General features: G+C 71.3%; 57 protein-coding genes (2 of these 57 only partly in view). 36 read left to right on the top strand and 21 right to left on the bottom strand.

The window, feature by feature from the left end:
• From FLL47_RS29210 to FLL47_RS29200, 3 genes are all read left to right on the top strand, one after another.
• Window positions 1-550, top strand: partial view of a 1-phosphofructokinase family hexose kinase gene (locus FLL47_RS29210; RefSeq protein WP_144124508.1) — the 3' portion only. 374 nt of this gene lie to the left of the window's left edge; 550 of the gene's 924 nt are visible here — the last part of the coding sequence; its start codon lies off the left edge, out of view; its stop codon occupies window positions 548-550.
• A gap of 256 nt (window positions 551-806) precedes the next feature.
• Window positions 807-1544: a metallophosphoesterase gene (locus FLL47_RS29205; protein ID WP_144124505.1), complete on the top strand. Its 738-nt coding sequence runs from the start codon at window positions 807-809 to the stop codon at window positions 1542-1544.
• Between the two features lie 31 nt (window positions 1545-1575).
• A complete protein-coding gene (locus tag FLL47_RS29200; protein ID WP_144124502.1) occupies window positions 1576-2037 on the top strand; it encodes an SRPBCC family protein in 462 nt (153 codons plus the stop codon).
• Between the two features lie 39 nt (window positions 2038-2076).
• Here FLL47_RS29200 and FLL47_RS29195 read toward each other — a convergent pair whose 3' ends face one another.
• From FLL47_RS29195 to FLL47_RS29175, 5 genes are all read right to left on the bottom strand, one after another.
• The gene (locus tag FLL47_RS29195) at window positions 2077-2619 is read right to left on the bottom strand and encodes a hypothetical protein (RefSeq protein ID WP_144124499.1); all 543 of its coding nucleotides are present in this window, start codon (window positions 2617-2619) and stop codon (window positions 2077-2079) included.
• Window positions 2620-2740: 121 nt separating this feature from the next.
• The gene (locus tag FLL47_RS29190; protein ID WP_144124496.1) at window positions 2741-3151 is read right to left on the bottom strand and encodes a hypothetical protein; all 411 of its coding nucleotides are present in this window, start codon (window positions 3149-3151) and stop codon (window positions 2741-2743) included.
• Between the two features lie 109 nt (window positions 3152-3260).
• The gene (locus FLL47_RS29185) at window positions 3261-3692 is read right to left on the bottom strand and encodes a hypothetical protein (RefSeq protein WP_144124493.1); all 432 of its coding nucleotides are present in this window, start codon (window positions 3690-3692) and stop codon (window positions 3261-3263) included.
• A gap of 84 nt (window positions 3693-3776) precedes the next feature.
• Window positions 3777-4442 (bottom strand): 2'-5' RNA ligase family protein, encoded by a 666-nt coding sequence (locus FLL47_RS29180; RefSeq protein ID WP_186315971.1) that lies wholly within the window; start codon window positions 4440-4442, stop codon window positions 3777-3779.
• The gene (locus tag FLL47_RS29175; protein WP_144124487.1) at window positions 4418-4786 is read right to left on the bottom strand and encodes a VOC family protein; all 369 of its coding nucleotides are present in this window, start codon (window positions 4784-4786) and stop codon (window positions 4418-4420) included. The genes FLL47_RS29180 and FLL47_RS29175 overlap by 25 nt, the downstream gene beginning before the upstream one ends.
• Window positions 4787-4860: 74 nt before the next feature.
• Here FLL47_RS29175 and FLL47_RS29170 point away from each other — a divergent pair, with 74 nt between their 5' ends.
• Entirely contained in the window at window positions 4861-6393 is a 1533-nt protein-coding gene (locus tag FLL47_RS29170; protein WP_246158800.1) for an aldehyde dehydrogenase family protein, read from the top strand.
• A 39-nt stretch (window positions 6394-6432) separates the two neighbouring features.
• Window positions 6433-7293 (top strand): phosphotransferase family protein, encoded by an 861-nt coding sequence (locus FLL47_RS29165; RefSeq protein ID WP_144124483.1) that lies wholly within the window; start codon window positions 6433-6435, stop codon window positions 7291-7293.
• A gap of 75 nt (window positions 7294-7368) precedes the next feature.
• On the opposite strand, the gene FLL47_RS29160 is transcribed toward FLL47_RS29165, so the two are convergent.
• A complete protein-coding gene (locus FLL47_RS29160; protein WP_144124480.1) occupies window positions 7369-9933 on the bottom strand; it encodes a LamG-like jellyroll fold domain-containing protein in 2565 nt (854 codons plus the stop codon).
• Window positions 9934-10058: 125 nt separating this feature from the next.
• A complete protein-coding gene (locus FLL47_RS29155) occupies window positions 10059-11024 on the bottom strand; it encodes a S41 family peptidase (protein WP_144124478.1) in 966 nt (321 codons plus the stop codon).
• A 57-nt stretch (window positions 11025-11081) separates the two neighbouring features.
• On the opposite strand from FLL47_RS29155, the gene FLL47_RS29150 reads away from it, so the two are divergent.
• The 4 genes from FLL47_RS29150 (at window position 11082) to FLL47_RS29135 (ending at window position 15164) form a co-directional block, all read left to right on the top strand.
• Window positions 11082-11636, top strand: a complete 555-nt coding sequence (locus FLL47_RS29150; RefSeq protein WP_222106254.1) for an ArsR/SmtB family transcription factor — start codon at window positions 11082-11084, stop codon at window positions 11634-11636.
• 80 nt (window positions 11637-11716) lie between these two features.
• Window positions 11717-13876, top strand: a complete 2160-nt coding sequence (locus FLL47_RS29145) for a SulP family inorganic anion transporter (RefSeq protein WP_144124475.1) — start codon at window positions 11717-11719, stop codon at window positions 13874-13876.
• Between the two features lie 104 nt (window positions 13877-13980).
• A complete protein-coding gene (locus tag FLL47_RS29140) occupies window positions 13981-14556 on the top strand; it encodes a hypothetical protein (RefSeq protein WP_144124472.1) in 576 nt (191 codons plus the stop codon).
• Window positions 14557-14756: 200 nt separating this feature from the next.
• Window positions 14757-15164, top strand: coding sequence for a RidA family protein (locus FLL47_RS29135; RefSeq protein ID WP_144124469.1), 408 nt, complete (start codon window positions 14757-14759; stop codon window positions 15162-15164).
• Window positions 15165-15467: 303 nt separating this feature from the next.
• Here FLL47_RS29135 and FLL47_RS29130 read toward each other — a convergent pair whose 3' ends face one another.
• The 3 genes from FLL47_RS29130 to FLL47_RS29120 form a co-directional block, all read right to left on the bottom strand.
• Window positions 15468-15929 carry a hypothetical protein gene (locus tag FLL47_RS29130; protein ID WP_144124466.1) on the bottom strand — a complete coding sequence of 154 codons (462 nt, stop codon included), beginning with the start codon at window positions 15927-15929 and terminating at the stop codon, window positions 15468-15470.
• Window positions 15930-16084: 155 nt separating this feature from the next.
• Window positions 16085-16504, bottom strand: a complete 420-nt coding sequence (locus tag FLL47_RS29125; RefSeq protein ID WP_144124463.1) for a hypothetical protein — start codon at window positions 16502-16504, stop codon at window positions 16085-16087.
• Between the two features lie 229 nt (window positions 16505-16733).
• Window positions 16734-17276, bottom strand: coding sequence for a dihydrofolate reductase family protein (locus FLL47_RS29120; protein WP_144124460.1), 543 nt, complete (start codon window positions 17274-17276; stop codon window positions 16734-16736).
• 261 nt (window positions 17277-17537) lie between these two features.
• Here FLL47_RS29120 and FLL47_RS29115 point away from each other — a divergent pair, with 261 nt between their 5' ends.
• Entirely contained in the window at window positions 17538-17966 is a 429-nt protein-coding gene (locus FLL47_RS29115) for an STAS domain-containing protein (protein WP_222106253.1), read from the top strand.
• Here the strand turns inward: FLL47_RS29115 and FLL47_RS29110 are convergent.
• The gene (locus tag FLL47_RS29110) at window positions 17853-18827 is read right to left on the bottom strand and encodes a sigma-70 family RNA polymerase sigma factor (protein ID WP_144124758.1); all 975 of its coding nucleotides are present in this window, start codon (window positions 18825-18827) and stop codon (window positions 17853-17855) included. The genes FLL47_RS29115 and FLL47_RS29110 overlap by 114 nt on opposite strands.
• A 345-nt stretch (window positions 18828-19172) precedes the next feature.
• On the opposite strand from FLL47_RS29110, the gene FLL47_RS29105 reads away from it, so the two are divergent.
• The 17 genes from FLL47_RS29105 to FLL47_RS29030 all read left to right on the top strand — a co-directional run bounded on the left by FLL47_RS29105 (window position 19173) and on the right by FLL47_RS29030 (window position 34767).
• The gene (locus tag FLL47_RS29105) at window positions 19173-21491 is read left to right on the top strand and encodes a CBM96 family carbohydrate-binding protein (protein WP_186315970.1); all 2319 of its coding nucleotides are present in this window, start codon (window positions 19173-19175) and stop codon (window positions 21489-21491) included.
• 109 nt (window positions 21492-21600) lie between these two features.
• Entirely contained in the window at window positions 21601-22317 is a 717-nt protein-coding gene (locus tag FLL47_RS29100; RefSeq protein ID WP_144124455.1) for a GNAT family N-acetyltransferase, read from the top strand.
• Window positions 22318-22404: 87 nt separating this feature from the next.
• A complete protein-coding gene (locus FLL47_RS29095) occupies window positions 22405-22938 on the top strand; it encodes a GNAT family N-acetyltransferase (protein WP_144124452.1) in 534 nt (177 codons plus the stop codon).
• Window positions 22939-22948: 10 nt separating this feature from the next.
• Window positions 22949-23398 (top strand): GNAT family N-acetyltransferase, encoded by a 450-nt coding sequence (locus FLL47_RS29090; protein WP_144124419.1) that lies wholly within the window; start codon window positions 22949-22951, stop codon window positions 23396-23398.
• Window positions 23399-23422: 24 nt separating this feature from the next.
• Window positions 23423-24238 (top strand): AAC(3) family N-acetyltransferase, encoded by an 816-nt coding sequence (locus tag FLL47_RS29085; protein ID WP_144124416.1) that lies wholly within the window; start codon window positions 23423-23425, stop codon window positions 24236-24238.
• A 143-nt stretch (window positions 24239-24381) separates the two neighbouring features.
• Window positions 24382-26220: an ABC transporter ATP-binding protein gene (locus FLL47_RS29080; RefSeq protein WP_144124755.1), complete on the top strand. Its 1839-nt coding sequence runs from the start codon at window positions 24382-24384 to the stop codon at window positions 26218-26220.
• 20 nt (window positions 26221-26240) lie between these two features.
• Entirely contained in the window at window positions 26241-27230 is a 990-nt protein-coding gene (locus FLL47_RS29075) for a serine/threonine-protein kinase (RefSeq protein ID WP_144124413.1), read from the top strand.
• Between the two features lie 49 nt (window positions 27231-27279).
• A complete protein-coding gene (locus FLL47_RS29070; RefSeq protein WP_144124409.1) occupies window positions 27280-27663 on the top strand; it encodes a VOC family protein in 384 nt (127 codons plus the stop codon).
• A 96-nt stretch (window positions 27664-27759) separates the two neighbouring features.
• Window positions 27760-29412 (top strand): hypothetical protein, encoded by a 1653-nt coding sequence (locus tag FLL47_RS29065; protein ID WP_144124406.1) that lies wholly within the window; start codon window positions 27760-27762, stop codon window positions 29410-29412.
• A gap of 284 nt (window positions 29413-29696) precedes the next feature.
• A complete protein-coding gene (locus FLL47_RS29060) occupies window positions 29697-30095 on the top strand; it encodes a group I truncated hemoglobin (protein WP_144124404.1) in 399 nt (132 codons plus the stop codon).
• 2 nt (window positions 30096-30097) lie between these two features.
• On the top strand, window positions 30098-31258 hold the full coding sequence (locus FLL47_RS29055) for a globin domain-containing protein (RefSeq protein WP_144124401.1): 1161 nt from the start codon (window positions 30098-30100) through the stop codon (window positions 31256-31258).
• Between the two features lie 13 nt (window positions 31259-31271).
• Window positions 31272-31895, top strand: a complete 624-nt coding sequence (locus FLL47_RS29050) for a DivIVA domain-containing protein (protein WP_144124398.1) — start codon at window positions 31272-31274, stop codon at window positions 31893-31895.
• Window positions 31896-31975: 80 nt separating this feature from the next.
• Window positions 31976-32374 carry a helix-turn-helix domain-containing protein gene (locus tag FLL47_RS29045; protein WP_144124394.1) on the top strand — a complete coding sequence of 133 codons (399 nt, stop codon included), beginning with the start codon at window positions 31976-31978 and terminating at the stop codon, window positions 32372-32374.
• A gap of 85 nt (window positions 32375-32459) precedes the next feature.
• The gene (locus tag FLL47_RS43165; RefSeq protein ID WP_186315969.1) at window positions 32460-32804 is read left to right on the top strand and encodes a hypothetical protein; all 345 of its coding nucleotides are present in this window, start codon (window positions 32460-32462) and stop codon (window positions 32802-32804) included.
• Complete coding sequence (locus tag FLL47_RS29040; protein WP_186315968.1) at window positions 32801-33751, top strand: serine hydrolase domain-containing protein; 951 nt, start codon at window positions 32801-32803, stop codon at window positions 33749-33751. The genes FLL47_RS43165 and FLL47_RS29040 overlap by 4 nt, the downstream gene beginning before the upstream one ends.
• Before the next feature lie 43 nt (window positions 33752-33794).
• Window positions 33795-34175 carry an ArsR/SmtB family transcription factor gene (locus FLL47_RS29035; protein ID WP_144124387.1) on the top strand — a complete coding sequence of 127 codons (381 nt, stop codon included), beginning with the start codon at window positions 33795-33797 and terminating at the stop codon, window positions 34173-34175.
• Complete coding sequence (locus FLL47_RS29030) at window positions 34150-34767, top strand: SRPBCC domain-containing protein (RefSeq protein WP_144124383.1); 618 nt, start codon at window positions 34150-34152, stop codon at window positions 34765-34767. Before FLL47_RS29035 ends, FLL47_RS29030 begins: the two co-directional genes overlap by 26 nt.
• A gap of 218 nt (window positions 34768-34985) precedes the next feature.
• On the opposite strand, the gene FLL47_RS29025 is transcribed toward FLL47_RS29030, so the two are convergent.
• Together FLL47_RS29025 and FLL47_RS29020 are read right to left on the bottom strand one after the other, a co-directional pair.
• A complete protein-coding gene (locus FLL47_RS29025) occupies window positions 34986-36101 on the bottom strand; it encodes a serine hydrolase domain-containing protein (protein WP_222106252.1) in 1116 nt (371 codons plus the stop codon).
• Window positions 36102-36359: 258 nt separating this feature from the next.
• Complete coding sequence (locus FLL47_RS29020) at window positions 36360-36827, bottom strand: GNAT family N-acetyltransferase (RefSeq protein ID WP_186315967.1); 468 nt, start codon at window positions 36825-36827, stop codon at window positions 36360-36362.
• Window positions 36828-36981: 154 nt separating this feature from the next.
• Between FLL47_RS29020 and FLL47_RS29015 the strand changes: the two genes are divergently transcribed.
• Window positions 36982-37824: an alpha/beta fold hydrolase gene (locus tag FLL47_RS29015; protein WP_144124380.1), complete on the top strand. Its 843-nt coding sequence runs from the start codon at window positions 36982-36984 to the stop codon at window positions 37822-37824.
• 59 nt (window positions 37825-37883) lie between these two features.
• Here the strand turns inward: FLL47_RS29015 and FLL47_RS29010 are convergent, their stop codons facing one another.
• The 3 genes from FLL47_RS29010 to FLL47_RS29000 form a co-directional block, all read right to left on the bottom strand.
• A complete protein-coding gene (locus FLL47_RS29010; RefSeq protein WP_246158799.1) occupies window positions 37884-39347 on the bottom strand; it encodes a multicopper oxidase family protein in 1464 nt (487 codons plus the stop codon).
• 121 nt (window positions 39348-39468) lie between these two features.
• The gene (locus FLL47_RS29005) at window positions 39469-40137 is read right to left on the bottom strand and encodes a response regulator transcription factor (protein WP_222106265.1); all 669 of its coding nucleotides are present in this window, start codon (window positions 40135-40137) and stop codon (window positions 39469-39471) included.
• Between the two features lies 1 nt (window position 40138).
• Window positions 40139-41338 carry a sensor histidine kinase gene (locus tag FLL47_RS29000; RefSeq protein WP_144124372.1) on the bottom strand — a complete coding sequence of 400 codons (1200 nt, stop codon included), beginning with the start codon at window positions 41336-41338 and terminating at the stop codon, window positions 40139-40141.
• 217 nt (window positions 41339-41555) lie between these two features.
• On the opposite strand from FLL47_RS29000, the gene FLL47_RS43160 reads away from it, so the two are divergent.
• A complete protein-coding gene (locus FLL47_RS43160; protein WP_186315966.1) occupies window positions 41556-41696 on the top strand; it encodes a hypothetical protein in 141 nt (46 codons plus the stop codon).
• Here FLL47_RS43160 and FLL47_RS28995 read toward each other — a convergent pair.
• Window positions 41676-42530: a helix-turn-helix domain-containing protein gene (locus tag FLL47_RS28995; protein ID WP_144124368.1), complete on the bottom strand. Its 855-nt coding sequence runs from the start codon at window positions 42528-42530 to the stop codon at window positions 41676-41678. The two genes, FLL47_RS43160 and FLL47_RS28995, sit on opposite strands and share 21 nt — an antisense overlap.
• A gap of 135 nt (window positions 42531-42665) precedes the next feature.
• On the opposite strand from FLL47_RS28995, the gene FLL47_RS28990 reads away from it, so the two are divergent.
• Window positions 42666-43757, top strand: a complete 1092-nt coding sequence (locus FLL47_RS28990) for an NAD(P)/FAD-dependent oxidoreductase (protein ID WP_144124365.1) — start codon at window positions 42666-42668, stop codon at window positions 43755-43757.
• A 22-nt stretch (window positions 43758-43779) separates the two neighbouring features.
• Here FLL47_RS28990 and FLL47_RS28985 read toward each other — a convergent pair whose 3' ends face one another.
• The 4 genes from FLL47_RS28985 to FLL47_RS28970 form a co-directional block, all read right to left on the bottom strand.
• Complete coding sequence (locus FLL47_RS28985; protein ID WP_144124362.1) at window positions 43780-44496, bottom strand: response regulator; 717 nt, start codon at window positions 44494-44496, stop codon at window positions 43780-43782.
• The gene (locus FLL47_RS28980; protein ID WP_222106251.1) at window positions 44496-45716 is read right to left on the bottom strand and encodes a sensor histidine kinase; all 1221 of its coding nucleotides are present in this window, start codon (window positions 45714-45716) and stop codon (window positions 44496-44498) included. Before FLL47_RS28980 ends, FLL47_RS28985 begins: the two co-directional genes overlap by 1 nt.
• A 4-nt stretch (window positions 45717-45720) precedes the next feature.
• Complete coding sequence (locus FLL47_RS28975; protein WP_222106250.1) at window positions 45721-47919, bottom strand: MMPL family transporter; 2199 nt, start codon at window positions 47917-47919, stop codon at window positions 45721-45723.
• Between the two features lie 229 nt (window positions 47920-48148).
• A complete protein-coding gene (locus tag FLL47_RS28970) occupies window positions 48149-49465 on the bottom strand; it encodes a Gfo/Idh/MocA family protein (protein ID WP_144124359.1) in 1317 nt (438 codons plus the stop codon).
• An 83-nt stretch (window positions 49466-49548) separates the two neighbouring features.
• Between FLL47_RS28970 and FLL47_RS28965 the strand changes: the two genes are divergently transcribed.
• The 6 genes from FLL47_RS28965 to FLL47_RS28940 form a co-directional block, all read left to right on the top strand.
• A complete protein-coding gene (locus tag FLL47_RS28965; RefSeq protein WP_144124356.1) occupies window positions 49549-50715 on the top strand; it encodes an ROK family protein in 1167 nt (388 codons plus the stop codon).
• A 181-nt stretch (window positions 50716-50896) separates the two neighbouring features.
• A complete protein-coding gene (locus FLL47_RS28960) occupies window positions 50897-52159 on the top strand; it encodes an ABC transporter substrate-binding protein (protein ID WP_144124353.1) in 1263 nt (420 codons plus the stop codon).
• Between the two features lie 9 nt (window positions 52160-52168).
• Window positions 52169-53146: a carbohydrate ABC transporter permease gene (locus FLL47_RS28955; RefSeq protein WP_144124350.1), complete on the top strand. Its 978-nt coding sequence runs from the start codon at window positions 52169-52171 to the stop codon at window positions 53144-53146.
• Window positions 53139-53957, top strand: a complete 819-nt coding sequence (locus FLL47_RS28950; protein ID WP_144124347.1) for a carbohydrate ABC transporter permease — start codon at window positions 53139-53141, stop codon at window positions 53955-53957. Before FLL47_RS28955 ends, FLL47_RS28950 begins: the two co-directional genes overlap by 8 nt.
• Window positions 53958-53985: 28 nt before the next feature.
• A complete protein-coding gene (locus FLL47_RS28945) occupies window positions 53986-55836 on the top strand; it encodes a spherulation-specific family 4 protein (protein WP_144124344.1) in 1851 nt (616 codons plus the stop codon).
• Between the two features lie 25 nt (window positions 55837-55861).
• Window positions 55862-56818 carry the start of a fibronectin type III domain-containing protein gene (locus FLL47_RS28940; RefSeq protein ID WP_144124341.1) on the top strand. It continues 2637 nt past the right edge of the window, so the window shows 957 of its 3594 coding nt (coding positions 1-957); the start codon lies at window positions 55862-55864; its stop codon lies beyond the right edge, outside the window.

The raw sequence follows: 56818 nt of genomic DNA, 5'->3' as shown, positions 1-56818 counted from the left end.
CGGCGGCGTGAAGGTCGTCGTACTGTCCGGCTCGCTGCCGCCCGGCGTGCCCGCGACGGCGTACGCGGAATTGCTGGCCCTGGCCCACGCCGCCGGCGCCGCGACGATCCTCGACGCCGACGGCGACGCGCTGCGCCAGGGCCTGCGGGTGCAGCCCGACCTGGTCAAGCCCAACGCCGCCGAACTGCACGCACTCACCGGCATCCGCGTCGACGGCCCGGACGCGGCCCGCGCCGCCGTCGCCGCGCTGCGCGAGCTGGGCGCAGGAGACGTGGTCGCGTCGCTGGGCGGCGGTGGCCTGGTCGCGGTCAGCGCCGAGGGCGTATGGCGCGCCCGGCTGGCCGAGCCGCTCACCGGCAACCCCACGGGCGCGGGCGATGCCTGCGTGGCCGCCCTGGCCCGTGGCCTGCTCGCCGGGCAGCCCTGGCCCGAGCGCCTGCGCGACGCGGTGGCACTGTCCGCGGCCGCGGTGCTGTCCCCGGTCGCCGGCACCGTCGACCCCGCCGTCTACGAGCGCCTGCGCACCGAGGTCATCGTCGACGCCTGCTGACCGGGACCGACGGGCACGAGCAAACTCGCTCGCGGTCCTCGGGCGGCGGCCCGCACGTGCAGTTTCGGGGAAACTGCAGCTTTCATCACTTCCTTAGCGCCAGTTTCCCCGAAACTGGTGGCGACGCGACGTTTTGGTCGGCAGGTCGAAGACCCGACGCCGGGCGGCCGGCGGGAAAGTGCCGCGCGGGGCGGATTGGCCCTGGTGGATCTCGCGCGGCGGGGTGAGGCTGGTGGCATCGCAGAGGGGACATCTCTTGATCGTTATCGCGCATGTCAGCGACACCCATTTCGACGGCGGGCCGCGCGCCGCCGAGCGCAGCGGACGAGTGCTGGCCTACCTCGCCGCCTTGCCGCACCCGGTCGACGTCGTGCTGGTCACCGGCGACATCGCCGACCACGGTCTGCCGCACGAGTACGAGCAGGCGGCCAAGGTGCTGGCGGCCGTGCCCGGAGCACTGACCCTGCCCGGCAACCACGACGTGCGCGCGGCCTACCGGACAGGACTGCTCGGCGAGCCCGCCGCCGACGGACCGATCAACCGGACGGCCGTCGTCGGCGGCGTGACCCTGGCGCTGTGCGACTCCAGCATCCCGGGCCGCGACGACGGCAGGCTCGACGACGAGACACTGGACTGGCTGCGCAGCGTGCTGACCGGAACGGACGGTCCGGTGCTGGTCTGCATGCACCACCCGCCGGTCGAGCTGCGTTCCCCCTTCATCGACTCGTTGCGGCTGCACGAGGCACAGCCGCTGGCCGAGCTGGTCGAGGAGTTCCCGAACGTGGTCGCGGTGCTGTGCGGTCACGCGCACACTCCGGCCGCGACGACCTTCGCGGGCAGGCCGCTGCTGGTCGCGCCCGGCGTCGCTTCGCGGCTGCGGCTGCCGTGGGAGGGCGAGGACCCGCCGCTGGACTACGACGCTGCGCCGGGGCTGGCCTTCCATGTGCTCGACGACGACCTGCGGCTGACGACCCACTACCGGTTCCTGTCCTGAGCGACCGCCTGCCGCCCACTACGCTGTCGCGATGGCCGTCGCACACCTCGCCCACTCCTGGCGCGTCGACTCCCCACCGGAGAGCGTCTTCGCGCACCTGACCGAGCCGCAGCACTACATCGGGCTGTCGCCGCTGGTCGTCGAGGTGCGCGACGTGCGGCGCGGCACTGACGAGCACGGCGAGCAGGTGACCGACTATGTCGCCGTCGAACGGTTCCGGTTCCTGAAGGTGCTGCGCTGGGACAACCTGATCCGGGTACGCATGCGCGTGGTCGAGCCCGGCAGGGCGCTGCGCCAGAGTGTGGTCAGCCCCGGCGGAGTACGGCTGGAGTGGACGGTGCGCCTCACCCCGGAGGAGGACGGCGCCACCGTCGACGACCGGCTGGAGATGACCATGGCCGCGCCGATGCGCGGTTTCGTCACCCGCCAGGCCCGCGGCGTGCAGCTGCACCGCGCCGCCGAGCTGACACGCCGCATGGCCCGCCACGGCTGAGGCGGTTCACGCGCAGGCTCGCGCGGGTGTTCCGGCGTCCTACCGGGCTGGTCCCCGGCGCCGTCGCAGTGCCACAGCCACCAGCCCGGCGGCGACGACCAGCAGCATCGCACCGGACGCGAGCCACCAGCGGCTGGTACGGGCAGGAGCGGATTGGGCCACCGCGGGCGTCGGGACCACTGCGGACGTCGGGACCACTGCGGACGATGCGGATGGGGACGGTGCGGCCGGCAACGGGCGGACACCGACGCAGAGCCCGGTGTTGCCGCTGCTCGCGTTCACCCGGTACCGGGTGCCGACCCGGAACTCGTAGCCGCAGCTGACCTCGCTGCGGTTCACGCGCAGTTCGAGCGTGTCGCCGCTCCTGGCGTCGCCCTTTTCCACGGAGTCGACGGTGAGCCGGATCGCGTGGTCGGTCACCTGAGTGACGGTGCCGTTGACGGTGCGTTCGGCCCGCTCGTCCTGCTCGCTCTCGGTGTAGGCGCAGGAGCATGCCCAGGCGGGCTCCTGCGGAGCGACGACCACGACGAGGCTGAGGCCGACAATGGCCAGGACGAAGAGGAATGCGGCGCGTGGCTTCATGACCTCACCGACGGGCCTGCCCCTGCGGAGGTTCCGTCCGCCCGCTCGCCGTCCGCTCGTGACGGACCGGAACGCCGACGCGGCAGGTGATCTCGCGGCCCTGTGCTCGCCACAGCCGCCGTCAGAACGGCCCGCTGATCCGCAGCCGCTCGATCAGCGGGTCGCAGGTGCACCCGCTGGGCAGCGTCTCGGCGATCGGCAGCAATACGATCAGCACGTTCGCCACGATCAGGAGCCCGGCGAGCCAGCCCAGCAGCAGGCCCAGCGACCGCGCGGGGCGTCGGCGTCGGTCCCGCCATGCCAGGATCGGCACGGCCGCGACGGCAACCGCGGCGCACAGGACGAGGGCGGCCAGTCCGGTGGCCATCTGGTCGGCGTAGTCCGCCTGGCCCACGAACAGGCCCAGGTGGACGAACGCCCAGACCCCGAGCAGGAAACCGAAGGCGCCCGCGGCGAACCCGGAGCACACCTGGCCGAACCGGTTCTCCGGCCGGGTCACCGCCGTCGGCGTCGACTCGTCCACGCTCGTCACGCACACCGCCCCGCATCCGACGCTCCGTGCCGGGAGCATAGACGGAGCCGGGCGCGGGCGGGGTCCCGTCGTGGTCGCGGGTTACCCGGTGCGTGGTGAAGGTGCCGGGCTACCTGGTGAGTGCGGCCTGTTCGAGCATGGCGGAGACGTGCGGGTCGTCGGACGGCGTGGACAGGTCGCCGGCGAACGCCGCCAGCGCGTGCTCGCCGAGGCTGAGCTGCTGGCGCAGCCCGCGCCAGGCGTGCAGATTGGGATGCGGCAGCTCGGTGCAGGCCACGGCCGGTGTCAGCAGTGCGATCACGCGGTCGAGCTGGGCCGGGGTGAGCGAGTAGGACGCCGAGCCGCGGGTGTGCCCGCAGATGCTGGCCAGCACGACCGCGGGCAGGAAGCCGTCGCCGACCGCGACGCGCGCGAACACGGGCCGTCCGGAGACGAGCCGGGCGACGCCGAACGCGGCCGGAGGCTGCCAGCCGGGGATGGCCGCCTCGAAGCGTTGCTGTGCCGCGTCCAGGTCCGCGATGGTGCGCCACTGCTCGAGCATGTCGCGATGATGGCACGTGCCGGGGTCCGCTGTCGCGGCGGATCCCACGTCAGGGGTGGCGACACGGCGCGTGACGTGCGTACATCAGGTTCCAGGACGTGGCGTGGCGAGCGGGATCCGGGCGACCGGCGTCCACCGGTACCCGGCCGCCCGGGTGTCCTGCGCGACGTCGAGCAGGTGCACCTCGCGTACCGTCAGCGCGGCGTGGCCGGGCCGGACCTGGCGCAGGGCGGCCTGCACCCGGCCGGAGTCGCCGGACCCGGTGGCGTAGGCGAGCGTGAGATGGCCCGGCATGGCCTGGTAGGCGACGGCTTCGCTGCCGAGCACGCCGGATATCGCGGTGCGGGTGCGGGCATGCACCGTGTGCAGGGGCTCGCCGGGCAGGTCGCCGTCCAGGTCGGCGAGCACGACGGTGACGCTGGCCAGCGCGGAGCCCGCGGTGAGGGTGAACGCGGGTACGTCGGACAGTGCCTCGGTGAGGCGGGCGGTGAGTCTGTCGCGTTCGCCGGGGCCGATCTCAGCGGCGGGCATGCCCATCACGGGCTGGACGGTGACGTGCAGCCACGGGTCGGGCACGGGGTTGAGGAAGCCGAACGGGGCCATCGCCGACCGCCAGCCGCGCACGAGCCGGGCCAGGCCCTGGTCGTGGTGCAGGTCGGGGAGCAGGTACACGTGCAGGCGGGTCCAGCCCGCGGGCCAGACCCGTTCGCCGGTGAGGAAGGGCTTCATCGGCCGCGCGGCGGCTGCCACAGCTCGAAGCGGTTGTCCTCGCCGTCGTACGCCCAGCCGAACCGTCCGAACTCGCCGTCCTCGACCTCGGCGGCGACTCTGACCCCGGCGGCCCGCAGCTGGGCGAGCATCGCGTCCAGATCGTCCACCCGGAAGTTCATCATGTACGGCTGGTCGGGGTCGTCCATGTAGTCGGTGTCCTTGTCGAGGACCGTCCAGGTCGTCGTGCCGCCCGCGTGCCAGCGGAAAGTGTGCCCACCCCATTCTCTGACGTCGATGCCGAGGTGGGTGGCGTACCAGGCCCGCAGGGCTTCGGCATCGCGGGCGCGGAGGAAGACACCGCCGATACCTGTTACTCGCTGCATCCGGACATTCTGACATGAAATTCCCCGTGGAGCCGGACCTTGGCGCACGCTCCCCGCGGAGGCATGATGCTGGCATGCTTCGTTCGATGATCGACGGTGCGCCGGTCACGGCCGCCGCCCGGGTGCTGGACAGCCGCAACCCCGCCGACCTGGCAGACGTCGTGGCGCAGGTGGTGCTCGCCGACCCGGCCACGATCACCACGGCGGCCCGGTCGGCCCACGCCGCGCAGCGGGCCTGGGCCGACGTGCCCGCGCCGGTCCGCGGGCAGGTCGTCGCGAACATCGGCGCGCTGGTCGAGGCCAATGCCGAGACGCTGGCGCGGCTGGTGACCCGTGAGATCGGCAAGCCGCTGGCCGAGTCGCGGGGCGAGGTACAGGAGATCGTCGACACCTGCCGGTTCTTCCTCGGCGAGGGCCGCCGCCTGTACGGGCAGACCGTGCCGTCGGAGATGCCGGACAAGCAGCTGTTCACGTTCCGCGAACCGGTCGGCACCGCGATGATCATCACGGCGGGCAACTTCCCGGTTGCCGTGCCGTCCTGGTATCTGGTGCCCGCGCTGCTGTGCGGCAACACCGTGGTGTGGAAGCCCGCCGTGTACGCCGCGGCCGCCGCCGACGCCCTCTACCAGCTGTTCGTGCGGGCCGGGCTGCCCGCCGGGGTGCTGAACCTGGTGCACGCCGACGGCCCGGAGACCTTCACGGGCCTGTCCCAGGCCCTGGACGAAGGCCTGGTGCAGAAGGTCGGCTTCACCGGCTCGACCGAGGTCGGCCGGGCGATCGGGGAGTTGTGCGGCCGCCACCTGCAGAGCCCATGCCTGGAGCTGGGCGGCAAGAACCCGATGGTGGTCACCGAGGACGCCGATCTGGACCTGGCGGTCGAGGGCGCACTGTTCGCCGGGTTCGGCACCGCGGGGCAGCGCTGCACGTCGCTGGGCACCGCCATCGTGCACGAATCGGTGCACGGCGAGTTCCTGCGCCGCTTCGCCGCGGCGACGGCGGCCGCCGCGGTCGGCGACCCGACCCGCGACGTCCTGTACGGACCGATGCTCGACGAGCGCTTCGCCACCGCGTACGAGAAGTATCTGGGCTGGATCGACGGCGGGCACCGGGTGCACGGCGCGACCGGCCGGATCACCGCGGACAACCCCCGCGCGGGTTTCGTCGGCGACCCGGCGACCGGCCTGTTCTTCCACCCGGTGATCGTCGACGGGGTGCGCCCCGGTGACGCGATCTTCGACAACGAGACGTTCGGCCCGCTCGTCGGCGTGACCACCTACGGCGCCCTCGACGAGGCGATCGAGCTGGCCAACGCCCCCGGCTACGGGCTGTCCAGCGCGATCTACACCACGGACCCGAAGAAGGCGTTCGCGTTCCGGCGCGGCATCGGCGCGGGCATGGTCAGCGTCAACAACTCGACGTCGGGTGCGGAGGCGCACCTGCCGTTCGGCGGCAACGGCCGCTCCGGCAACGGCAGCCGCCAGTCCGGCATGTGGGTGCTCGACCAGTTCACCCGGTGGCAGGCCCTGAACTGGGACTACTCCGGCCGGCTGCAGAAGGCGCAGCTGGAGGTCGCGGTCGTCCCGGCCGACCTGGACTTCCGGCTGTAACCCACCCGGCGGCCGTGGCAGCCGTCATGCTGCGATCGTATGACCATGCATGCGTATCCGTCGCCGACGCCTGGGACCCTGGGCTGGTTGCGCCGCGCCCTCGGTGCGCCGATCGCTGCGGTGACCCCGCTGGTAGGTGGCATCGCCCATGCCGTCAGCGCCGTCGACACCGCCGACGGTCGGCGGTACGCGCTGCGCCGCTGGTGCCGTCCCGGCTGGCAGGTCGAGGATCCGTGGTTCACCCCGGCGAACGAGGTCGCCGCGCTGACCGCGCTGTCCGGCACCGGCCTGCCCGTGCCCGAGGTCGTCGCGGTGGACCCGACGGGTGCGCACACCGACTTCCCTGCGCTGCTGATGACCTGGCTGCCGGGCACCATGTTGCCCAGCGCCACGCACCGCGCGGCCGCCGAGCCGCCGCCGTCGACGGACATGCTGCGCCAACTGATCGCCGCGGCACACGCCGTGCACGCCGTCGACGGCACGGGCGTCGCCCCGTTCGAGCCGTACGTCGTGCTCGCCGACGCGCGCCCGCCCCAGGCCAGCTCCCGGCCCGAGCTGTGGGAACGCGCGATCGCCACCGGCGCGGCCATCGGGTCGCCCGCGCGGTCCACTCTGATTCACCGCGATTACCACCCGGGTAACACGTTGTGGTGCGGCGGCCGGCTCACCGGCGTCGTCGACTGGACCAACGCGTCGCGCGGCAGGCCCGGCTACGACTTCGGCTACCTGCGCGTCAACCTGCTCATCGCACACGGCCAGGGGGCGGCCGACGCCCTGCTACCGCTGCTCGACGACCACGACCCCGCCGCCGACCTGCTGGCCTTCCTCGACATGGAGTGGGAGGGCCCGCACGCCGCCCCGCTGCCGGTCATGGAGTCCTACCTCGAACGCCTGCTGTGAACCGGTGCGACCGGCCGTGAAACGGACCGGGGCATGCGGGTGGTTCCCGCATGCCCCGGTCCCGGCTGAGCGTGGTCAGCTGGAGCAGACGTTCGGCTGGGCGGACAGCTTGGTCTGTGTCCAGCCCAGAGGGTCCGTGACGGTGCCGTATGCGGTCTCGGTGAAGCCGGCGTTGGTCGGGTCGCTGTCGTGCCGCATCGTGACGGCGCCCGTCGTCGTGTCCCGGGTGAAGAAGAGGCCGCCACCCGGCGACACCACGTGGCTGACGTTCGTCCAGGTCCCCGGCGAGTAGCTGGAGTACCTGGGATCAGTGAGCTTGATGTCGAAATAGGTGCGGACCAGGCTGTCGGTGCTCCTCGTCCCGAGCAGGGCGTTCGGCTTGACGGAGGTGAGCGTGTTCAGGACGAACCCGGTGCCGACGCTGCTCCATTCGGTGATGTCGGCGATGGTCAGCGGCGGGCTGTTCAGGTCGACCTTGTATCGGCGCAGCGTGCTGCCGCCGGAGGTGCCGGTGATTCCGAACAGGTAGGTGCCGTCGAAGGTGAGCTGGTACAGGGTCCAGCCCGAGCCGATCGTCGCCGCGCCGAAGGTCAGCGCGGTGGTGTTGTTGGTGACGTTCACCGCGTACAGGTCACCGGCGGTGCTCGGAATGAGCAGGGTGTTCTTGTTGAGGGTGGCCATCGATACGGGGGTGAAGCCCAGCGGCGCCGTCGACGTGAGGCGACGTACGACCGTGCGTGTGTAGGGCTCGATCAGCGTGTAGGTGAGCCGGTTGTCGGCGTTGACACCGTAGACGGCGACCGGCGCGACGCAGTGGATTGTCGGGCCGGCGGGCATGTCGGTCGCGGTGTTCCAGACCTGCACGTTGGCGACCCGGCCGTTGAGGTAGCTGTCGGGCGTGATCGGGCGCGTCCTGGCCGAGCCGATGCGGAAGCTGCCCGTGTGGTCGGCGGCGGTGGGACGGTCGACGCTGGCGGCGGGAGTGTCGTTGATCTTCAGCAGGATCATGTTCCGGGACGACGACTTCTGGTACTGCACCGTGAGGTGTGTCCACTCGCCGAGCTTGGCGGTCTCCGGCGCGGCGACGGCCACGTCCCGCATCGCGTTGAGCCCGTCGAAGCTGCGGAGCATGCCGAACCGCCAGGATCGGTCGGCGGCGTTCGAATACAGTTCGAACGCCGCCGTGCCCAACGCGGAGCCGGTGGCGTCCTGGGAGAGGACGGGACCGCCGAAGGCGTTGAGCTTCACCCACACGCTGATGGTGAAGTCGGCGTCGGTCTTCACGGCCCCGCCCGACCCGGTGTACAGCGAGCCGGAAACGCCGTCGAATGCGACCGCCGGGCTGAACGTGTCACCGGTGACCCACGTCATCCCGCCGATGCCCGTCAGCGGCCGTGCGGTGCCGGTGGGGACGCTGTCGGCGGCGATGATGACATTGCTGCCCGGGGCCGCGTCGGCGGGCATGTCGGCCAGGGTCCACGTGTGCGCGGCCGTGGTCGTCGTGATGATGTCGGCCCAGGTGGCGAGGTCGTCGGTGCGTGCCGCGGTGACGGAGCTGTCGGCGCCCGTGGTCTGCGGGCACCCCGCCTGACCTGCCTGGCTGAGCACTGCGGCGATCTTGCCACCGGACAGGACCGGTGCGCCGGCCATGCCGCTGCACACCAGTGGACCGGTGGCGGCGGTCAGCGTGGTCGCGCCGGCCGCGGTGAACGTGATCAGTGCCGTCTGCTGCTGGTCGGCGACCGGTGCGGCAGGCGTACGGCCGAAGCCGACGGCGGACAGCTCGGTCCCGGTCGGCGTGGCGGCCGTGGCCAGCGCCAGCGGCGTGACGTCCTGGACGGCGGTGGCCAGCCGGGCCAGGACCAGGGCACGGTCCGTGCGTGGGCTGAGCCAGTCCAGCTTGACCGGGGTGTGTCCGGGCAACGCGACGTGGTACGCGCCGACCGGCGGCCCTTCACCGAGCTGCGGCAGGTTCGGGTCGGCGGCGAAGCAGCCCGCCGCGCCGAGCACCCAGCGCGGGGCGACCAGGGTGACCGTGCACATCCGGTCCGGGCCGGCGACCTTGCCGACCGCCGCCTGCGCGCCGGTGACCGGGGCCGGGCCGTCGCCTGCCCGCAGTTGCAGCAGCATCGTGGGCGAGGCTCCCGGGTCGCTGCCCAGGCCCACCGGGGTGCTGCCGTCGGGGTCGACCTCGACGGTGAGTTGGTCGCCGTCGTCGCTGACCAGTTTGGCGGTGACCTCGTGCCCGGTGCCGGTCTGCTGGCCGTCGCCGCGGATCTCGTACACGCCCGGGACTTCGAGGTTGAGCAACCCGGACGATGCGGTGACCTTGAAGCACACCCGCCCGATGCCGTCGGGGCCGATCGCCTCATCGGTGGTGTAGACCTTCAGCAAGCCGATGTCACCCTGCGGCGGCGTCGCGCAGTCCGCCAGCAGGATGTGCCCGTCGCCCGAGATCAGCCTGACGTTCTGGTCGGCCAGGATCGCCGCCGCGTCCGGGTAGGGGAAGACGCCGCTGTCGACCAGGGACGGCAGGGTGATCGGATCGGCTGCGGCGGGGCCGGTCGCACCGACCACCGCCAGAGATGCTGTTAGTGCTGTGGCGACGCCGAACGCCGCCATGCGCCGTTTCGAAGGCATGTCAATTGACTCCCCGTATTGATTGGATCATCAAGGTGAGATCCACTCGCGGAAACTAGCGCCCGGGGTGGTGCGGGTCAAGGCCCCAAATGAGACAGTCGTGATTGCTGTGATGTGATCGTTTGTCACTTGTCTCGCGCGGAACCGGAGTCGGCGAGTGCGGCCCTGGCCTCGGCGGCGCTCGGTCCGCCGCCGTCGGCGACCAGTTCGAGCGCCGCCGTGTACGCCGTCGGCAGTGCCCGGTCCGCGTCGACCTCGATGTCGGGTGTGACGCCGGTGCCCTCCCAGTTCGTGCCGGAGACGGGGTTGACCGCGCGGGCGACCGAGATCGTCGCCTCCAGGTGCGGATGCAGGCGGAAGCCCTCGCGTGGGTGCGCGCCGCCGCGGGTCCGCTCGCCGACGACGGTGCCGCGCCCGGTCTGCTGCACGTCATAGGCCAGCGCCTCGCCCCCGGAGAACGTGGCTCCGCCGGTCAGCACGTACAGCGGCCGGGTGCGGCCGTACCGGCGTCCGGGCACGTGCGCGTGCGTCCACGACTGCCGGACCTGACCGGTGGTGCGCTCGTACATGCCGGTGAGCTGCACCGGCTCGTGGTCCCACAGGTAGCTCATGAACAGGCCCACCGCGGACGGCTCGCCGCCCAGGCAGCCGCGCAGGTCCACGATCAGCGCCTGCACCGGGGCGAGCAGGGTGAACGCGGCGGCGTAGACGTCGCCGACGAGCACCGCGGGGAACAGCACCGGCGCGACCTCCAGCAGCCCGACGTCGCCCGGCAGGCGGCGCGCCGACACCACTCCGCCGCAGGTGCGCTCGGCCCACTGCGCCATCGCCGCGTACTCGGCGGCGTCGTCGTGGGGGTCCTGCTCCGCTTGCGGCTCGGCGTGGTGCAGCAGGCGCAGGTGCTTGTCGCCGTTGACGGACTGCAGGTCGGCGGTGACCGCCGCGGCCAGTGCAGCCGGATCGGCAGGGTAGCCGTCGCGGCCCGCCGCCAGGCGGCGGGAGATCTCGGCGGCCTCGTCGGGGAACACGTAGCGCTGCTCGACCAGGGTCCGCAGCCGGTCGACGAGATCAGTCACCTCAGGCTTCAACATGCGGTCCAGGTAAGCACGCCGCTTGACAAAGCGTCAAGAGTTCTTAACGCTTAACTCATGACACCGCGGGACGAGAAGCAGGCGGACCGGACGGCGCAGCCTGCGGACGAGCCGGTCATGCGAGTGACCTCGCCGGAGCACTACAAGGCGCTGGCCCACCCGATGCGGCACCGGCTGCTGTTCGCCCTGGAACGCCCGGCCACCGTCAGTCGGCTGGCGGCGGTGCTGCGTACCAACAAGGGCAATGTGGCGCACCACCTGAAGGTGCTCGTGGAGGCCGGGTTGGTGCGGCCCGCCGGCACCCGCACCGTGCGCGGCGGCACCGAGCAGTACTACGCCCGCCCGGCCCGAGCCCTGCACTACACCGGCCCCGGCGCGGCGGAGAACACAGCGGTCGCGTTCCAGGCGCTCGGCGCGGAGATCGCCGCAGCCGCGCCCGACCCGCTCCTGGTGCTGCGTCACCTGCGGCTGACCGCCGAGCAGGTGCGCGAGCTCACCGTGACCCTGACCGCACTGGCCGAGGACACTCCTGACGCAGGCGACGACGGCATGCGCTACGGCCTGCTGCTCGGCCTCTACCGGCCACACGAACCGGACGGTTCATCGGATTGATCGACGATCTCTTCATCAGCGTTTTCTCAGCTTGGCGCAGTTGAGGTGGGCAGAACGCGTAAGGAGAGGTGGTCGTCTACATGAGCGCACAATGGCGTGAGCGGTTGCGGACGGACGTGCCCGCGTCCCTGGTGGTGGTGTTGGTGGCACTGCCGCTGTCGCTGGGCATCGCGGTCGCGTCGGGTGCCCCGGTGATGGCGGGTTTGATCAGCGCGGTGATCGGCGGCGTCGTCGCCGGCGCGCTCGGTGGGTCGGTGGTGCAGGTCAGCGGCCCGGCGGCCGGGCTGACGCTGATCGTGGCACAGACGGTGGCCACCTTCGGCTGGCGCGGGGCGTGCGCGGTCACCGTCGCGGCGGGCGTGCTGCAGCTGCTGATGGGCGCGTCCCGGGTGGCGCGGGCGGCACTGGCCGTCTCGCCCGCGATCGTGCACGGCATGCTCGCCGGGGTCGGTGTCGTGATCGTCCTGTCCCAGGTGCACGTGCTGCTCGGTGACGCCCCGCAGGCCTCGGCGCTGGCGAACCTGCGCGCGCTGCCCGCGGAACTGCTGCACAACCACACTCCCGCGGTCTTCGTCGGCGTGCTCACCCTGGCCGTGCTGTGGGGCTGGCGGGCCGTGCCGACACTGGCCGGGATCGTGCCCGCACCGCTCGCCGCGATCATCGTCGGCACCGCCGTCGCGGTCGTGACCGGGTGGGACCTGCAGCGGGTGGACATCCCCGACGACATCCTGGCCTTCGACGCGGGCCCGATCTGGCCCGACGCGTCCCCGTCGGTGTTCCTGGCCGCGGTCGGCGCGGTCGCGCTGGTCGCCAGTGTCGAGTCGCTGCTGTGCGCGGTCGCCGTGGACCGTATGCACGACGGCCCGCGGGTCAACCTGGATCGCGAGCTGGCCGGGCAGGGTGCCGCCAACATCGTCGCCGGGGCGCTCGGCGGGCTGCCGGTGGCCGGCGTGATCGTGCGCTCGACGACCAACGTGAAGGCCGGCGGCCGGTCACGGCTGTCCGCGGTGCTGCACGGCGTATGGATCCTGGTGCTGGTCCTCGTCGCCGCGCCGGTCATCGAACTGATCCCGCTGCCCGCGCTGGCCGCGCTGCTGGTCTACACCGGCGTGCAGATGGTCAACCTGACCCACGCCCAGCAGGTGCACCAGCACCGGGAGATGCCGGTCTACCTGCTGACGATGCTGGCCGTGGTGGTGCTGGGCCTGTTCGAGGGCGTGCTCGTCGGCATGGGGTGCGCACTGCTGCTGTCGATCTGGCGGCTCACCCACGCCACCGTGCGGGCCTACCAGGACGAGCACGGCTGGCACGTCGCCATCGAGGGCTCGCTGACCTTCCTGGCGGTGCCGCAGCTGTCCCGGACGCTGGCCCAGGTGCCCGCGGGGGTCACGGTCGGCGTCGAGCTCAACGCCGATTTCATGGACCACGCCGCGGTGACCGCGCTGCACGACTGGCGCACCAGCCACGAGCGCGGCGGCGGCAGCGTCGAGGTGCACGAACTGCACCACAACTGGTACGCCGACGCGATCACCGGCCACCGCTCCCCGGCCCGCAAGGTCCACCCGACCGCGTGGCTGCTGCCCCGCATGCACCGGGCGGTGCCGCACGGGGCCCGCGAGCGCCTTGCCCGCGGCGCCCGGCTGTTCCACCGGCACGGCGCCCGCCGGGTCGGCCCGCTGCTGGCCGAGCTGGCCCGCACCGGCCAGCAGCCGACCCAGCTGTTCATCACCTGCGCCGACTCGCGCATCGTGCCCAGCATGATCACGTCGACCGGTCCGGGTGACCTGTTCACGATCCGCAACGTCGGCAACCTCGTGCCGCGGCACGGCGTCGACGACCACGACGGCAGCGTGCCCGCGGCGATGGACTTCGCGCTGCACGTGCTGCAGGTGCGCACCATCACCGTGTGCGGGCACTCCGGCTGCGGCGCGCTGGCCGCGCTGCTACGCCCGGCGACGCATCCGGCGTCGATGCCGCACCTGCACCGCTGGTTGCGCCATGCCCAGCCCAGCCTGCACCGCGTGGGCAGGGGGACCGTCGGCGAGGGCGACCATCTGACCCGGCTCTGCCAGCAGAACGTGGTCCAGCAGCTGGAGAACCTGATGACGTACCCGGCCGTGGCCGAACGTGTCCACGACGGCCGCCTGGAACTGGTCGGCATGTACTTCGACATCGCCACCAGCCGGATCCACCTGCTGGACCCGACCCACACCCGGTTCACGCCCGTCTCCAGCCACTGACCAGCCCGCGGGCCGCCGCGTGCCAGGACGGCACGCGGCGGGCGTGCCAAGACCGAGGCGCTGCCGTGCCCGACCTGTGACGTGCTGCCAGGACGATCTGCACCATGCGCAGACGACTCGCCGCGGTGGCGGCCTTTGCACTGGCCGTCGGTACGCTCACCGCCTGCACGCCGGCCCCGGAGCCGATCGTCGCCCTCGCCGTGCACGGCGGAAGACCCATCGCGGTGCTGGTGACCTGCGGTGGGGGGTCCGCGGGGATCAGCGTCTACGAGAACGACAAGCCCATCCCCACCGCCACACCCGGATCCGGCGAACCGGACGGCACACCCACCATGGGGCGGCACGTCAGCTGGAGCGTGCACGGCGACCCGACCACCGAGATCGTAGAGGTCGAGCTGCTGGGCCCGCCGCCACACGGATGGACCACGGAGAAACCCCACGTGGTCATCGGGCTGCCGACGCCGGGAGCATTCGAGGTCGTCCCGCTGGCGGCGCTGCAGCCCGGCGTCCGCTACAGCCTCGTCGGATCGAGCCGCCGCTATGCCGTCGACGTCGACTTCACCACAGCGGACTTCGACCGGATCGGACCTGATCAGGTGCTCGCCCCGGACGACGGCGTCACCGTGCTGATGCCGCGTGCCGAATTCGAGGAGAACGCCCGCGAGACCTGCGAGAGGTGACCCGGCACCGACGGTCAGCGTGGTCCGGTGACCGTGGAGAGGGCTCGGCGAAGGCGAGCGCGCACAGTCCGTAGGAACGGTCGCGCAGCTCGCGTACGGCTGCCATGCGCGACACGCATGGCGGCCATCAGATGTATGCGTTGATGCGATGTCTCGGTCCGGGAGAGGATCATGAGGCAACGCGCGAGACAGGAGTGACGATGACGCACGTCGTACGGTTGCCGGCGCCGGACGGGATGGCGCCGGCCACCGGATACAGCCACGTCGCCTGGGGCACCGGTCGCCTGATAGCGATCTCCGGCCAGGTGGCCCTCGACGAGCACGGCCGGCTGGTCGGCCCCGGCGACCCCGCCGCGCAGGCCCGGCAGGTGTTCGAGAACCTGCGCCGCTGCCTCGACGCGGCGGGCGCGACCTTCGCCGACGTGGTGAAGCTCGGCTACTTCGTCGTCGACGCCGCGCACATGCCCGCCGTACGGGCCGCCCGCGACGAGTTCATCGACGCCGCACAACTGCCGGCGAGCACCGCGGTGCAGGTCGCCGCCCTGGTCGCGCCAGAGTTCCTGCTGGAGATCGAGGCCTGGGCGATCGTCGCGGAGGAGCGCGCATGACGGTGTCGCGGTGTGCGGCCTGGGCCGGATGGGCTCGGCCATGGCACGGATGCTGCTCGAAGCGCCCCTCGGCGCGCTGGCGAAGGACCTCGGCCTGGCGCTCGCCCGGGCCCGCCGCCCGGTGCCGGTGGCGGGCGCGGCCCGCGACGTTGCCACCGCCGGGGTCGCCGCGGGCGACGCCGACCGCGACATCGCCGTACGCGCCCCGGGCGACAGATCCGCGCACGAGCGGCGCTGTGATCGCAGACATCGGACAGTGGCGGGTCGAGCCGCGCCCGCCGTAGGTGGCGAAGCTGTGAGAGGTCAGGCGTTCTGCTCGACCCTTTCCGCCAGCACCTCTACCTTGTACCGGGCGACGACCTCCTGGTCCTCGCTGTTGAACACGACGCTGACCGTCTCAGGCTTGATATTTTCGTATTTGATTCTTAGAAAATGGTTGCCAAGCACATCGTCAACGAAGTCGTCCTCCTCGACGATCCTGCCGCCGAGCCAGAGGAAGTCCCGCTCGAAGACCGGCAGGATAACGGACTTGTCGACCACGAATTCGGTGTTCGGTGCGATGTTCATCCCACCATCGCTTTCGCGGCGGCTCCACATCACCTTGGGGGATCCCGCGCCCGGCTGCGGGTTTGCCTGATTGTCGATGAACACCCCACGGACCTCGAGTTGGCCGAAAATCTCCAGATTGGCTCCAGAGTCGCCGGACGAATTGGTGCACCTGATGGCTTCCAGGGTGACGCGCAGGTCCTTCACTTTCTTTGCCATCTGCCTTGCCTCTCAGTGTGACCGAGTTGGAAGCTCCTGAATTGACAGGAGCTGTCAGGCATGGCGGCCGCCATCTCGATCCTAAGGCGATCGACCCCACGGTGAGGCGGAAATGACCTGGCCAGGCGGCGGGGCCGTCAGCGGTGCCTGCTGTCTCAGCGCCGGTGGCCGAGGCGCTTGCGCAGCGGGCGCGGCGTCGGGTCAGCGACGTCGGACGTGTCCTGTGTGGGTTCGTGCGCATGGCCCTCCGGCAGGGGGCGCGGACGCCACAGCACGAAGAAGTCGATGAACGTGGCCTCGTCCAAACCTTCGGTCGCGTCGGTGCGGAGGCGGCCGGAGCGTTCGTTGTACCGGACCGGGCGGGCAGAGTTGCCGTACAGGTAGGCGAACAACATCAGCAGCGCCTGCGTCGCGAAGGCGATGCCGGCAGTCAGGGTGTAGGTGCGCCGGTCGTGGGTGACCAATTCGCGGACGAAGACGAAGCCCGGAATCAGGGAGAGCCGTCCGAGATAAAGGCCCGCCACATAGGCGGGCTTGGCGCGCATGGCGGCGATTTCGTCCTTGCTGATCAACATGGCCGACACCCTAAAGGGCCGCATCCACTCGCACCGCACCGGGAAGTGGTGCGCTCGGCACGGCCTTGCATCCCGGCGGCCACCTCGGGACCGGCAGCCGACAGTGGCGCGGGCGGCCGGCGCAGGCCCGTGCCTGCCGAGCGAGAAGGGGTTCGGCCGGGCCGTTGCGGACGGCGCGGAAATTCCGCGTCATCCGCAACGGCCCGGCGACGCCGTACGGCTCAGCTCTTCACGCCGCCGGGGCCGGGGCGGGGGCGTAGACGAGGTTCAGCACGCCGGTCTTGAACGTCTCGGACGACACCAGGGTCAGCGGGATCGTCTCGCCGTCGTCGAACAGGCGCTGGCCGTGGCCCACCACGATCGGGTGGATCAGCAGGTGCAGCTCGTCGAGCAGACCGGCCCGCAGCAGCGAGCGCACCAGCACCACGCTGCCGGTGATGCCGAGGTTCTTGCCGGGCTCGGCCTTGAGGGCGCGCAGCTCGTCGAGGTCGCGCACGACGGTGGTGTTCTCCCAGGCCGGGTCCTGCAGGGTGCTGGACACGACGACCTTGCGCTTGCCGTTCATGACGGCCGCGAACTCGTCCTCGCTCTTGGGCCAGTAGTCGGCGAAGCCGTCATACGTGGTGCGGCCCAGCAGCATCACGTCCGAGCCCTCCATCAGCGCGCCGACGGCCGCGCCCATGGCATCGTCGAAGTAGGGGAAGTGCCACGTCTCGGGCGCCTCGACGACGCCGTCCAGCGACACGAACAGCCCAGCGACGATCTTCCTCATGATGACCTCCGGTCGGTGTCAGCGCCGCGCCCGAGTGGCTCGGCTGCTGTCTCACCCACTCAGACGAACGAGCGTCGCGAAACTCATCGCCCCCGGGAAGAAAATTTTGTCGGCTCGCCCGAACGTGTGCTGACCTGCATGGACATGGTCGACGTGCGGCGACCGATGAATCCGTATGCCCCCGACCGTCCTATCTGACGAGGCGTCCCGTGCCCGGCTTCCGTCCGGCGGCGGACGGGCGCGCCGTAGAGGAGGCGAGCGGTGCGCGAGCGCGGGCGGGAGTCGTACGCGGTGCTGGTCCTCGGCCCTTCATTGGGGGCGGGGGACCTGGCGCCGCTGTGCGCCCAAGTCGATGACGCCTGCCGCGGCATGCCGGCGGGCGGTGACCTGGTGGTGCTCTGCGACGTCGGCGCCCTGGCCCGGCCGGATCTCGCCGGGCTGGACGTGCTGGCCCGGTTGCGGCTGCACACGACCCGGGCCGGGGGCTCGTTGCGGTTGTGGCGGGCAGGCCCGCACCTGCGGCTGCTGTTGGAGCTGACCGGCCTGCGATCGGTGCTGCCGTCGCATCCGGGCAGCTCAGCCGACGAGCTCGGGCTCCTGGCCCCGTACGAGCACGGGAGGCAGGCCGAACAGCGGGAACAGTTGCTGGGTGTCGAGGAAGTTGTTGACCCCGGCGATCCGCCCGGCTGAGATCTCCAGGACGATGAGCGCCCACGGCTCGTGGCGGTCCGGGTCGTCGGTGGGACGGTACTGCCCGAAGGCGGGCAGGCCGTTGGCGGCGACGGGCACCAGTCGGGAGCCTTTGCAGCCGATGCCGATGCCGAGCATCCAGGTGCGGATGTCGTCGACACCGCGGAACCACAGGTCCAGCGGCGGCATGGACAGTGTCGCGTCCTCGTGCAGCAGCGTCGCGAGGGCGTCCAGGTCGTAGCGCTCGAACGCTTCGACATACCGGGCGAGCAGGGCGGCCTGGTCGGCGTCGGTAGGGGCCAGCACGTCGGCGTCGGTGGCACTGGCGGCGCTCAGGCTGGCGCGGGCCCGCTGCAGCGCGCTGTTGACCGAGGCCACGGTCAGGCCGAGCAGTTCGGCGGTCTCGGCGGCGCTCCACGCGAGCACCTCGCGCAGGATCAGCACCGCGCGTTGCTTGGGTGCCAGGTGCTGCAGTGCCGCGACGAAGGCGAGCCGGACCGACTCGCGGGCCACGGTGAGGTCCGCCGGGTCGGCGGTGTCGGGCAGCAGCCGGTCGTCGGGTGCGGGGCCGACCCAGACCGACTCGGCCAGCGGCACGGGTGCGCTGGTGACCCGCTCGGGTGCACCGGCCGAGGCCAGGTCCATGGGTCGGGCCCGGCGCTGCGCGCTGCCGAGCATGTCCAGGCAGACGTTGGTGGCGATGCGGTAGAGCCAGGAGCGGACGGCCGAGCGGCCTTCGAACTGGTCGTAGCCCTTCCAGGCGCGGATCAGGGTCTCCTGCACCGCGTCCTCGGCCTCGAACGCCGAGCCCAGCATGCGGTAGCAGTACGCGGTCAGTTCCCGCCGGTGCGCCTCGAGCATCTCCTCCACGTTCGCGAACCTACACCCGACGCCTGACAACAGCCGTCACCGCGACGGCGTACCAGTGCGGTCCTGGTCTCCGGGCTGAAGAGTGGCGCCTGCTTCGGATCGCGGCAGGTCTGGGGCAGGTGGTCAGCAGAGAGTGTCGTCGCAACGTTCGGTTATCGGTCAATTACTCTGCGTGCGGGCTTGCCGATCGTGAGCGGGCCGAACCACACCTGTCCATGCGCGTGGACGCGGCATGGGCTGAACGGAGCCTGCATGTCAATTGCGAAACCCGGAGTCACGTCGCGGGTGCATCGCGCAGGAGAACCACCCACGGTCGCGTTTCGGCGCAGGCTGCCCGTGGGCGTCTCGCTGGCGGTCCTGGCGGCGGCGCTGGCGGCCGTGCCAGGCAGTCCGGCGTGGGCGGCCACGTACGACACCGTCCTGGTCAGCCGCGCGAGCGGCGCCACCGGCGCGGCCGGAAACGGCGACTCCGCGAAGCCGTCGGTGTCCACCGACGGGCGCTACGTGGCCTTCGCCTCCGACGCCGACAACCTCAGCGACACCGACGACAACGCCCACACCAACATCTTCGTACGCGATCTGACGGCCGGCACGACGACCTACGTCAGCCGCGCCGGCGGGGCGAACGGAGCCGCCGCCAACGGCCCGTCCGCGGACCCGTCGATCTCCGCCGACGGGCGCTACGTCGCGTTCAGCTCGACCGCCGCGAACCTGAGCACGCAGGACGAGGACACCTGCATGTCACTGTTCTGGGGGCTGCCGGAGCCGTGTTCGAACATCTTCGTCCGCGACCTCGTGGCCGGCACGACGACGTTCGTCAGCAGGGCGGACGGCCCGCAGGGCGCCGCCTCCGACGGCAGTTCGTACACCCCGACCGTGTCCGCGGACGGGACCAAAGTGGCCTTCACCTCGGGCGGGGCGAACCTCAGCGCCGATGACGAGGACGAGTGCTACGTCGACGGCGGCGGCCCGCACCCGTGCACCGACTTCTTCGTGCGCGACCTCCAGGCCGGCACCACCGTGTACATCGGCAACGCGCCCATCTACCGGATCGATCCCTGCGGTCCGGAGATCTCCGACGACGGGCGCAAGGTCGCCTTCGAGACCGAGGGGATCTCGCTTGAGGACAACAACGGTTACCTCGACGTCGTCGTGGCCGACCTGCAGACCGGCACGGCGAGTTACGTGAGCAAGGCCGACGGCGTCAACGGCCAGCTGGCCTTCGGCGGGCCCTCGTCCTGCCCGTCGATCTCCGCCGACGGCCGTCACATCGCGTTCACCTCGGACGCGTACAACCTCAGCGCCGACGACGTCGACTCGTTCGACACTCCGAGCGTGTACGTGCGCGACACGCAGGAAGGCCGGACGTTCCTCGTCAGCAGGGCGAGCGGGGCCGCCGGAGGCGTGGCGACGCTGCCGTCGTTCGACCCGTCGATCTCCGCGGACGGGCGGTACGTCGCCTTCACCTCGCGGGCGATGAACCTCAGCGCCGACGACCTCGACACCTGCTACGACCCGGCCCAGGGCAGCAACCGCCCGTGCCCCGACGTGTTCGTCCGCGACCTTCAGTCCGCCGCCACCACGTTCGTGAGCAGGGCGACCGGGGTCGCCGGGGCAGGCGGGAACGAACGGTCCACGAGCCCGTCGATCTCCGGCGACGGCAGGCTGGTCGCCTTCGAGTCCCCGGCGCGCAACCTCAGCGCCGAGGACTCCGATCCCCACCGCGACGTGTTCGTCCGCGACTGGGGCGCGGGGCTGCCCCCGCCGCCGTCCATCGACCTGTCGGTGACGGTGACCTCCTCGGCCGCCTCGGTGCCGGTCGGCTCCAACGTCACGTTCACGGTGTCGGTCACCAACGCCGGACCGGCCGCGGCGACCGGCGTGGCCGTCACCGACCAGCTGCCGTCCGGCGTGACCTTCGTATCCGGCACCACCGTGCATGGGACGTACACGGCGGCCAACGGCGTGTGGTCCGTGGGCGGCCTGGCCGCCAGTGAGACGGCGAGCCTTCAGCTCGTCGGCAGGGTCACGACGGCCGGGCAGAAGGTGAACACCGCGCAGGTCTCCGCAGCGGCCCAGTCCGACACGGACTCGACTCCGGCCAACAGCGTGCCCTCCGAGGACGACCAGGCCTCGGTGACCGTCAACGGCACGGCCGTCTGCCCGGGCACGGCGACCAGGACCGCCGACTACGACTCGTGGATCACGACGAGCTGGTCCACGACGAACTACGGCAAGGACGCGATCCTCAAGGTCCGCAGCAAGGCCAACGCCGACGCGCGTACGCTGGTCCACTTCGCGCTGCCCACCCTGCCCGCCGGCTGCAAGGTCACCAGCGCGAAACTGCGCATGTACGTGTCCTCGGCCGTCGGCAGCCGCACCCTGCGGGCCGTCCGGGTCGCCGCGCCCTGGACCGAGACCGGTGTCACCTGGCGCAACCAGCCTGCGACGACCGGCAACCCGGCCACCGTGCCCGCGGTCAACGGCTGGGCGGAGTGGACCGTCACCGAGCAGGTCACCGGCCTGTACACCGGCGGCAACCACGGCCTGCTCATCCGCGACGCCACCGAAGGCGCCGTCGGCTACGAGCAGCGCCTGCACAGCCGGGAGAACACCAACAAGCCCACCCTGACCGTCACCTTCGGCGCGGCCTAGCCCGCAACCCGTGAACCGCCTGCCCGCTGACCGACCGGCGGGCAGGCGGTTCTTCGGGTCTGCGGGGCGGTTGCGGGTGGGGGCGGGGCGGGGGACGTATCTTCGGGCGATGGACAGCCGCGAGATCTGCACTGACCGACGTCTCACCGACTTCCTGGTCGAGTACCTGGGGCGATGGACCGAGGCGGAGGGCCTGACCGTGGTCGGCAGCCTGGCGCGGACGCGGCCGGGGTGGGACGGCAGGGTCCGCGACGTCGTCGGGGTGTCTACGCCGCACGGCGGGGTGCTGTCCGTCGCCCCGGATGCCGTCGAGGCGGTCCGCGACGCGGTGCGGACCTGGGACGACGTGCCCGACCGGCTGCCCGCGGCGCTGGGCAGGCCCGACGCGACCGCGTACCGCGGGGTGTTCCGGTGGACGGACGCGCCCGCGGAGCTGCCGGACGCCGGTGAGTGGGTGCCGGCGCTGGATGCGCGGGTGCCGATGTGGCTGCACCCGTTCGGCGGGCAGGTGCTGATCAGCTTCGACGACGCGGGCCGGTACGCGGCGGGCGTGGGCATCAAGCGGCACAACGGCGCGGGCATGGAGATCTCCGTCGGCACGGAAGAGGCGCACCGGGGCCGCGGCCTGGCCACGGCACTGGTCGCGCAGGCGGCGCGCTGGATCCTCGCGCAGGGCGCCGTGCCGATCTACCTGCACGACCCGGCCAACACGGCGTCGGATCGCACCGCGCGCAGCGCCGGTTTCCCGGACCTCGGCTGGCACATCGTCGGCGTCGGCGGCCGCCCGCTGGGCGACCCCCGCTCGGAGCAGTCCACACCCGACTAGTGCCGCCCGGCACACGGTTCAGGGGGAGTTCCCCGAGGCCGGAGGGCGCGTGGAATCATTCGAGCCCCGACCCGCAGGAGCAGACCCATGACATATGTCGTACGCAGGACCGAGCCGGGGGAATGGCGCCGGCTGCGCGCCCTGCGCCTGGAGGCGCTGCGGGATTCACCGACCGCCTTCGGCACCACGCACGCCGACGCAGCCGCACTCGCCGACGAGGTCTGGCGGCAGCAGGCGGAACAGAACGCGACCTCACCGACTTCGGCGATGTTCATCGCCGCCACCCAGGACGGCCGCTGGGTGGGGATGGCCGGCTCCGCACCGGTGGATGAGGTCCCCGGCACCGCCTGCATTCACGGCGTCTACGTGGCGCCGGCACACCGCGGCGGGTCGGCCGGACTCGCGAGCCGACTGATGGACGCCGCGATCAGGTGGACCCGCGACAACACCGACGCGTCCTGGCTCACCCTGGGTGTACACGAGGACAACCAGCGCGCGCAGGCCTTCTACCGGCGAATCGGGTTCGCCGAAACCGGCAAGGTCGTGCCCTACCGCCTCGACCCGGCGAAGAAGCTCTACATCATGGGCTACCAAGACTTCCGCCTGACCGTGGCCCGCTAGTCTGGTGATCATGGCGGACTGGGTTGCCCGGCCGGCGTCGACGGCGGACGTCGAGGCGGTGGCGGAGTTGCGGGCCGTGGTGCTGCGGGCGGACCTGGAGCGCCTCGGGCGCTACGACGAGCACCGGGTGCGGCAGCGGCTGCGGGACAAGTTCGCGCCGGAGCACACCTGGATGATCGAGGTCGGTGGCGTCTTCGCGGGCTGTGTGACGCTGCGCCCGGCCGAGGACGCGCACTGGCTGGAGAACTTCCTGCTGACCCCGCACCTGCACGGCGGCGGCATCGGCACGGCCGTGCTGGCCGGGCTGCTGGAGCGTTGCGACCGCGCCGGCATCCCGGTCCGGCTGCAGGTGCTGCAGGGCAGCCCGGCGCGCCGGCTGTACGAGCGGCACGGCTTCACCGTCGAGTCGGAGGACCCGGTGGACGTGTTCATGGTCCGCGAACCGGCCGTACATCGCTGATCATCGCGCGACTACGATGCGCCGATGGAGCAGACCATGCCGTACACCACGGCCACCCTCGCCGCCGACCTGGACAAGCTGGGCCTGTCACGTGGTGACGTGGTGCTGCTGCACACGTCCATGAAGAGCGTGGGTTTCACGGCGGGGGGCACGCACGCCGTCGTGCAGGCGTTCCTGGACGTGCTCGGGCCCGAGGGCACCCTGGTCGTGCCGACCCACACGCCCGACAACACCGATCCGGCCGTTTGGCAGCACCCGCCGGTGCCCGAGGCGTGGTGGCCGGTGATCCGCGAGCAGACCCCGGGCTTCGATCCGGCGCGCACCCCCAGCCGCTGGATGGGTGTGCTCGCCGAGTCGGTGCGCACCTGGCCGGGCGCGGTGCGCAGTGACCACCCGCAGGTGTCCTTCGCGGCCCTCGGCGCGCACGCGGCGGCCGTCGTTGCCGAGCACCCGCTCGACGACGCGCTGGGCGAGCGGTCGCCGCTGGGTGAGGTCAACCGGCTCGACGGCAAGGTGCTGCTGCTGGGCTGCGGGCACGACTCGAACACGTCGCTGCACCTGGCCGAATGGCGACAGCAGGAGCCGCCGCGCATCGGCACCGGCTCGTCGGTGCGGCGACCGGACGGCACCAGCCACTGGGTGACCTGGACCGACGTGGACCCGGACGAGAGCGACTTCGCGCGGCTCGGCGCGGACTTCGAGGCCACCGGCGCGGTGTGCCTCGGCCGGGTCGGCTCGGCCGTGGCGCGGCTGATGCGCCAGCGCACCCTTGTCGACTTCGCGACCGAGTGGATGGCCACGCTGCGCGTCGGCGCGAACGAATCGGCTGCTCATTCCTGATTGGGCATAACCTTCTCTCAGGCCGTCGACGGGGTCGCGGCTCAGGGGAGGGGATGCCCGTGTCCGCGTCGTCCGATGCCGCCACCGTGACCGCCGCCGAAACGACACCCGCGACCGGCTCCGTGCTGCCGCAGATGCGGGTGATGTGGTGGGAGCAAGGGGTGCGGGCCCGCGCCGACGCCGGACTGCGCACCCTCGCGCAGGCGCTGCCGCGGGTGGTCGGCACCGCGCTGCGCATCGCCTGGCGCGCCGACCGGGCCCGCACCGCGATCGTGCTGTCCTGCACGGTGCTGGCCGGGGTGATGTCGACGGCGGGTCTGCTGGCCACGCAGCAGGTCCTCGTCGGGCTGTTCTCCGCCGAGCCGACGCCCGACCGGGTGGCTGCGGCACTGCCCGCCCTGATCGTGCTGGCGGGGGCCGCGGCGCTGCGTGCGGGCATGGGCATCGCCACCGGGTACGCCCTCAACGGGCTGACGCCGCGGGTGGACCGGGCGGTGCAGCGGCAGCTGTTCGAGGCGACGACGGCGGTGCGGCTGGACGCGTTCGACGAGGACGCGTTCGCCGACGACATGGAACGTGCCGCGCGCGGCATGGAGTCGGTGATCGGCCTGGTCAACGCGATGATGGCGCTGGCCGCGGGCACGATCGGGGTGCTCGCGGTGGCGGTGGCGCTGGTCGTGGTGCATCCGCTGCTGCTGTGCGCGATGCTGCTGGCGACGCTGCCCAACGCGTGGGCCGCGCTGCGTGCCGGGCACCTGGAATACCAGACGTATCTGGCCGGGTCGGTGCGCCGGCGGCGGATGTGGATCCTCAACCGGCTGATGGCCGACCGGATGACCGCCGCCGAGCTGCGCGCGTACGGGCTGCGCGGCTTCCTGCTCGGCCAGTACGACACGGTCATGGAGATCGAGACCCGCATCCAGCTGGACCTGGCCCGCCGGGTCACCACGACCAACGCGCTGGGCGCGATGGCGGGTGGTGTCGCCACGGGCGCGGTGTACGGGCTGCTCGGCTGGCTGCTGCTGGACGGCGCGATCCCGCTGTCGGCCGCGGCCACCGCGGTGATCGCGCTGCAGGCGGCCCGCCATTCGCTGAACACCGTCACCTACCAGGTCGACGCGCTTTACATGGAAGGGCGGCACTTCGACGACTACACCGAGTTCATGGAGCGGGCGAAGTCGCACGTGCCCGCCGCGGACGGCGACCGGCCCGCGGAACCGCTGGACACGCTGCGGGTCGACGCAGTGAGCCTGAGCTATCCCGACCGTGACGCTCCTGCGGTCGACGGGGTGTCGCTGGCCGTGCACGCCGGGCAGACGGTGGCGTTCGTGGGGGAGAACGGCTCGGGCAAGACCACCCTGGCCGCGGTGATCGCCGCGCTGCGGGCGCCGTCGACAGGCACGGTGTCCTGGAACGGCGTGCCGCTGGCGGAGCTGGACGCCGACCAGCTGCGCGCCCGGATCGCGGTGGTGTCGCAGGACTACTGGAAGTGGCCGTTCACCGCGGACGTGAACATCCGCCTGGGCGAGGCGGGTGCGCCGGTGGAGCGCGAGCGCATCGAGGCGGCGGCGCGCCGCGCGGTGGCCCACGACATGATCATGCAGTTGCCCTTCGGGTACGACACGCTGCTGGACCGCACCTTCGCCGACGGGCAGGACCTGTCGGGCGGGCAGTGGCAGCGCATCACCGCGGCGCGCGGCTTTCTGCGCGACGCGGACCTGCTCATCATGGATGAGCCGTCGTCGGCGCTGGACCCGCGTGCCGAGGACGCCCTGTTCCAGGCGATCCGGGACCGGCAGGGCCGGCGGACCACCATCCTGATCACGCACCGGCTGGCCAACGTGCGCCACGCCGACGTCATCTACGTGCTGCACGAGGGCAGGCTGGTGCAGTCGGGCCGCCATGAGGAGCTGATGGCGGCCGGCGGCCGGTACGCGGAACTGTTCACGCTGCAGGCCCACGGTTACCTGGATGCCGGCTGATCTGCTCATATCATGGCAAGGTGGGCGAAGTGCCGGAGGAGACCGTGCGTGAGCTGTACACGGTCCTGCCCGAGGAGTTCACGGCCGCCCGCGACGCCCTGGCGGACGCGGCCAAGGCGGCCGGTCACGGCGCCCGGGCCACGGCGATCAAACGGCTGCGCCGGCCCACCGTCGCCGCCTGGCTGGTGAACCTGCTGGCTCACCGCGCACCCGACCGCATCGCCGAGCTGACCGCACTGGCCGACGAGCTGCGCGACGCCCAGCGGCAGCTGCGCGGTGCGGACCTGCGCACGCTGACCGTGCGGCGCCGCGAGCTGCTGTCGGCGCTGGCCGGGCAGGCCGCGGACCTGGCAATGCATGCCCAGCCCAGGCTGACCCCCGCGAAGCTGCCGATGACCGAGGTCGAGCAGACCCTCGCCGCCGCGCTCGCCGACGACGAAGTCGCCGGTCAGGTCCGCGCGGGCACGGTCGTCAAGGCCGTGTCCTACACCGGTTTCGGCGCGGCGTCGCCGCCCGGCGACGAACCCGATGACAATGAACCCTCGGGTGGCGGCGGCGACCAGGTCAGCGGTGCCGCCGAAGGTACGGGCCGGATCAGCGTCAGGGGCGGGAAGTCGGCACCGCGCAGGTCGGCGCGACCGAAGCAGGGGCAGGACGAGCGATCGGCGTCCCCGGACGCCGAGGCCGCGAGGGCCGCCCGCGAGGCAGCGCCGGTCGTCGAGCCGCGGGTGCCGGTCGGACTGCGGCGGGAGCTGGACTCGGCACGTGATGCCGAGCAGCGGGCGCGGGGCGAGGTGGAAACGGCGCGGGCGGCCGAGGTGTCGGCCGTGGACGAGCTGGCGCAGATCAGGGACGCGCTGGCGGCGCTGGAGGAGCGGCGTGGCCGGGCGCAGCAGGAGGCGAACGGTCGGCGGGCGGCCCGTACCGCGGCGGAACGGGCGCTGGCCGCGGCCGTGCGCCGCACCGCGAAGGCGCAGGCGGCGATCGATGCCCGCGGCGCCACGGCATGACAGGGGCCCCGGCCGGGGCCGGACCGACACACAGCAGGAGGAGCAGACCATGTTCGGCAGGACGCGAGCGTTCTCGGGGTTCTCGGTCGACGACACCGAGCAGGCCAGGCGGTTCTACGGCGAGACGCTGGGCCTGGAGGTCACCGACCTCGGCAACGGCCTGCTGCGGCTGGAGCTGGCCGGGGGCGGCCAGGTGCTGATCTACCCGAAGCCGGATCATGAGCCTGCGGCGTACACGATCCTGAACTTTCCGGTGACGCATCTCGAGGCCGCGATGGGGGAGCTGCGGGAACGCGGCGTCGAGTTCGAGCAGTACGACACCGACGATCTGAAGACCGACACCGCCGGGGTATCCGACGACGACCAGGGCCCGCGGATCGCCTGGTTCAAGGATCCGGCGGGAAACATCCTGTCGGTGCTCGAGGAGGACTGACCGCCCCGTACCCCTGGCGTGGCCGCCTGTCGGGCCACTACGGTGACGGCCCAGGAAGTGTCCGCCGGCTGCGGGCGCCGGACGGGGGAGAAGCGCATGGCCTGGGCGGGACGCGGCGTTGCCCGGCGTTCGATCGTGGGCGGGCTCGTCCTCGCGCTGCTGCTGCCGCTGGCCGCGTGCACCGGGGGCGACCCGCGCCGTGACGACGGTCAGGCCGCGTTGTCGCCCGAGGAGACCGCTGCCGCGCTGGCCTCGACGGATCCGGTGCAGCGCCGCCGCGGAGCCTGGTCGGTGCTGGCCAACCTGGGCGTGGCGGTCTACACCCCGGCGGGTGAGCAGGTGCTGGCCGGGGTGCGCCCCGGTGTGGACGGGGTGCACGTGCTGCAGGCGCAGGTGGACACCCTGGCCGAGATGGCGGGCACGGCGCGGGAGCCGATGCTGGCCTTCGCCCGGCGGCTGTCGGAGCTGGGCGTGCGGCGCGAGCCGGCAGTGCTGCTGGAGCTGTACCGGACGGCGTACTGGCAGGGGCGTGGCAGCTGGCTGGTGCGGCTGCTGCAGGCCCGCAAGGTGGACTTCTCCGGTGACGGCGCGCTGGGGCCGTCGGTCGACGCGCTGTCGGAGTGGCTGATCCTGCTGGACGGGTTCGTGTCCCCGGAGGCGGCGGCCCGGGTGCCCGAGCGCGCGCCGATGGGCTCGGGGCAGCGCTCCGCGCCCGAGGCGGCGGGCTGGGGGCTGGTGTACGCCGCGGGCGGCCGGGAGCTGTCGTTGGGTGAGGCGCCCGCGATGGCGTACGTGCACGCGATGTTGCGCTGGCAGGACGTGCGGATCCGGATGTCGCCGCAGGCGGCGCGCCTGGCGCAGGGTCCGGGCGGGTCCGGCGAGACGCTGGACGTGGTGGCGACCGTGGACACGGCGCAGGCCGCGGCAGGGTTCGGGCCGGAGCCGCTGCTGGTGGCGAACGCGGCGCCCGGCGCGGTGGACCTGGCCTGGCTGCCGCCCGCGCAGTTGGGCGGGCATGTGGAAATGGGCGCGGGCGGGTTGGCGCCGCAGCGTGCCGTCACCGACGCGGCAGGCCGGGCGACGGTGCGGTTGCGGGCCGTGGCGGATCCGGGCGCACCGGGTGATCCCGCGCGTGCCGTGACCGGGCTGCTGCAGGCTGCGCCGATGGACAATCCGCGGCTGTTCCAGGCGGTCTTCCCCGGTGCGCCCGCGGGCCTGGCCGGGTTCCTGGCGCCGATGCCGCGACCCGCGGGGCAGCTGCCGGTGACCGTCACCTGGCACGGCAAGGAGGACTGCGCGACGTTCACCGACGGCGAGTGGACCGGCACGGCGACGGTGTCGGGCGTGGTCCGGGTGTCCGGCGCGGCGTTGCGGCCCGCCGGTGGTGAGGTCACCTTCCGCCTGGTCGTGGCGGGCGGCAACGTCGTCGGCGGCGAGGTTGGCCAGCTGGCCGCGCTGTCCGGCAAGGCCGGCGGCAAGCCGGTCACGGCCACTCTCGACGGTGCGGGCCGACCGGGGGGCGCAGCCGGTGCGGCGACCTTCGCGTACACCGGCAGCACGCTGGAGTGGGGCGTCGGCGACCAGCCGGTCACGACGGCGCAGCTGTCGGTCGACGGGCGGCTCACGCCGCGGGCCGGTGACTGCTCGGCGCTGACCGGTGACCTGACGCTGTCGGTGCGCGGCGTGCATGCCGCCGACGGGATCTCGGGCACCCTCACCGCGCAGTTCACGGCGACCAGCGCCGGTTGAGCCAGGCCGCGGCCGAAGCAGCGGTGACCTGCACCGTACTATGTGGACAGTTATCGAACATGTGTTCTAAAACACACACCGTATATTAACCGACTACTGGTTGACACCAAAGTGATACATCTATATATCCTGCTAGTGCGCGGATAACCAGTGGTTTGATTGGCGGCCCTCGGGCAAACCGCTGGTTTTGCCGGTGTGCTCCACCACGTCCGAACCGGGTGCGGGCCCGGACCGGGCGAATGCCGGCTCCGCGCAGCTCACCACTGCGATGACGGAGGCGGAACATGTCAGACAGTCCAGGAGCGACCACCACGGCCACCAGCGCATACGAGCTCATCGGCGGCGCGCCGTCGGTGCGCGAGGCGGTGGACCGGCTCTACACCTACCTGCTCGCCGATGAGCAGCTCGCCGACTACTTCGACGGGATCGACCTGCCCAGGCTCAAGAGTCACATGGTCATGCTGCTCACCCACGTGCTCGGCGGCCCCACCGGATACCCGGTGGAGAACCTCGGCCCCGCGCACGCCCGGCTGAACATCAGCGCGGCGCACTACGACCGTGTCGCGCAGTACGCCGCCGGAGTGCTGTTCGAACTGCATGTCCCGATGGACGTCATCCTCCAGGTGGGACAGGTGCTGGCCAGCGTGCAGCCCCTGATCGTGGCCGAGCGGGCGGCGGCCTGAGGATGGACGCCGCACGCCTGCAGCGCACCTTCGCCGTCGTGTCCGCACACGGCGACCGAGCCGCCCAGCACTTCTACGCCTTCCTCTTCGTGGCGTATCCGGAGCTGCGCGACCTGTTCCCGGTGTCCATGGCCGGCCAGCGGGACCGGCTGCTGCAGGCGTTGGGGCACGTCGTGTCGCACGTCGACCGCCTCGACCAGGCCATGCCGTACCTGGAAGGGCTGGGCCGCGACCACCGCAAATTCTCGGTGGTCGGGGCGCACTACGCACAGGTCGGGCAGGCGCTGCTCGCCACCCTGGAGCACTTCCTGGGCGAGGAGTGGACCGACGACCTGGCCGCACAGTGGTCGGCGGCGTACGACCTGGTGTCGAGCACCATGCTGCGGGCGGCCGAGCACGCCGCCCGCAGTCAGCCCGCCTGGTGGACCGCCGACGTACTGGAACACGAGCGCCGCGGCCCCGACCTCGCCGTGTTCACGGTCCGCCCGACCATGCCGCTGACCTACCGGCCCGGACAGTCGGTGACCCTGGAATGCGGGCTGCGGCCCCGGGTCTGGCGCTTCCTGTCACCGGCGAACACCCCGCGCGCCGACGGCACCATCGAGTTCCACGTCCGCGCCCAGCCCGGCGGCGAGCTCAGCCCGGCCCTGGTCCACCAGCTGCGCGAAGGCGACCAGGTGCGGCTGGGCGCACCCGTGGGCCGTCGGCTCACCCTGACCCCGGGCGGCGGCCGCGACCTGCTGCTGATCGCCGCGGGCACCGGCCTGGCCCCGATGCGGGCACTGGTCGAGCAGGTCGAGGTCGAGACCGCCGCCGGCGTGCCGACCCGGTCCGTGCAGCTGTTCGCGGGCGCCCGCGGCGTCGGCGACCTCTACGACCTGCCGACACTGCGCGGCCTGGAGGCCGCCCACCGCTGGCTGAGCGTGCTGCCGGTGACGCCGGAGGAGCGCGTCGGCGACGACGTGCTCGGCGCGGCCCTGCGCACCACCCGCCTGGCCGAACGCGAGGTGTACGTGTGCGGCCCACCTGCCCTGGCCGGGTACGCGGGCGACGCCCTCGCCGCCGCGGGCGTGCCTGCCGCACAGATCCATCTGGAAGACCACGAAGCCGGGCGGTACACGCCGTCCCCGGCACCCGGCCCGATGACAGCCGCAGCCCGATGACACTGGGGGAGAAGTGACCACAGTCAGCGCGTACGAGCAACCGGACCTGCGCAAGCGGGTGCCGCACACGCCGGAGTCGATCGTCCGCCACCACCTGCCCGACGCGAGCGGCCGGCGGCGCGGCTACGACAAGGAAGCGGTGGACCGGCTGCGGCGCACGCTCGCCGAGGACGTCGACGCGCTCAACGCCTACATCGCGGCCCAGCAGGCAGAGCTGGACCGGGTCAAGCGGCTCGGCGACCGGTTGCAGCCCGTCGACCCGGCGGTGCGGGCCCGGCAGGTGGCCGCGGAGGCGGTCACCCTCGCCGTCCGCGCCCAGGCCCAGGCCGACACCGTGATCGCCGCCGCGCAACAGCAGAGCCGGCTGATCGTGGAGAGCGCAGAGAAGCAGGCCGCACACATCCTGGAGGCCGCCCGCCGTGACGCCGACCGGGCCGCGGCCAGCTACCGCGCGTCCGCCGGGGGCGCATACAGCCCCGACCGCGAGCGCCAGGCCCGTGAGGTGGCCATGCTGGCGACCTGCCTGCGCTCGCTGGAGGCGGCGCGGTCGAACCTGCCCGCCATCGAGGCGCAGTTCGACGCGGTGATCATGGCGTTCGCCCACCAGCTGCAGCACCTGACCCCGCCGCCCGACTGAGCCAGGCGGACCGCAGATGGTGCCGTGTCCTAAATGGAGTGAACATGCCCGGCCCGGCCTGCCCGTCAGATGATGTCCAGATGCGTGCGCGACCCGTACTGCCGCTGTTCGCGCTGCGGTACAACCGGCTGCTGGAGGCGATCCAGCCCGGCGGCGTGCGCCAGACCGACGAGATGGTGGCCCGCGCCGTGGACGTGTCCGCGCAGTACATCGGCATGCTGCGCACCGGCAAGCGCACCAATCCCGGCCACGAGCTGGTCGGGCGTATCGCCGCGCACTTCGGCGTGGACGTGGCCTACTTCCTCGACCCCGAACGGGCTGCCGCCGTGGACCGGGAACTGGAGCTGCTCGGCGCACTGCGCGACACGAAGCTGCGCCGGCTGCTGCACCGGATGACCGGACTTTCCCCGGCCAGCCTGGATCTCGCGGCCGAGGTCGTGGAGCGGCTGCGCCTGATGGAAGGCCTTTACGACGAGTAGTAAACGAACGGTAACCTCCCGGTGGAACACTTCGGCTCGCGGCGGGCCACCGGAGCCGGCGCGACGGCAGTGATGAGGCGGTCACGTGGCAGATCACCCGGCGCCACGGCTCTCCACGCCGGTGGGGCTGACGGCCAACCTGATGATCGGCGTACTCGTGCACGTGCTCGCCGCGTTCGTCTACGGTTTGCTCTCACTGCTGCGGTTGGAGGGCTGCGACAGGGCGGACGGGCTGGCCGCGGGCTGGGCGCTGGCCGTCCTGCTGGATCTGCTGCTAGGCGGCGTACTGCTGGCGGGCGCGCTGCGCCGCACCGACGGCAACCGGTGGGTGGTGCTGGCCGGCTGGGCGCTGAGCCTGGTGCCGTTCGCGGTGCTGGCCCGAATGGCGATGACCTACATCGCGAGCCTGCCCAGCGGTTGCGGCTGGTGACAGCGCACGAGGTCCGGCGGCTGGCCCGCGCGGCCGGCTATGCGGCGTCCGAGCCGCTGGTGGTGGGGATCTCGCGCCGGGCGGTGCCGCCGGTGTTCGTGTGCGCGGGCCACACCCCGACGGGGCAGCCGTTCGACGAGGACACGTCCGCCTATGCGGCCTCGCTGTCCAAGCAGGTCACCGCGGCGCTGGTGGCGCTGGTCATGCGCCAGGGCGGCCTGGCCGTGGACGAGCCGCTGTCGCGGCGGCTGCCCGAGCTGCCCGCCTGGGCGGCGTCGGTGCGCCTGCGCCACCTGCTGCACCACGTCGGCGGCCTACCCGACGACGACCTGGTCGACCGCGCCCTGACCGGTGACCGGACCGGGGCCGGAGTGCTGGCCGCACTGTGTGCGCTGCCCGCGCCCGCACACCCGCCCGGCACCGTGTACGCCTACTCCAACACCGGATACGTCTGCCTCGCCGAGGCTGTGCGCCGGGCCGCCGGGGCCGAGCTGCCCGTGCTCGCCGAGCAGCTGCTGTTCAAGCCGCTGGGCTTGGCGGCCACCCGGTTCTGGGACGGTCCCGAGCCCGCCCCGCCGGGTGCCGCGGCGCTGTCGCCGATGCATCCCGCGCCGCTGTCGCTGGGCGACGGCGGGGTCTGGAGCACCGCCGGTGACCTGCTGCGCTGGGCCGACGCGCACAATGACGGACGGCTCGGAGTCAGCGGTCTGCTCCAGGCACCGGGGCGGCTCGACGACGGCACGACCTTGGACTACGCGTGGGGCGTGGGCGTGCGCCGCCGCCACGGGCTGGCCGTGTACCGCCACGGCGGGGCCTGGCCGGGCCTGCGCACCCTGCTGGCCCGGGTGCCCGACCGGGGGATCGGCGTGGTCGTCACGGCCCTCGGCGACGACACCGAGCGCACCGCGATGCTGACCGACGGCCTGCTCGACCTGCTGCTGACCTAATACCAGGTTTGACTTATATAAGCAGCAGCTGTAATTTCGGTCCGTGCACGCCTTCGACGTTCTCGGGGACCCGGTCCGGCGCCGGATCCTTGAACTGCTGGCCGACGGCGAGCGGGCCTCCGGCGCGCTCACCGAGGTCGTCCAGGCAGAGTTCGGCATCTCGCAGCCGGCGGTGTCGCAGCACCTGAAAGTGCTGCGCGACAACGGCTTCGCGACCGTGCGCGCCGAAGGCACCCGCCGGCTGTACGCGGTTGACACCACCCCGTTGCGGGAAGTGGACAACTGGCTGGACCACTTCCGCGGGTTCTGGAACCAGCGCCTGGACGCGCTGGAGACCGAGCTCGCCCGGGGCCGCCGGGAACGCCGCCTGCATGAACGACAGGACAAGGAGAATCCCGATGAAGGACATCACCGAGCAGCTTGAGGCGATCCGGCGCGAGGTCGCCCGGCGCGGCGGCGACCTGGGCGAAACCGTCGCCGTGCTGGTCAAGCGCACCTACCAGGCCGACGTCGACGACGTCTGGGACGCGATCACCAGCAAGGAGCGGCTGCCCCGCTGGTTCGCGCCGGTCAGCGGCGACTTCCGTGAGGGCGGCAGCTTCCAGGTGGAGAACATGGCCTCCGGCGACATCCTGCAGTGCCGACCGCCGAAGTTGCTGCGCATGACGTACGGCGGCCCGACCAGCATCGTCGAGGTGCGGCTGGCCTCGGCCGGTGCGGACGCCACCGACCTCGAGGTCGAGCACGTCGTCCCCATCGAGATGGCAGGCAGCGGTGCGGGCGCACTCTACGTCGGCCCCGGCTGGGACCAGGGCCTGCTCATGCTGGCCCGCTACCTCGGCGGCGAGCCGAGCGACGACCCGCTGGCCGACCAGAATTCCCTGGCCGGCCAGGAGTTCTCCCGCCGCTCCATCCAGGCGTGGGCCGACGCGATCCGCGCCTCCGGCACCGCCACCGAGGACGAGATCACCGCCTCCGTCACCGCCGCCGCCACCCACTTCGCCCCCGACCTCTGACCGCCGCTCGTTGTCCGCGGGGTTCGAGTCCCTGACGGCGCCCGAGTGCTTCAGGGTGCGAACCGCTTCGGCCAGTTGCCTTGCTGAGTCGGCTCGTGACGTCCGGCGGGTGGGCCGCCGAACGACCGCCGCAGAGAGCCGCTCACCACTGGACCGCGCATAGTGAAAAGACCCTCTCGCTCGTGGCCTGAGCGAGAGGGTCCCGTCGGAGTTGCGCGCTACTCGGTGGGTGGCTTGGGCCAGGGGTGGCGCGGACTGATGATCTTCACGATCCCTTCCATCAACGCCCAGCTCCCCAGAACGTCGACATTCGAGTTGAGCATCACGACCATGGTGGTCTGCTCGGCGGGCAGGTAGTACGGATACGTCAGGTAGCCGGCGATGTTGCCGTTGTGGCCGAGCCAGCCGTTCTGGTTCTCGATCGCCAGGCCGTACTGAGCGCCCTGTCCCTCCTCGGGTGCGGGCAGGAACTGATTGCGCTGCTGGAGGATCTCGGGTGTGAGCAGCTTGCCTGCGGCCAGGTCCTGGGTCCAGACACGGACGTCGTCGAGCGTCGACACCATCTGACCGGCCGCCCAGCCCCATGAGGGGTTCCAGTTCGTGGCGTTCACGGTCGCACCGTCGGCGGCTTTCGCGTAGCCCTGGGAATGGGGTGACGGGAAGTCGGAGCTGGGCGGGAAGACGGTGCTCCCAAGCCGTTCCGGTTTCAGGATGTGCTGGTCGATGAAGGCTTCGATCGACTGGCCGGAGACCTTCTCCACGACGAGCCCCAACAGCACGGTGTTGGTGTTGGAGTAGTCGAACTTCGTGCCCGGCTCGAAGAGCAGCGGACGGCTGAAGCTGATGGCGAGGAGCTCCTGCGGCGTCCACTGGCGATCGGGCTCGCTCGACAGGCTGGCGGTGGTCACGTCCGCGTAGTTGAAGAGCCCGCTGCGCATCGCGGCCAACTGGCGCAATGTGATCACATTGCCGCTCGGGACACCGGGTACGTACCGGTCGATCGGGTCGTCGAGTCCGAGCTTTCCCTGCTGCGCCAGCAGCAGCAGGGCAGTCACGGTGAACGTCTTGGTGAGGCTGCCGATACGCATGTGGAGATCTGTCGTCATGGGCTGTTCGGTGCTCGTGTCCTGGACACCGAACGCCTGCACGTATGGGGCCTTGCCCTCCTGCCAGACACCGACGATCGCCCCCGGAACCGAGGCCTGCCGCATCAGCTCGGGAACCGCGGCGGTGAGCTGGGCATCCCGATCAGTCGAACGCCGGCCGTCCCGGTCGGCCGGCGGCCGGGTCGACTGACCACATCCCACCAGGGTTGTCACCACGATTGCGGCCACCCCGACCACGCTCTTCCGCCACATCGAGAACCTCCTCCGGGGCCGCGTTCCGATCGGCGCCGCCGTGCACGCTTCGGCCCGAGCAGTCTTGGATCTCATCAAATCATCACAAATGGTTCTTCGTCGCCAGGTCACAGACTTCCGCTGCTGATCACGAGGAGGTTGTGGCGTGACACGCAGGAGCGACCTGCACGCGGAGCGGTGTTGCCGGGCCGTCATCGGGCCGTCCCAGGGGCTCCGGGCCGCCGCGCCGGGCCTTCAACCGATGACCGCGTCCTCCCCGAGCCTGAGCACTACGAACTCGAGATCGCCATGGCGGTCGGTGCCCACCGGCCGGAAGCCACAGCGCTCGAGGAGTCGCACCGAGGCGATGTTGCCCACGAACGATTCGGCGTAGAGGGGTCGGACCTGCTCGCGCTGCAGGAACTGTCGCAGCGCCGCGGTCCCGACACCGCGGCCCCAGAACCGCTGGCCGAACCAGTAGCCGACGGAGCGCCTGTCGTCCTGCCACCACGCGACGATGTTGCCGGCGACCTCTCCGTCGACTGTGACGGTCTGGACGTGCCCGGTGGGGTTGCCGAGCACCTTCGTCCGCCAGTGCGTCAGGAAGCGGTCCCGATCGCGGGCGGGAAACTGCGCCCGCCGTACCGCCTCCTCCTCAAGCTGCTGCTCGTAGAACACCTCGAGGTCGGCATCGTCGGCATCGCGCAACCGCACATCGGTCATGCCGGCTCCTCCGCGGGAAAGGGTGCGTCGTCGGTCATGAGCGACAGTGTGCCCAGACCCACCGACAGCGCCCGGCGATCTGGATGAGCGCAAAAGTTCGCGCAAGATCGTTGCGGGGCCTCCGCGACTCGGCTGATCGTGGCACCATGCCGCAATGCCGACCTTCAGCTCGTACGACGGAACCACGCTCGCGTACCACGCCGAGGGCTCCGGACCCGTGCTCGTCTGTCAGCCCGGTGGCCCCGGTCGCGCCAGCGCCTACCTCGGTGACCTCGGCGGCCTGACCAGCGCGTACACGGTGATCAGGCTGGACAGCCGCGGCACCGGCGACTCCGAGGCGCCGTCGGACCCGGCCACCTACCGGATGGACGCGCTGGTCCACGACCTGGAGGCGCTGCGCGCGCAGCTCGGACTGGAGACGATGACGCTGCTCGGCCACTCGGCCGGTGCCAACGTGGTCACGCTCTATGCCGCCGCCCATCCGGCCCGGGTCGAGCGCCTGATCCTGCTCACCGGCCTCGTCCGCGCCGCCGGGCTCACACCGATCGGGGCGGAGGAAGCCTTCCAGGCCCGCTCCGGCGAGCCGTGGTACGCCGACGCGGCCGCCGCCTGGGACGCGTGGGACGAGCTGCCCGACGACGCCGGCGAGACGGACGCCCACCCGTTCATGCTGGCCTCGTCGCCGTTCTTCTACGGCCGGTGGGACGCGGTGGCCGCCGCGCATGCCGCCGCCGGGCTGACCGAGTTCGCGCCCGCCGCCCGCGACGGGTTCTTCAAGGGATATTTTCCCGATCGGGACGCCCTCACGGCAAAACTGGCCGCGTTGACCGCGCCGGTGCTGGTGATCGCGGGCGAGCTCGACGCGTCCCCGACCCCGGCCGCCGCCGTCGAGGTAGCGAAGCTGTTCCCGTCGGCGACAGTGGTGACGATCGCGGGCGGCGGGCACTTCCCGTGGCTCGACGACCCGGCCGCACTGGCGGCGACGCTGGCACCGTAGGCCACAAAGGTTCCGGCACCGTTGACCACAACAGGTGCGGACGAAGCCTGAATCGCGTTTCAGCCGTGACCGTGCGTCGGGATCGTCCGCGATACGCTGCCCTCGGTGCCAGGCTCCACGACCACAAACTGCCCCATCATTCCCTCGTCCTCATGGCGCAGGATATGGCAGTGGAACATGTACGGCATCACGGGATCGGTGTGCCGCCCGAACTGCACGGCGAGGCGCGCCGTGGCCTTGGGCGGAATGTACACGGTGTCCTTGGGCCCATCGGCATACGCAGGCGGGGCCTTGCCGTCGATGGACAGCACCCGGAAGGCGGCTTCGTGAATGTGGAAGTTGTGAGCGTAGACGGTGTTCTCGATCTCCCAGATCTCCAGGGCTCCAGCGGGAATCACCTCGTCGATCCGGGACATGTCCATCTCCCGCTTGTTGACCGCGTCATGACCGTTGAGGGTGAAGCGTCGCACCCGGGCGCCTGGCGATGCCGCGATGGGCGCTGCGGCGGTCAGCTTCCCCGGCAGCGCCGGTGACGCCTTCAGCCGGCCCGCAGCACGGATCTTCAGCAGATTGAAGTCGCCTTCATCGATGTCATCGTCGCCGCTCGAACTTTGTAGCACCACTTCGTCGCCGGTGGCGAACTCGACAACCACATCGGCCCGTTCGGCAGGGCTCAGCAACACCCGGTCGGTCTGGACCGGTTTCCGCAGCATTCCGGAATCGGTGCCGATGACGTGGAACGGCCGCCCGTCGGAGAACCCGAGATGATAGGTGCGGGCGTTGGATGCGTTCAAAATGCGCAACCGGACACGGGACGTCGTGACCTCGAGGAACGGGTCGTAGGTGCCGTTGACGAGGATGTGGTTGCCCATGATGCCGAAGGTCGGCCGGGTGTCCTCCGACAGCGTGCCGTTCGCTTCGATGGTCTTGTCCTGCACGATGATGGGGAAGTCGTCCACACCGTAACTCGACGGCAGCGACAGGCCGTCGGCCTCCGCATCGTCGATGATGAACATGCCGGCGAGCCCGCGATAGACGTGCATGCTGGTCGCGCCGTGCGGATGCGGGTGGTACCACAACGTCGTCGCCGACTGCTCGATCTTCCACTCGGGAGTCCAGGTGGCCTTCGGCTCGATCGTCTGGTGCGGACCGCCGTCCATCACCGCGGGCAGCCGCATGCCATGCCAGTGCACCGTGGTGGATTCGGGAAGCTGGTTCGTCACCTTCATCGCCACCCGGTCACCCTTGCGGGCGCGCAACGTCGGTCCCAGGTAGGAACCGTTGAAACCCCAGGTGGCAGCAGGCTTTCCCGCGAAGAACTCGGTCATTCCGGTCTGCAGCGTCAGGGCGAACCGGCGGACTCCGTCACCGTCCGCCTCCGGCTCCAGCAACGGGGGCAGACGGAGTCGATTGGTGTAGGTCAACGGCGCCGCATTGCCCTCGGATGATCCGGCGCCGCCGCAACCCACCAGCCCGGACATGCCGGACAGTACGGTCAAGGCGAGGAAGCTTCGACGTTTCACGGACCAATGCTGTCAACGGGAGGTGGCACTCGCGTCGATCCAGGACCGTATCCACCGCAGCGCGAACGTAGTACCACGACGGTACGCCGTTCGCGGAGATTCTCGGCACCTCGCGATCTGATCAGAGCTGAGCCGAGGCGTCCAGCAGCCCGTACTGGTAGGCCCAGGCGACCAGTTGGGCACGGTCACGGGCGTCGAGCTTGCTCAGCGCTCTGCTGATGTGGGTCTTGGTGGTGGGCATGCTGATGAAGAGGCGCTCGCAGATCTCCTCGTTGCTCAACCCCAACGCCACCAGCGCGACCACCTCACGCTCCCGCACCGTGAGCCGGTCGAAGACACTGCCGGGGCGGGTCGCGCCGCCACGCCGCTGTACGCCGTACGCGATGAGTCTGCGGGTCAGCCCCGGCGAGAGCAGCTCCTCGCCGCCCGCCACCACCCGGATCCCGTGCAGCAGCTGGGCCGGATCGGTGGTCTTCAGCATGAACCCGCTCGCTCCTGCGGTCAGCCCGGCGATGGCATAGTCGTCCTGGTCGAACGTGGTCAGGATGAGGATGCGGACCGCAGCCAGGTCGGGATCGGCGGCGATCCGCCGGATCGCCTCCAACCCGTCGACGCCGGGCATCCTGATATCCATCAGCACCACGTCGGGGCGGGTGCGCCGGACCTCCTCGACCGCCTGCGCGCCGTCGCCGGCCTCGCCCACGACGATCATGTCCAGCTCGGTCTCGACGAGAACGCGGAATCCCGCCCGCACCAGTGCCTGATCATCCACAACCAGCACCCGAATCAGATCAGGCATGAGTCTCCCTCGCCACCGGTAGGACGGCACGCACCTCGAACCCTCCGGTCGGCAGTCGGCCAGCCGAGAAGATCCCGCCGAGCTCCACCGTCCGCATCCGCATGCCCACGATGCCATGCCCGCCGACGTCGTCCGCCGCGTCGGCAGGACCTGCGCCATCGTCGCGTACCACCACTGTCAGGTCCCGATCGCCGTAGTCGATCTCCACCCACACCGCGTCCGCGCGGGCGTGTCTGCGCACGTTGGTCAACGATTCCTGCACGATTCGGTAGGCCGCCACCTCCACCTCCACCGGCAGTTGCCGGACCGCGGCACTGACGGTGAACTCGACGGGCAGGTTCCCGTCGCGCGTGGTGGCGACGAGCTTGCCGACGTGGGCAAGGCGCCCGGGGAACGCCGCAGTGCCCGGATCCTCACCCCGCAGGATCGCCAGCAACACCTGTACCTCCGCCAAGCCCTCGTCACTGACCCGTTTGATGGCGGTCAGCGCTTCGGCAGCCTGATGCGGGCGTCGATTCATCACGTGGACCGCCACACCCGCCTGCACGCTCACCGCCGCCATCGTGTGCCCGAACACGTCGTGCAGCTCGCGGGCAATCTCCAGGCGTTCCTCGGCGGCCAGTCGCAGAGCCTGCTCGGCGCGGGTCTCAGCGAGCCGCTCCGCCTGCTCCTGCGCCTGCTTGACGTACGCGTGGTGGTAGTGGACGGCCGCGCCCAGCGCCACCGTCGCCGCCACCAGGGTGGCCGCGTTGATCGTGCGGTCGTCGTACCAGGACGCCTGGAAGAAGCTCCTGATGGCGACCATGGTCGCCGCGATCGAAATCAGCCCGCCGACGATGCCGAGCCGCCAACCCCGGCAGGACGCGACCGTGTAGGTGGCGATCAACGGGGCGATGGTGATCAGCCGCCCGTCGTAGCCGATCAGGAACCAGGTGACCGTGATCGCGTTCGCGGCCAGCAGGGCGAACAGCGGCACCATGCGGCGTGCCACGACAGCCACCGTCGCGGCGACCGCCAGGCCGGCCGCTGCCGCGTCGATCGGGTGCCGGTCGACGCCCGACGGACCGACACCACTGAACACCATGATGATCACACCCATGGCGATGCCGAGCGAGATGTCCCAGCCGGCCTCCGAGATCCATCGCGGAACCCTGAAGCTGACCACAGCGACCTCCGAATCAGTTCGCCTCATGACCAGAACATGCCCTACTACGCTGCCTGCGGCTACCTGCTGCGGGTTGATGTGCGCGTGGGACATACGGCCACGGGATGACAGGTACCTGCGATCCGCTGATCGTCGCGACAGCGCGCTGGAGTCCATCCGGGGATGCCGGTGACGGGGCGACGCCAGAGCGCAGACGACTCCGAGCCGCCTGGTCGCGAGCGCGGCCTGCGAGCAGGTCAGTTACGTGAACCCGGTGCCCGTCGCCGTCGCCGTGCTGCCGGTCGGTGGCGAGCTGCTCGGCGTGCGGCGCACCATCCCGCCCGGGGCGGGGCCTGAGTCGCCCGCCTCCTGCAGCCGCGCGGTGTCATCCGACCACCAGGCGTAGCGGCTGCGCTCGGTGGCTGTTCAGGCGGTCGAGCGCGGCGGATGTCGGCTCGTCGGCGGGCAGGTGCACGATCAGGCGCTGGTCGTCGTCGGCGGACAGGTCAAGCGTCTCGTACGCGAGCCGCAGCGTGCCCGCCTCGGGGTGGGCCAGCCGGAGGATGCCGCTGGACTTCGCCAGCGCGGCAACGGTGTCGACCCGCCGGGTGAAGGCGTCGCCTGCGGTGACGGTCAGCTCGTCGGCCAGCGCGGCCAGGTGCGGGTCCGCCCGGAACGGGCCCTGCTTGAGCGCGGCGACCTGCTCGTCGGCGACGTGGTCCCAGTCGGGGTAGGCGCCGCGGGCCCGACCGTCGGTGAACACGAACCGGGCGAGGTTGGGCGTCGCCGCGTCCAGCAGGCCCGTCGGTCCCGCCAGCCGGGCGAAGCCCGCGGTGTGGGCGAGTACGTCGCTGAGCCGGTTGAGCAGCACCGCCGGGGTGGGCTCGAGGCGGTCGAGCAGGGCCTGCACGGTGGGGCGCACGGTGTGCGCCGGGGTGGCGTCGCCCCGGCAGTTGTAGCCGGGGTCGGCGGCCTTGGTGAGGCGGTGCAGGTGCACGCGTTCGCCGGCGGTCAGCCGCAGCGCGTCGGCGAGCGCGGAGAGCACCTGCGGCGACGGCCGACGGTCCCGTCCCTGTTCAAGCCGGGTCACATACTCCACGCTGACGCCCGCGAGGGCCGCCACCTCCGAGCGGCGCAACCCCGCGGCCCGGCGGCGGGGGCCCGCGGGCAGCCCGACCGCGGCCGGCGTGACCGCTTCACGGTGCACCCGCAGGAACAGTCCGAGCTCGTTGTCGCTCACCGTCCGAACCTAACAGCGCCGGCGCCCGGGAGCGTGTCCCTGCTGCTACCACCCTCAGCCCGGCCTCCCTGACGGCGTTCTCCTCGGCCAGGGTCATGGCAGGAAGTCAACTTCGGTCTGCGGGAGCGTGAAGTCATGAGTCGTACGGTGGCGGTCATCGGCGGAGGTTACGGGGGTTCGGCGGTCGCCAAGGCGCTGGACTCGGAGGCTGACGTCGTGCTCATCGATCCCCGGGACGCGTTCGTCAACGCGGCGGCGTCGCTGCGGGCACTGGTCCGGCCCGACTGGGCGGGCAACATGTTCTTCCCGTTCGACACGCTGCTCACCCGGGGCAGGGTGATCCGGGACCGGGCGGTCTCGGTGGACCCCGGCGGCGTCACCCTGGCCTCGGGCGGTCGGATCGAGGCGGACCATCTGGTCCTGGCCACCGGCTCCGACTACGCCTACCCGGCCAAGCCCGACGCCGACTCCACCGGCGAGGCGCTCGACGACCTCCGGCGTACCCACAAGGAACTGCTGAACGCCGAGCGGGTGCTGATCGTGGGCGCCGGGCCGGTCGGCTTGGAGCTGGCCGGGGAGATCCGGGAGGTCTGGCCGGACAAGCGGCTGACCCTCGTCGACCCGGCCGGGCAGCTGCTGCCGGGCTTCGCGCCGGAGCTGCGCCAGGACCTGCACCGCCAGCTCGAGGAGTCCGGCATCCGGCTGCGGTTGGGCACCGGCCTGACCGCGCCGCCGCCGACCGGGCCGGGCCGGGCCGCAACCTTCACCGTCACCACCACCGACGGTGGTGAGATCACCGCCGACATCTGGTTCCGCGCCCACGGCGTGCGCGTCAACACCGACTATCTCGCCGACGGCCGGCTCACGACCCGTTCCGCGCAGGGACAGGTCCGCGTCACCGAGACCCTCAACGTCCACGGGCACGAGCACGTCTACGCGATCGGCGACATCACCGATCTCGCGGAGGCCAAGATGGCCGCGTACGCGTTGCAGCATGCCGAGGTCGTGGCGCAGAACATCATGGCGCGGCTGCGTGGCGGGCAACCCACGGCGAGCTACCGGCCCGCACCCGATCCGATGATCCTGCTCCCGCTCGGCACGCGAGGCGGTGTCGGCCAGATGGCCACACCCGACGGTCCCGCCGCGGTCCCGGCCACGGCGGTCGCCGAGTACAAGGGTGCCGACCTGTTCACCGGCCGCTTCGCCGAACTGTTCGGCACCGCCTGAACCCGGCCCGGTGGGCGCCCCGTCATCTGTTCGGCGCGGTGAGGCCGTTCTCGTAGGCGAAGACGACGGCTTGGGTGCGGTCGCGTAGACCGAGCTTGGCCAGCATGTTCCCGACGTGGGTCTTCACGGTCTGTTCGGCGAGTACGAGTTCGGCCGCGATCTCGGCGTTGGACAGTCCTCGGGCGACCAGCCTCAGCACGTCGAGTTCGCGCGGGGTCAACGCCGCTGCGGCATCCGTTCGCGGCCGCTCGTGCCGCCGCCTGCGGGCGAAGTCACCGATCAACCGCCGCGTCACCGAGGGCGCCAGCAGTGCGTCGCCTGCGGCGACGAGCCGCACGCCGTTGATCAGCTCGGCGGCGGGTGCGTCCTTGAGCAGGAACCCGCTGGCGCCGCAGCCGAGTGCTTCGTAGACGTACTCGTCGAGGTCGAACGTGGTCAGCACGAGCACGCGTGGTCCGTCGCCGCCGCCGGAGAGGATTTCGGCGGTGGCGGCGAGCCCGTCCATCACCGGCATGCGGATGTCCATGACGACCACGTCGGGTCGCAGCGACGCGGCGAGGGAGACCGCCTCGCGGCCGTCACCAGCCTCGCCGACGACCTCGATGTCGTCCGCGGCGGACAGCAGGGAGACCAACCCGTCCCGGATCATCTCCTGGTCGTCGGCGATCAGCACGCGTATGGGCACAGTCAAGATCCTATTCCGGTCGGTGGGGCCGAGGCCGGTACGACGGCCCGGCATCAGTACGGGAGTTCGGCGATCACCGCGAATCCGCCGCCGGGCCGGGGTCCGGCGGTGAGCACGCCCTCGTGCATGGCGACTCGCTCGCGCATGCCCACCAGCCCGTGGCCGCCGCCGGGTTCGGGCCGGCCCCGGCGCGAGGCTGCCGCACCGCCGTCGACGACCGACACGTGAAGCCGATCCTCGCCGTACCGGATGTCCACCGCAACGCGTGCACCCGGCGCATGACGGGCCGCGTTGCTGAGCGCCTCCTGCACGATCCGGTAAGCCGCCAGATCGACACCGGCGGTCAGCGGGCGGGGCATTCCGGTCACCGCCGCGCGGGCGATGAGCCCGGCCTCACCCGCGCTCGCGATCAGGGCATCGAGCCGGTCAAGACCTGGCTGGGGGAGCAGTTCGGCCGCGTCGTCGTCCTGCCGGAGCAGCCCGACGACCCGTCGGGTCTCGGCGAGAGCCGACCGGGCCGCGTCGCGGACCACGCCGAACGTCTCCCGGGCCGCGGGCGACAGGTCAGGCATCTTGTACGGTGCCGCTTCCGCCTGGAGCGCGACCACCGACATGTGGTGGGCGACCACATCGTGCAGTTCCCGGGCGATCCGGCTGCGCTCCTCGAGCACCGCCTGGCGGGCGAGATCCAGGCGGCGCAGCTCGGCTTGCTCGGCAAGGCGGGCCTCGGCGACGGACCGGCCCGCCACCGCGTCGATGAAGACGAAGACCATCGCGATGATCGCCCAGAGGATCAGCGCGTACCACAACGGCATGCCGGTGAGGAACACCGCCGGGAGTACGACGCCCAGCGCGGTGAGCACGCAGGCGCCCGCCGCCGCCCGCCGTTCGCACGCGCCCACCACCTGGAACAACACGACGACCATGGCGATCCACGAGCTCACCGCCCAGGGCATCAGCACGTCGTCGCCGGTCCGGACGACGACGCCCGCCAACATGCCGATCGACATGATCCGCCACGCGAGCAGCGGCCGGTGGCCGGCGATCGCCAGCGGTGCCGCCTGGGCGACCCCGAGCAGCGCGATGAGGCTGGCCGGGGCTTGCACCTGCGCGGTCAGCTCGGCGATCGCGCCGAGCGTGAGACCGACCGCCAGCGACGCCCAGACGATCATGACGAGCACCTGCCGGCCCTGTCGCTCCGGCCACAGCCAGCGGCGGGCCGGAGCGACAGGCGCCCGCACGGCGGCCTCGGTCAGTGCAAGCCACCAGGTCATCCGTCTAGCTAACAGCCTGCGCGCCGGGCTGCGCCAACTCCGCCGGGCGGGCGGGCCACCAACTCGCCCTGCCGAGCAGCGTCAGTGCCGCGGGGAGGATCATGATCCGTACGATCACCGCGTCGAGCAGCACGGCCACGGCCAGGCCGAGACCGACCTGTTTCATCTCGATCCGGTTGATCAGCATGAAGCTGACGAAGACCGACACCATGACCACCGCGGCGCTGGTGACCACGCTCGCGGAACCGGTGATCCCCTCGAACACGGCCTGGCGCGTGGGCAGACCGCGTTTCACGCCTTCCCTGATCCGGCTGAGGACGAAGATCTGGTAGTCCATCGACAGGCCGAAGAGGATGGCGAACACCATCAGCGGTATCCGCGAGCCGATGAACCCGGTCGAGGTGAATCCGAGGATGTCCTCGGCCCAGGTGCCCTGGAAGACGATGACGAGCGCGCCCCACGCCGCAGCCGCCGAGAGCAGGTTGAGCAGCACCCCGAGCAGCCCGATCACGATGGAGCCGAAGGCGGCGGTCATCATGACGAACGTCGCCAGCAGGACGAAGCCGACCACCCACGGCAGCCGCGACGCCTGGTGGGCGGAGTAGTCCAAGCCACGGGCGGGCTCACCCGAGACGGCGTACGCCGCCCCCGCAATGCCGCCCACCGTGCTCGGGACGAGGTCGGTTCGCAGCCGTCGCAGGGACTGCTCGGCCTGCTCGGAACTGGCCGGGTGGGCGATCGCCAGGTCGAGCACGCCGATCCGGCCGTCGGTGGAGATCCTGGTGACCGCGGTGCCGGTGAACAGAGGATCCCGCTCGGCGGCGGCGGCGAGGCGGCGGAGCGCTGCGTCGATCTCGCCCGGTCCTGCCCCGTCGGCGCGTACGGCCACCATGTGCGCGACGCCTTCGGCAGGGAAAGCGGCGATCAGCCGGTCGTAGGCGTCGACGGCGGGAATCGACTTGGGGAAGGTCTCTCTGCCCTCGACGTTGAGCTTCATGCTCAGGGCGGGGATCGCCAAGGTGATCATCACCGCCGTGCCGGCGAGCAGCGTCGCGACCGGGTGGCGCATCGCGGGACGCAGCAGCGCCGGCCACCACCGCGCACGCCTGCCGGCTGTCATTTCGACACCGTCGGCAGGTGTGGACGGGCTGTGCGGCACGGCGCGGCGACCGTCCACGCGGTGGCCGAGTTTCGCGAGCAACGCCGGCAGCACGGTGAGCGAGCTGGCCATCGCCACGGCCACCACGATGATCGAACCGGTGGCGATGGAGGAGAAGATGACGTCGTGGGCGAGGTAGAGGCCGACCAGCGACACGATGACCGCGAAGCCCGACACCACGATGGCACGCCCCGAGGTGACCGCGGCAAGCTCGACCGCGGCGGCGTGACTGATCCGGCCACCGGCCCGTTCGCGTTCTTCCCGCGCGCGTTTGAGGTAGAACAGCGAATAGTCGACGCCGACCGCCATGCCCAGCATCAGGATGACGCTGACGACAGCCCCACCGGCGTCGGGGAAGACGTACGACGCGAGGCCGTAGAGGCCGACGGCGGCCGCGATCGAGGACAACGCCAGCAACACCGGCACACCGGCCGCCAGCAGGGTCCCGAAGACCATGAAAAGGATCAACAAGGTCACCGGCAGCGTGAACGCTTCGGCCCGCGCGAGATCGCTGCCGAGCTGATCGTTGACGCCCTTCGAGATCGATACCTCGCCTGTCTGCTTGATGGCGACGCCGCGGTGCGCCGCCTGCGCCGCGGCTGTCTGCTCGAGCAACGGCGTGATGTGTTGCTTGGCCTGGGCGACGTCGCCTGCCATCGTGACCGCGACCATGACGGCGGACCCGTCGGCGGAGCGCACCGGCTCGGCGACGGCGGCGACCTCGGGCAGCGCGGACATCCGCCGCGCCACATCCGCCGCGGCCCGGTCCGCCTCAGCCGCGTTCCACCCGCCATCGCCTGTCGCGGAGATGAGGATCTTCTCCACGGGCGGTCGCATCACGTCGCCCTGGGTGGCGATCGACTCGGCCCGCCCGGCCTCGCCGATCCAGAAGTCCCGGCCCGCGGCCTGGTTGGTACCCACCGACAGGCCCACGCCGAGGCAGACCGCCACGAACAGGGACCAGCCGACGATCGCGCGCCAAGGGTGGGTGGCACTCCACCGCGCCATCCTGACGGTGATGTCCTTCGAGTCGTTGATTCGCACGCCGTGACGTTAGGTGTCCGGCCGTCGAGCAGGCCTCACCCGTGAGACGGCGAATCCGGTCTGGCTCTCAGGTATCGCACCACTGCTTCGGCGCCGCACCGGCGCGGCTGGAGGGCCGGCTCGCGCTCCACCGGATCGCCGGACGGTTGAAGGGGCTGCGCCTGGTCGAGGACCCGCCCCCGTACCGGCCCAGCCCCTTGCTGCGCGGCCCGATCCACCTACCGATCGCCTACGACGAGGTCCTGCCCGCGCGCTGCGGCTCGTGGCCCGTTGCGGGCCGCTCGCCGATCCCCGCCAGCGTCAAGGTCGCACCGTCGGTGCGGGCCCGCTCGGCGGCCCAGACCACGCGGTGGCTGGCCAGGCTCGCGGCCGCGTCGGAGTGCAGCGCGGACGCGTCCCCGCAGGCCACGGCCTTGATGAAGGCGTCCATGATGGCGTCGTCGCCGCCGCCGTGGCCGTCACCCGCGGTACCGTCGGCCAGGGTGCCGGTGTCGATGGTGTGCTGCTCGCCGGTGCGGAAATCGGTGACGTGCAGCAGGCGGCCGTCGCCGTCGACGTAGCCGTGGGTGCCGAACAGCCGGGTGCGCCGGTGCTCCATGGGCGTGAACGCGGTCATGGTGAACGTGCAGGTGGCGCCGTCGGGGAACTCCATCGCGACGACCTGGTGGTCGACGACGTTGTTGTCGCTGCCGTAGACGCAGCGCCCGTACGGGCCGTCGCGCAGCGCGGCGTCGATGCCGGCGGGGGTGTGGTCGGTGGTGACCGCTGACAGCGGCCAGAACTCGCTGGCCGGGTCGCCCAGGCAGGAGCGGTAGAGGCGGGGCGCGGAGTAGGGGCAGCTCGGTTCGAGGGGGCAGTCCAGGCACCGGTCGGCGGCCTCGGCCGGTCGCTGCTCGGGCCGGAAGTGTGCGAGCCCGCCGAACGAGCTGACCCGGCTGGGCGCTGCGCCGATCAGGTAGAGCAGCCAGTCGATGTCATGGCAGGACTTGGTGAGCAGCAGCGGAGCCGAGGTCTCGGAGTTGTTCCAGTGGCCGCGTACGAACGAGTGCGCGAAGTGCCACCAGCCGATCGGCTCCAGGTGCTGGACGTTGACCAGCTTGCCGATCGTGCCGCTGTCGAGCAGCCCTTTCAGCGCCCGGGTGTAGGGCGTGTAACGCAGCACGTGGCAGACGGCGAGCATGACCCCCGCCGCGTCGACGGCGGCGGCGATGCGCAGCGCGTCGGGCTCAGTGGTGGCCATCGGCTTTTCCAGGAGTATGTGATAACCCAGCCCGGCGAAGGCCACGGCCGCGTCGGCGTGCATGCGGTCCTGGGTGGCGATCACCGCGGCGTCGCCGAGCCGCCCGGCGGCGGCGAGCTCGGCCCAGTCGGTGAACACCTGGCCGGCCGGCACGCCGAACTCGGCGGCGAAGGCCGCGCGGCGGGCGGGGTCCGGTTCGGCGACGGCCACCACCCGGGCCGCCCCCGTGGCGGCCGCGCGGCGGGCGTATCCGATGCCGCGCAGTCCGGCACCTGCCAGGACCAGCCGCACCCCGTCTACAGTCATCTCAGCCATCCCGTGGAGGAGTTACTTTTGAAGGTCTCCATAATTAGTAACATGGCAGCGCGGTGTGCAAAAGGGGGTCGGTGGTGACCGAACAGCTCGCAGGTGGGGATCTCTCGCGGTTGCGGCAGCTCAACGCGCTGGCGGTGGTGCACGTGCTGCGCGGCCGACCGGCGCTGACGCTGACCGAGCTGTCGCGCGACACCGGGCTGTCCCGGCCCTCCACCGAGGACGTGGTGCTGCAGCTGCAGAGCCAGGGCTGGCTGGAGGAGGTGCAGCCGGCGCCCGGGGTGATGGGCCGCCCGGCCCGCCGCTACCGGTTCCGCTCCGACGCCGGCTGGGTGCTCGGCGTGGACATCGGCGGACATACCATCCGGGTGCTGGCCGCCGACCTGGACGGCGAGGTCCGGCATACGGTGCGCACGCCGGTGGCGATCACCGCGGGCCGGGCCGAGCGCCTCGGGGCGGTCGACGCGGCGGTCGCCGAATGCCTGGCCGCGGCCGGGCTGACCGGGGCCGACATCTGGGCGGCCACGGTCGGCACCAGTGGCCTGGTCGACGCGGCGGGCCGGGTCGTGCTGTCGGTGGCGTTCCCGGAGTGGACCGGCGTGCACCTGGCCCAGCACGTGGGGCGCCTGGTCGGCGGCACCGTGCTGGTGGAGAACGACAGCAGGCTCGCCGCGCTGGCCGAGACCTGGCGGGGCGTGGCCCGGTATGCCCAGCACGTGGTCTACCTGCTGGCGGGCCTGCGCACGGGCACCGGCCTGATCATCGACGGCCGGCTGCACCGCGGCTTCGCCCAGGCCGCGGGCGAGATCGGGGCGCTGCCCGAGCTGGGCTGGATCCGCGCCCAGGAGCACCTGCGCACGTGGACCGGCGCGCCCGCCGGCACCGACCCCGACGACCTGGCCGGCTACGTCTTCGCCAGCGCCCGCGAGGGCGACCGCAAGGCGGTGGCCGTGGTGCGCCGCTACGCGAAAGAGCTGGCGCTGGGCGCGTCTGCGCTGGTCCTGGCGCTGGACCCGCAGCTGGTGGTGCTCGGCGGCGGCTTCTCCCGCTCCGCCGACGTGCTGCTCGACCCGCTGCGCCGGGAGATCGAGAAGCGCTGCGTACGCATTCCGGAGATCGTCACCTCCACGCTCGGCGACGAGGCGGTTGCGCTCGGCGCGGTGAAACTATCGCTGGACCATCTGCAGGAGCATCTGTTCGACGTGCGCACCGGCGTGGCAGCACCCGTCCGACCTGCACGTTGAGACATCGGCATGCCGCAGCCCGCGAGCAGGTCTTGACAAACTTATTCAGGACTCCATTAATACTGGGCTAGCACATGTGACACGGGTCGCGGCGGCGGCGGGTGACGCCACGTCACCGTCCGCCGCACCGCGACCCCGGTGAATCCCCGATGATGTCGGTCTTGCGAGAAGGGTTCTTCAGATGTGGAAAGCAGTGCGGGTAGGCGCGGCCGCGGTTCTGGCCGCCGCCCTCGCCGTGTCCGCCGCGGGTTGCGGGGGCGAAGAGCCTGCCGCCAGTGACGAAAAGGTCACCCTGTCCTACGCGGTGTGGGACAAGAACCAGGTCCCGGTGATGGAGGAGCTTGCCGCCGCCTTCACCAAGGACCACCCCAACATCACGATCAACGTCCAGCTCACGCCGTGGGCCGACTACTGGACCAAGCTGCGGGCCGCCGTCACCGGCGGCGCGGCGCCGGACGTGTTCTGGATGAACGGCCCCAACATCCAGCTGTACGCCGACAACGGCGTGATCATGCCGCTGTCGGACAAGGTCGACCAGGCCAAGCTCGACCTGACCGTCTACCCGAAGGCGCTGGTCGACCTCTACACCTTCGAAGGCAAGGTCTACGGGCTGCCGAAGGACATGGACACCGTCGGCGTCTGGTACAACAAGGAACTCTTCGACGCCGCCGGGGTGAAGTACCCCGCCGACGGCTGGACCTGGGCCGACTTCAAGACCGCCGCGGCGAAGCTGAGCAACCCGGCCAAGGGCGTGTACGCCGTCGGCGCCAACCTCGCCGGCCAGGAGTACTACTACAACACCATCTACCAGGCCGGCGGCAACGTGATCTCCGCCGACGGCAAGAAGTCCGGCTACGACGACCCGGCCACCATCGAGGGCCTGCGCTTCTGGACCGACCTCATCAAGAACAAGCAGTCGCCGGACCTCAAGACGATGACCGACACTGTTCCGCTCCAGCTGTTCGAGTCGGGCAAGCTCGCCATGTACTGGGGCGGCTCCTGGAACGTCTCGGAGTTCTCGAAGAACGAGTACACCAAGACCCGCGTCGACGCGGCCCCGCTGCCGACCGGCGTCAAGCAGGCCACCATCATCCACGGCCTGGCCAACGTGGTGTCCGCGAAGACGAAGAGCCCGGCGCAGGCGTGGGAGTTCGTGAAGTTCCTCGGCTCCAAGCCCGCCGCCGAGATCCTCGGCAAGAAGGGCCCCATCCCGGCGTACACCGGCACGCAGGACGCCTGGCTGGCCGCCAACGCACAGTTCAAGGGCAAGATCTTCCTCGACGCCGTGAGCTACGCGGTGCCGTACCCGGTGTCGCGCAACACCGCCGCCTGGAACGACGAGGAGTTCAAGCAGCTGACCAAGGCCTACACCGGTGAGGTCGACGTCGAGGCAGCCGCCAAGGAACTCGCCGCGCAGATGAACGCCCTGCTGGCGAAGGAGTAGGACCGCATCATGACCGCTACCGTGACGGGCACCGCGGACGACGTCCGCACCGCGGTGCCCGCCCCGGTGCCCGCCCGGCGGCGACGCCAGTGGCGCCACCGGGGAGCCGAAGCCGGATGGGCATACCTGCTCATCGCACCGACCGGGCTGGGCCTGGCCGTGTTCTACCTGTGGCCGGTGCTGCAGACCGGGTACTTCTCCTTCACGGAGTGGGGCCCGTTCGGCGGGCACGAGTGGATCGGCCTGGACAACTACCGCACTCTCCTCGCCGACGAGGAGGTGCTGCAGGCGCTGGGCAACACCCTGCTGTTCGCGCTGCTCGGCCTGCTCGGCATCCCGGTGGCGATCGTGTTCGCGGCACTGCTAAACCGGCCCCGGCTGCGCGGAGTCTCGGTGTACCGGGCACTGTTCTTCCTGCCCGTGGTGACCATGCCGGTCGCCGTCGCGATGGTGTGGCGCTGGCTCTACAACGGTGACTTCGGCCTGGTCAACTACGTACTGTCGCTGATCGGGGTGGAGGGCCCGCACTGGATCGCCGACCCGGCGACCGCGCTCTACGCGCTGGTGGCCGTCTGCATCTGGGCGAGCCTCGGCTACAACATCGTGGTGTTCCTGGCCGGCCTGCAGGCGATCCCGCGTGAGTACTACGAAGCGGCCGAGATCGACGGAGCCGGCCCGGTGGCGCAGTTCCGCCGGGTCACTCTGCCGCTGCTGTCACCGTCGCTCTTCTTCGTCTCGGTGCTTTCGGTGATCGGCTCCCTGCAGCTGTTCGACCTGGTCTACGTGATGGCCGGCAGCGGCCAGGCGGCCCGCGCCAACCCCGCCATGCCGCGCATCCAGACCGTGGTGGGGCTGTTCTACGACAAGGCGTTCTACACCAACGACCGGGGCTACGCCGCGGCGATCGTGATGGCGCTGCTCGTGCTCATCGTGGTCTTCACCGCGATCCAGTTCCGACTCCAGAAGCGGTGGGTGCACTATGGCTGACCGGCGCCGCATGACCGGCACCCACCTCACCCTGCTCCTCGGGGCGACGGTGATGGTGATCCCGTTCGTCTGGCAGTTGCTCACCTCCCTGAAGACGCTGACCAGCGCCACCAGGGTGCCGCCGACCCTCGCGCCGGACTGGCGCTGGTCCAACTACACCGCGGTGTTCGAACTGCTGCCCTTCGGCGACCAGTTCCTCAACACCGCGCTGATCGCCGCCGCGCGCACCGCCGGGCAGCTGCTGTTCTGCTCCATGGCGGCGTACGCGTTCGCGCGGTTGCGCTTCCCCGGCCGCGGCCTGATCTTCGGGCTGTTCCTGTCCGTGCTGATGGTGCCGCCGCCGCTGTTCGTCATCCCGCAGTACGAGATCATGGCCGACCTGGGCTGGCTGAACACCCTCGCCGCGGTGATCGTGCCCGGCCTGTTCTCCGCGTTCGGCGTCTTCCTGCTGCGCCAGTTCTTCCTCGGCCTGCCCAAGGAGCTCGACGAGGCGGCCCGCCTCGACGGGGCCGGCCCGCTGCGCATCTACTGGTCGGTCATGCTGCCGCTGGCCAAGCCGGGCCTGCTGGCGCTGGGCATCCTGACCGTGCTGGCGTCCTGGAACGACCTGTTCTGGCCCCTGATCGTCAACACCGACCCGGAGAAGATGACCCTGTCGGCGGGCCTGGCCTCGCTGCAGGGCCAGTTCCAGACCGACTACCCGGTGCTCATGGCCGGTTCCCTGCTCGCCTCGCTGCCCGTCATCGTGCTGTTCACCGTGATGCAGCGCCACTTCATCCAAGGCATCGCCTTCAGCGGCAACAAGGGCTGACCCCATACCCCAGATCGGAGACACGACCATGCTGCAACGGCATGGCCGCGGACGCCTGCACCCTCGGGCGGCGGCTCTATCAGCACTGATCATCGCACTGCTCACCGTCCTCACCCCGGCGGCACCCGGCCAAGCCGCCGCCCCGGACGGGATCGCGCAGCAGCTTGCGGTGCCCGCATACTTCTACCCGGGCGGCGACGGCGCCGCCCTCTGGCAGCGCATGAACACCCCGGGCGTCGGGATCGCAGTCGCGAACCCGTTCTCCGGCCCCGGCAAGACCCGCGACCCGAACTACGCCGCCGCCATCGCCGCCGCCAAGGCCGCGGGGGTACGCGTGCTCGGCTACGTCGCCACCGGCTACCTCGGCAGCACCGGCCGCGCGACCAGGCTCAACGAGACCACCCCGGCCGCCTGGGCGGCGCAGGTCCAGCAGGACACGGCCACCTGGTACCGCCTCTACGGCGCGGACGGGCTCGCCGGGATCTTCTTCGACGAGGTGCAGAACGTCTGCGGCCCGCAGGACACCTACGTCGACACCTACCGGATGCTCGACCGGCACACCAAGAAGGCCGACCCCGGCGCGTTCACGGTGATCAACCCCGGGATCGACACCGAGCCCTGCTACGCTGACGCCGCCGACGTGATCCTCACGTTCGAGGGCACCTACGAGACGTACCTCGGCTGGCAGCCGCCGACCTGGCACCGGGCGCTCGACCCGCGCAAGCTGTGGCACCTGGTGCACGCCACCGACACCGCCACTCAGCTCGCGAACACGGTCGCCCTCAGCAAGCAGCGCAACGCCGGCTACCTGTACGTCACCCCGGACGTGCTGGCCAACCCCTGGGACTCGCTGCCGCCGCAGGACTACTGGACACAGCAGCTCGCGACCGCGTCGGACGGCGGCTCGGACAGCGCCGAGCCGAGGGTGTTCGGCACGCCGTTCCCGGTCCGGTCCGGCCCGACCGAGGCCGTCGTCGCATGGCTGCCCGCCGCCGACCCGCACGGCCGGGTCACCGGCTACGACGTGCACGTCGACGGGGTGCGGGTGACCGGATCGGTGAGTGCGCTGCCGGTGGCGACGCTGTCCGGCCTCGACCCGGGCCGGACGTACCGGATCACGGTCAGCGCGCACGACGCGGCGGGCAACGTCTCCGCGCCCGGCCGGGCGCTGACCCTGGCCACGCCGCCCGGTGACGGGCAGCGGCCCGCTGCCCCGGCCGGGCTGCACGCGGCGGAGACCAAGGTCGCCAGCGTGCGGCTGGCCTGGACCGCGTCGGCCGAGCCGGACCTCGCGGGCTATGAGGTGGAGGTCGACGGGCAGCCGCTGCTGTCGCTGCCGTCGTGGCTGGTCACGCAGGGGGACACGGTCACCGTGCCGGTCAGCGGGCTGGAGCCGGGCACGGCGTACAGCTTCGCCGTGTACGCCCGCGATCGCAGCGGGAACCGCTCGGCCGCCACCGGGCCGCTCACCGTGAGCACGACGGCGCCCTCGGGTGACCCGATCACCGACGCGTCCGGAGCGGTCGGCGCCGCCGACGTCACCTACCAGGCGCAGTACAACCTGCCGTTCGACTTCCACCACCTGTTCATCGACGTCGACAACGACGTGAGCACCGGGTTCGCCACCGCGGGCATCGGTGCGGACCTGCTCATCGAGAACGCCTGGTTCTACCGCCACACCGGCACCGGCTGGAGCTGGGCGCCGGTCGACGGGCCGAGCCCGCTGGTGTCCAGCGACGACGACCGCTACGTCTGGCGCGTGCCCACGGCCGTGCTGCAGGACGTGCTCGGCGGCCTGCCGCCCGGCCCGCACCGGGTGGTGTTCCACGGCTCCGGCAGCTCGCCGGAGATCTACACCGCAGTGATCACCGTCAGCTGATCCGTTTTCTCAGAGGCGAGGTGCCATGAACGACAGAGCTCATCCGCACCGCACCACTTCAACCGCACGCCGCGTCCGGGCCAGGCTGCTTGCTGGAGCCCTGGCAGCCGTCACCGCGCTGACCGCCGGGATCGTCGCCGTCACGGCGGCCCCGGCGGCCGCGGCCGGCTTCGAGATCGGCCGGACCCCGTTCTACGGCAAGGTCCCCACGCTCGGCGCGAACAGCCGCACCGCGTTCTGGTACGGCGCACTCGACCAGGCGAAAGTCAACCAGCTCAAGGCGTACGACCTGGTCGTCCTCGAACCGACGCTGCGCGTGCTGAACGTGACCGCCGACCACTTCTACTTCGAGTCGGTCACCTCCGCGCAGGTCCAGGAGATCAAACGCGGCGTCGACGGGGTGCTCGGCAGCGCCGACGACGCGATCGTGCTCGGCTACCTGTCGGTCGGCGAGATGCTGCCGACGATCATCCCCGGCCACAGCGGGCACATGACCATCCAGAAGGGCATCGACCTGGGCCTTCTCCCGGCAGGCCACAGCGGCCCGTCCGGCCCGCTGCACGGCCCGAACCCGTGGAACTACAACGCGTCCGGCTCCTACCTCAACGTCGAGGGCGGCGCGACCCCGGACGGCACCTACGCCGACGGCTACGCGAACTACGCGGGCACCTCTATCGGCGCGAACTACTCGTCCTGGGGCAACCGCCTGACCTGGCGCAACAACGGCGTCATGCCGTGGTATCTCGACCAGCAGGGCACCTGGGTCAACGACAGCCGCTACCTGTACGGCGGCTACTGGAAGGACGGCGACGGCACCGTCGACGTCAACCCGACGTACGGCGGCGGTTACATCAACGGCGGCGACCCGGCCTGGCAGAAGTTCGTCACGTACCAGGTCGACAAGATCGTGCACGACGGCGACTACGACGGGGTCTTCCTCGACACCGTGGACACCCCCGACCCGGTCGGCGGCGCGGGACCG

The organism is Catellatospora sichuanensis (assembly GCF_007483665.1).
GTDB classification, from domain to species: Bacteria; Actinomycetota; Actinomycetes; order Mycobacteriales; family Micromonosporaceae; genus Catellatospora; species Catellatospora sichuanensis.
This window is presented reverse-complemented; position numbering and strand designations above follow the sequence as displayed.

Bases quoted from the DNA above. Each gene is read 5' to 3' on its own strand.
- FLL47_RS29060 (WP_144124404.1), top strand. From the start codon at position 29,697: ATGTCAGACAGTCCAGGAGCGACCACCACGGCCACCAGCGCATACGAG.
- FLL47_RS29085 (WP_144124416.1), top strand. From the start codon at position 23,423: ATGGAGCAGACCATGCCGTACACCACGGCCACCCTCGCCGCCGACCTG.
- FLL47_RS29070 (WP_144124409.1), top strand. From the start codon at position 27,280: ATGTTCGGCAGGACGCGAGCGTTCTCGGGGTTCTCGGTCGACGACACC.
- FLL47_RS28950 (WP_144124347.1), top strand. From the start codon at position 53,139: ATGGCTGACCGGCGCCGCATGACCGGCACCCACCTCACCCTGCTCCTC.
- FLL47_RS29110 (WP_144124758.1), bottom strand. From the start codon at position 18,827: ATGCTCGAGGCGCACCGGCGGGAACTGACCGCGTACTGCTACCGCATG.
- FLL47_RS29030 (WP_144124383.1), top strand. From the start codon at position 34,150: ATGAAGGACATCACCGAGCAGCTTGAGGCGATCCGGCGCGAGGTCGCC.
- FLL47_RS29195 (WP_144124499.1), bottom strand. From the start codon at position 2,619: ATGAAGCCACGCGCCGCATTCCTCTTCGTCCTGGCCATTGTCGGCCTC.
- FLL47_RS29145 (WP_144124475.1), top strand. From the start codon at position 11,717: ATGAGCGCACAATGGCGTGAGCGGTTGCGGACGGACGTGCCCGCGTCC.
- FLL47_RS29200 (WP_144124502.1), top strand. From the start codon at position 1,576: ATGGCCGTCGCACACCTCGCCCACTCCTGGCGCGTCGACTCCCCACCG.
- FLL47_RS29100 (WP_144124455.1), top strand. From the start codon at position 21,601: ATGGACAGCCGCGAGATCTGCACTGACCGACGTCTCACCGACTTCCTG.
- FLL47_RS29150 (WP_222106254.1), top strand. From the start codon at position 11,082: ATGACACCGCGGGACGAGAAGCAGGCGGACCGGACGGCGCAGCCTGCG.
- FLL47_RS28960 (WP_144124353.1), top strand. From the start codon at position 50,897: ATGTGGAAAGCAGTGCGGGTAGGCGCGGCCGCGGTTCTGGCCGCCGCC.
- FLL47_RS28945 (WP_144124344.1), top strand. From the start codon at position 53,986: ATGCTGCAACGGCATGGCCGCGGACGCCTGCACCCTCGGGCGGCGGCT.
- FLL47_RS29155 (WP_144124478.1), bottom strand. From the start codon at position 11,024: ATGTTGAAGCCTGAGGTGACTGATCTCGTCGACCGGCTGCGGACCCTG.
- FLL47_RS29065 (WP_144124406.1), top strand. From the start codon at position 27,760: ATGGCCTGGGCGGGACGCGGCGTTGCCCGGCGTTCGATCGTGGGCGGG.
- FLL47_RS29120 (WP_144124460.1), bottom strand. From the start codon at position 17,276: ATGAGGAAGATCGTCGCTGGGCTGTTCGTGTCGCTGGACGGCGTCGTC.
- FLL47_RS29130 (WP_144124466.1), bottom strand. From the start codon at position 15,929: ATGGCAAAGAAAGTGAAGGACCTGCGCGTCACCCTGGAAGCCATCAGG.
- FLL47_RS29000 (WP_144124372.1), bottom strand. From the start codon at position 41,338: ATGAGGCGAACTGATTCGGAGGTCGCTGTGGTCAGCTTCAGGGTTCCG.
- FLL47_RS29185 (WP_144124493.1), bottom strand. From the start codon at position 3,692: ATGCTCGAGCAGTGGCGCACCATCGCGGACCTGGACGCGGCACAGCAA.
- FLL47_RS29090 (WP_144124419.1), top strand. From the start codon at position 22,949: ATGGCGGACTGGGTTGCCCGGCCGGCGTCGACGGCGGACGTCGAGGCG.
- FLL47_RS29080 (WP_144124755.1), top strand. From the start codon at position 24,382: ATGTGGTGGGAGCAAGGGGTGCGGGCCCGCGCCGACGCCGGACTGCGC.
- FLL47_RS29175 (WP_144124487.1), bottom strand. From the start codon at position 4,786: ATGCAGCGAGTAACAGGTATCGGCGGTGTCTTCCTCCGCGCCCGCGAT.
- FLL47_RS29015 (WP_144124380.1), top strand. From the start codon at position 36,982: ATGCCGACCTTCAGCTCGTACGACGGAACCACGCTCGCGTACCACGCC.
- FLL47_RS29055 (WP_144124401.1), top strand. From the start codon at position 30,098: ATGGACGCCGCACGCCTGCAGCGCACCTTCGCCGTCGTGTCCGCACAC.
- FLL47_RS28985 (WP_144124362.1), bottom strand. From the start codon at position 44,496: ATGCCGGGCCGTCGTACCGGCCTCGGCCCCACCGACCGGAATAGGATC.
- FLL47_RS29135 (WP_144124469.1), top strand. From the start codon at position 14,757: ATGACGCACGTCGTACGGTTGCCGGCGCCGGACGGGATGGCGCCGGCC.
- FLL47_RS28970 (WP_144124359.1), bottom strand. From the start codon at position 49,465: ATGACTGTAGACGGGGTGCGGCTGGTCCTGGCAGGTGCCGGACTGCGC.
- FLL47_RS29160 (WP_144124480.1), bottom strand. From the start codon at position 9,933: ATGCCTTCGAAACGGCGCATGGCGGCGTTCGGCGTCGCCACAGCACTA.
- FLL47_RS29095 (WP_144124452.1), top strand. From the start codon at position 22,405: ATGACATATGTCGTACGCAGGACCGAGCCGGGGGAATGGCGCCGGCTG.
- FLL47_RS29045 (WP_144124394.1), top strand. From the start codon at position 31,976: ATGCGTGCGCGACCCGTACTGCCGCTGTTCGCGCTGCGGTACAACCGG.
- FLL47_RS29140 (WP_144124472.1), top strand. From the start codon at position 13,981: ATGCGCAGACGACTCGCCGCGGTGGCGGCCTTTGCACTGGCCGTCGGT.
- FLL47_RS29125 (WP_144124463.1), bottom strand. From the start codon at position 16,504: ATGTTGATCAGCAAGGACGAAATCGCCGCCATGCGCGCCAAGCCCGCC.
- FLL47_RS28955 (WP_144124350.1), top strand. From the start codon at position 52,169: ATGACCGCTACCGTGACGGGCACCGCGGACGACGTCCGCACCGCGGTG.
- FLL47_RS29020 (WP_186315967.1), bottom strand. From the start codon at position 36,827: ATGACCGATGTGCGGTTGCGCGATGCCGACGATGCCGACCTCGAGGTG.
- FLL47_RS28980 (WP_222106251.1), bottom strand. From the start codon at position 45,716: ATGACCTGGTGGCTTGCACTGACCGAGGCCGCCGTGCGGGCGCCTGTC.
- FLL47_RS29170 (WP_246158800.1), top strand. From the start codon at position 4,861: ATGCTTCGTTCGATGATCGACGGTGCGCCGGTCACGGCCGCCGCCCGG.
- FLL47_RS29165 (WP_144124483.1), top strand. From the start codon at position 6,433: ATGACCATGCATGCGTATCCGTCGCCGACGCCTGGGACCCTGGGCTGG.
- FLL47_RS28990 (WP_144124365.1), top strand. From the start codon at position 42,666: ATGAGTCGTACGGTGGCGGTCATCGGCGGAGGTTACGGGGGTTCGGCG.